Raw genomic sequence first — 56612 nt, 5'->3', positions numbered from 1 at the left:
CGGGGTCACGATGCCGAGCAGCAGATCCTCCAGCCGGCCGACGTCCAGGCCGGGGTTGCGCTCGCGCAACGCGTCGATCAGGCCGACCACCAGGGAGATCGGCTTGACCCCGTGCAGCGCGCCGGTGTCCCGGCCGCGTCCGCGCGGGGTGCGGACCGCGTCATAGACGTACGCCTCAGAGGGCACGAGCGATCAACTCCTTCATGATCTCGTTGGTGCCGCCGTAGATCTTCTGGACGCGGGCGTCGGCGTACATCTGCGCGATCGGGTACTCCGTCGTGTAGCCGTAACCACCGAAGAGCTGCAGGCACCTGTCGACGACCTCGCACTGCCCGTCGGTGAGCCACGACTTCGCCATCGCCGCTGTCGAGACGTCCAGGTCGCCCCGCGTGTGTCTGACGATGCAGTCGTCCAGGAAGACCCGGCTGACCCGGGTACGGGTGGCGCACTCCGCGAGAACCATCCGGGTGTTCTGGTGCCCCATCAGGGTCTTGCCGAAGGCGGTGCGCTCCTTGGCGTACGCGACGGTGAGCGCGACCGCCCGTTCCATCGCCGCGACCGCGCCGACACCGATGACCAGCCGTTCCTGCGGAAGTTGCTGCATGAGCTGGATGAAGCCCAGCCCTTCGGCACCGCCGAGCAGGTTGGCCGCCGGCACCCGGAAATCGTCGAAGAACAACTCCGCCGTGTCGTTGGCGTGGAGCCCGATCTTGGACAGCAGACGGCCCCGGCGGAAGCCCTCCGGGTCGCCACCCACCTCGCACACCAGCAACGAGACGCCGGCCGCCCGCTGCTCGGGGTCGGTCTTCACCGCCACGATGATCAGGTCGGCCAGGCCGCCGTTGGTGATGAACGTCTTCGCGCCGGTGACCACGTACTCGTCGCCGTCCCGGATCGCCCGGGTCCGCATCGCCTGAAGATCGGAGCCGCCGTCCGGCTCGGTCATCGCAATGGCACCGACCAGTTCGCCGCTGCACAGGCCGGGCAGCCAACGCCGCTTCTGCTCCTCGCTGCCGTAAAAGGACAGGTAGCCGGTGACGATGCCACTGTGGACGGCCAGGCCGAGACTGCTCTCCCCGGCGTACGCCTGCTCGTGCAGCAGGACGGCCTCATGGGTGAACCCGCCGCCACCACCGCCGTACTCCTCCGGAACCGACAGGCCGAGCAAGCCCAGCTCACCCGCGCGCCGGTAGTGCTCACGGTCCGGATGGCCCTGCGTCTGCAGGCGCTCGGCGTGCGGCAGCACATCCTTCGTGAAGAAGGTGCGGGCCAGGTCGGCAAGATCGTCGTGCTCGGGCTCGCGCCAGGGAGAGGAGGAGCCGTGGGGCGGGGGCGTCGGCATGTGCACCACCCTCGCGCCCTGTTGGCACCCTGTCAATAAGTCGTGATCGGCTTCGGCGCGGGGGTCGTCGGGGTGTTCCGCAACCGCAGCCCGAGACCGTCGGGCCTGGTACGCCAGCCCGAGACCGTGCGGCCCTGGCCAAGAAGTCGTCGATCATGGATTTGCGCTGCCGCCAACGACCGGACGCGCGGAGATCTCGGACAGTTTCCGTTACGAGCTAACGAAAAGTGTCCAAGATCGCGAGACCTCGCCCCCTCGCGCGGCGGGGAGTCTGAACTACTCGGCCTCATCGCCGTCGGTGGGACGCGGCGGGCGGTGCTCGGCGATCCACGCCTCCACATCGGCACGCAGCCAGACCGTGGTCCCGTGCAGCCGCTGGAACGGCGCGGGGAAGGTCGGATAGCGGATGAGCTGACGCATCCGGCTCCGGCTCACGCCGCCGAGCAACTCCTGCAACTCGTGCGGACCGACCAGTGGACCCGGGACTTCACCCATCAGTCGAAGGTAGGGCGATCAGGGATGCCGAATTGCGTCTACCTACTTGCGCAGTCCTTCCGAATGGGTGAAGGTGAACTCATCGGCCCGGCTGGGGCTCGGGCCGATTGGTCAGCGATCGCGAGTGCTGGGAGGAGGCCCGATGGATCAGGTGACGGAGTTGGCGTGGTTGCGGGAGCGGGTCGGGGGCCTGGAGACAGCGCTGCACTGTGCGCGGAGGGAGTTGTTCGATCTCCGTTGTCGGCTGACGTTGATCGGCCGGGTGGTTCAGGACGTCGACCGGGTGCAGCGAGCGCCCGGGGTGGCCCTGGGTGCGATCAACGCGGCGCTCTACGCCGAGGCGTCCAATCTGCGCCATCTGGGACGACACGTGGTCCGGCGTCGCCGGGGCGTGCGGTGACCAGGGCGAGGAGCGGCGGCTGACCGGGTGAGATGTCGATAGGGTCGGGCAGATGAGTGTCGAGACGGCTCCGCGCCGCCGCCGTTTGGAGCCGGACGCCCGGCGTGGGCAGATCCTGGCCTGCGCGGTCCGGCTGTTCGGCGAGCGCCCGTACGCGGACGTGTCGACCACCGACGTCGCCCGCGAGGCAGGCGTCGCCCGCGGCCTGGTCAACCACTACTTCGGTACGAAGAAGGACCTCTACCTGGAGGTCGTCCGGGTCATGGTGACCATCCCGGAGGTGGCAGTGGAACGGCTGCCCAAGGGTGACCTGCGGACCCGCGTCGACGCCAGCGTCACCTGGTTCCTCGACGTGGTGTCCCGGCACAGCACCTCCTGGTTGGCGGCGGTCACCGCCCGGGGGATGGGTGGCGACGCCGACGTCGAGCGGGTGCTCGCCGAGGCCGAGGAGGTCGCCGCCGACCGGATGCTCGTCGCCGTCGGGCTGGCCGGCGAGGCGGAGCACCGCGAGGAGTTGCGCGGCATGGTCCGGGCGTACGGAGGTCTGGCCACCTCGACCGCCCGCGAATGGCTTCAACGTGGCGCGCTGACCCGTGCCCAGGTGCACCTGTTGCTCACCACGACCCTGCTGACCATCGTCGAGCAGGTCATCCCGCAGGTCCTCGCCGACCGCGAACCGGCGCGACCAGTGCGCTGACCGCCGAGCGTTCCGGCGGGCCGCCGACGCTCAGGCGGCGCGTCGGTCGCCGGCCTGGCCGGTACGAGCCGCCGGGGCGGCCTGGCCGGCATGCGCCGCCGGGGCGGCGTACCGGTCGGCGGCCTGCGCCGGATGGGAGCCGGGGCGTACCACCCGCAAGGGTCGGTCCACCTCGTCGGCTCCGAACCGCCAGCGGGACGGCGTGGGCTGTCGCTGCGGGGCCGGCCCACCGGGGCGCAGCCCGGGTCGGGACAGCAGCACGGTGATCAGGTAGCCGACCACCAGGAAGCCGTGGCTGATCAGCCGCTCCCCGCCCACCGAACCGGTGGCCAGGTCGTTCACCGACAACAGCAGCAGCGTGCCGACGAACGCGCTGAGCATCGGCAGCAGCCCGGCCGGTGGGCTGCGTCGCAACGCCACGAACAGGAAGCCCGCGCCCACTGCCACGTTCCACGCCGCCGACTCGTGCCACAGGTGCTGGCCGGTGGGGTGCAGGTGGTCGGCGGTCGCGCCCCGACCCACCTGGGCCAGGCCGAGCACCAGCTGCACCGCGCCGAGCAGCCCGAGCGCCGACCGCAGGCCGGCGACGAGCGGGCCACGTCCGAACGCCGCACGCAGTCCGGCGGTCGACGCACCGCGCCCGACCGTCGGGCGCAGCCTGCTGACCAACCGGCCCGGCCCGGCCCGGCGCCGCCACCACGACCGACGGGCCGGCGCCGCAGCGGCGGCGGCCAGGATCGCCGCTGTCCGATCGGGCACCTCGACGACCAATCGGGTACGAACCCGACGGGTCACCGTGGCCGCCGCCGTGAACCAGGCCCGGCACTCGGCGCACCCGTCGAGGTGCCCCTGCACCGCCGTCAGTTCGGCGACGGTCTCCTCCCCGTCCAACTGCGCGGACAGGACCTCCCGCCACTGCTCACACCCCATGTATCGGTAGTCGCTCCGGCGGCCGCTCCGGTTCCCGGCGACAGTGACTGGTTGTGGAATACTCGCCGGATCATGACGCGTTACGGCCTGCTGATCCTGCCCGCCACCAACCGGGTGTACGCCCGCGCCGCAGTGGACCTCACCCGAGCCGAGCTGGAGATCTTCGGCAGTTCGGCGCTGAGCGGCCGGATCGGCGAGTTGGACACCGAGGTCGTCGGCGGTGCGTCCTACGTCACCTTCAGTGGCGACGGGCTGACCGAGCGGGACCTGGCCGTCCTGGGCAACCTCTCCGCCGGGTACGCGCTCTTCGAGATCGTCGGTGAGCTGCTGCGACCGGTCGAGTGGAGCCGGCTGGACCGCTACGACGACGACCTGCTCACCATTCAGAAGTACCCGGGCAAGACCAACGAGCAGTTCACCAAGCTGCTGCTCAACGTCACCCTGCTGGCCTCGGAGTGGGCCACCGAGATGACCAGCCGCCGGTTTCGGGTGCTCGACCCGCTCTGTGGTCGGGGTACCACCCTCAACCAGGCGCTCATGTACGGCTTCGACGCCGCCGGTATCGAGCGCGACCAGAAGGACGTCGAGGCGTACCGCGCGTTCATCACCACCTGGTTGAAGCAGAAGCGGGTCAAGCACCGGGTGCTGGAGTCGGGCCCGGTGCGGCGGGAGCGCAAGGTGGTCGGCCGACGGGTGCGGATCGAGTTGGCGCCGACCCGCGAGGAGCACAAGGCCGGCCAGACGCAGTTGCTGGACGTGGTGAACGCCGACACCGCCCGGTCGGCGGAGTTCTTCCGCCCGGAGACAGTGGATCTGGTCGTCGCCGACGCGCCGTACGGCGTGCAGCACGGCAGTCGTACCGCCGGGCAGGGGTTGGCCCGCGACCCGCTGGCGTTGCTCGCGGACGCCGTGCCGGTCTGGGCCCGGTTGTTGCGTCCGGGTGGTGCGCTCGGGATCTCCTGGAACACCCACGTCGCCAGCCGCGAGGACGCAGCGGCGGTGCTTGCCGACGCCGGTCTGACAGTGGTCGACGACGAGCCCTACCGCGCGCTGCGGCACCGGGTCGACCAGTCGATCATGCGGGACGTGCTGGTGGCCCGCAGCCCGGCCTGACCCGCCCACTCGCCCCGCCTCCCCGCCTCGCCTCGGCCCGGCTCGCATCGGCCCTGGCTCGCTTCGGCCCGGCGTCGGCTGTCCCGCTGCACCGTGCGGCATCTCATCCGGGTCGCGCATGGTTTCGTGCGCCCTTTGCTCTGCACCCGCGGAGGCGACGCTCACGGTCTGTAGCTGGCGCCTCCGCGGGTGCAGAGCAAAGGTGGACCACTCCGGGGCGGAGCTAAGGGCGGACGACGCCGGGGCGGCGCGTAGGGCGGACCACGCGGGGGCGCAGCGAGGACAGACACCTGGTCCTGAGCGCATGGACAGCAGTGGGTCTGTGCCCCATTTCACCTGTTCAGTGCACCTGTGTGAAAACCACGTCAAGAAAAGGTTCGCCTCCGTCATGGTCGCGTTATGACCCCTGCCGTGTGGCGGGTCGCGGGGCTTTGATTGCCCGGCGCGACCGGAAGGCGGTCGCGACGAACCTTTCCGGCTGAGGAGTCAGCGTGTCTGACGTGGTGTTCGTGGTCCTGACGGTGGCGCTGTTCGCAGTGCTCGCCCTGGTGGTCCGGGCGGTGGAGAAGCTGTGAACGCGGTAAACGCCGTCGGTCTGGTGCTCGCGGTCGTCCTGGGCGCGTTCCTGGTGTTCGCCCTGCTGTTTCCGGAGCGCTTCTGATGACCATGACAACAGCGGGCGTCATCTTCGTGTTGACGCTGGTGGCGGCCCTCGTAGCCGTCTACAAGCCGTTCGGTGACTACATGTTCCGGGCGGTCTCCGGCACCAAGCAGTCGCGGGTCGAGCGGGGCATCTACCGACTCGTCGGGGTCAACCCGGCCGCCGAGCAGACCTGGGGCGTGTACGCCCGCAGCGTGCTGGCGTTCTCCGCGGTCTCCATCCTGTTCCTGTACGTGTTCCAGCGGGTGCAGAACCACCTGTGGCTGTCGCTGGGATTCGACCCGGTGGTGCCGCACGGCGCGTGGAACACCGCCGTGTCGTTCGTGACCAACACCAACTGGCAGTCGTACTCGGGTGAGTCGACGATGGGCCACCTGGTGCAGATGGCCGGTCTGGCCGTGCAGAACTTCGTCTCGGCGGCGGTCGGCATCGCGGTGGCTGTCGCGTTGGTACGCGGCTTCGCCCGCAGCCGCACCGGGCAACTCGGCAACTTCTGGGTCGACCTGACCCGGATCACGCTGCGGATCCTGCTGCCGATCGCGGTGCTCGGCGCCATCGCGCTGATGATCGGCGGGGCGGTGCAGAACCTGTCCGACGGCACCGACGTGAGCACGCTCACCGGCGGCACCCAGACCATCACCGGTGGTCCGGTCGCCAGCCAGGAAGCGATCAAGGAACTGGGCACCAACGGTGGCGGCTTCTACAACGTCAACAGCGCGCACCCGTTCGAGAACCCCACCACCTGGACGAACTGGCTCCAGATTTTCCTGATCTTCCTGATCCCATTCAGCCTGCCCCGGGTGTTCGGCCGCATGGTCGGGCAGAACCGGCAGGGCTACGCCATCGCCGCGGTGATGGGCATCCTCGCGTTCCTCAGCGTGGCCCTCACCAACATCTTCGAACTGGCCGGTCACGGCACTGTGCCGCAGGCGATCGGCGCGGCGATGGAAGGCAAGGAGGTGCGGTTCGACGTGTCGAACTCGGCCACCTTCGCCGCCGCCACCACGCTCACCTCGACCGGTGCGGTCAACTCGTTCCACGACTCGTTCACCTCGCTCGGCGGCATGATGACCATGGTCAACATGATGCTCGGCGAGGTCGCGCCGGGCGGCGCGGGTTCGGGGCTGTACGGCCTGCTCATCCTCGCGGTGATCACGGTCTTCGTGGCCGGGCTGATGGTGGGCCGCACTCCCGAGTACCTGGGCAAGAAGATCGGGTCGCGCGAGATCAAGTTCGCCTCGCTCTACTTCCTGATCACGCCGATCCTGGTGCTGGTCGGCACGGCGGCCGCGTTCGCCACCGGCAACAACTCCACGGCGCTCAACGTCGGCCCGCACGGCCTCTCCGAGGTGCTGTACGCGTTCACGTCGGCCAGCAACAACAACGGCTCCGCGTTCGGCGGCATCACCGTCAACACCACCTGGTGGGACACCGCGCTCGGGTTGTGCATGCTGCTGGGCCGGTTCCTACCGCTCATCTTCGTGCTCGCGTTGGCCGGCTCCCTGGCCCGCCAGGCACCCACCCCCGCGTCCGAGGGCACCCTGCCGACCCACCGACCGCTGTTCATCGGGATGGTCGTCGGCGTCACTGTGGTCCTCGTCGCGCTGACCTTCCTGCCCGCGCTCGCGCTCGGCCCGCTGGCAGAGGGGCTCTGACCATCATGAGGAACGAGGACATGTCCGTCACGTCCGCCCCAACAGAGCAACTCCCCGGCACGCCCGCCACCCAGGGCAACCGGATCGGCGGGGGCCTGCTCGACCCCAAGCAGTTGATCAGGTCCCTCCCGGACGCGGTACGCAAGCTCAACCCCACCACGCTGTGGCGCAACCCGGTGATGCTGATCGTGGAGGTCGGTGCGGCCTTCACCACGGTCCTGGCGGTGGCCGACCCGTCGGTGTTCGCCTGGGCGATCACCATCTGGCTCTGGTTGACGGTGCTCTTCGCCAACCTCGCCGAGGCGGTCGCCGAAGGTCGGGGCAAGGCCCAGGCCGCCGCGTTGCGGCAGGCCAAGCAGGACACCATCGCCACCCGGCTGATCGACTGGAAGCCCGGCGCACGGGCGAACGCCTACCGGGACGAGGCGGTGCCCGCGGCGCAACTGCGTCAGGGCGACGTCGTGCTCGTCGAGGCGGGCGGCATCATCCCCGGCGACGGCGACATCGTCGAGGGCATCGCCAGCGTTGACGAGTCGGCCATCACCGGCGAGTCGGCCCCGGTCATCAGGGAGTCCGGCGGCGACCGCAGCGCTGTCACCGGCGGCACCAAGGTGCTCTCCGACCGGATCATCGTGAAGATCACCCAGAAACCGGGGGAGAGCTTCATCGACCGGATGATCGCTCTGGTCGAGGGGGCCAACCGGCAGAAGACGCCGAACGAGATCGCGCTGAACATTCTGCTCGCCGCGCTCACCGTCATCTTCCTGCTGGCCGTGGTCACCCTCCAGCCGCTTGCCATCTTCTCGAAGGCGTACCAGGCGGCGGCGCCGAACAGCGGCGCGATCACCGACTCCGGTGTCACCGGCGTGGTGCTGATCTCGCTGCTGGTCTGCCTGATCCCCACCACGATCGGGGCGCTGCTCTCCGCCATCGGCATCGCCGGCATGGACCGCCTCGTCCAGCGCAACGTCCTGGCCATGAGCGGCCGGGCCGTCGAGGCGGCCGGCGACGTCAACACCCTGCTGCTGGACAAGACCGGCACCATCACGCTCGGCAACCGGCAGGCCGCCGAGTTCGTACCGGTCGAGGGGGTCGACGCGGCGACGTTGGCCGACGCCGCGCAGATGTCCAGCCTGGCCGACGAGACCCCGGAGGGGCGCTCGGTGGTCGTCCTGGCGAAGAACGAGTTCGGGCTGCGCGAGCGTGAGCCCGGCGTGATGCCGCACGCCACCTTCGTGCCGTTCACCGCCCAGACCCGGATGAGCGGCGTCGATCTGACCCCGGACGCCAGCGTCGACGGTGGCGCGTCGGGCACGGCCCGTCGGGTCCGCAAGGGCGCCGCCGCCGCGGTCATGAAGTGGGTACGCGAGAACGGCGGTCACCCGACCGAGCAGGTCGGCGAGATCGTGGACGCGATCAGCGGCACCGGCGGCACCCCGCTCGTGGTCGCCGAGCACGTCGACGGTCAGCCCGCCCGCGCGCTTGGTGTGATCCACCTGAAGGACGTCGTCAAGTCCGGCATGCGCGAGCGGTTCGACGAGATGCGCCGGATGGGCATCCGGACCGTGATGATCACTGGTGACAACCCGCGTACCGCGAAGGCGATCGCCGACGAGGCCGGGGTGGACGACTTCCTGGCCGAGGCGACGCCGGAGGACAAGCTCGCGCTGATCAAGCGGGAGCAGGAGGGCGGTCGGCTGGTCGCGATGACCGGTGACGGCACCAACGACGCGCCGGCGCTCGCGCAGGCCGACGTCGGGGTGGCGATGAACACCGGTACGTCGGCCGCGAAGGAGGCCGGCAACATGGTCGACCTCGACTCCGACCCGACCAAGCTGATCGAGATCGTCGAGATCGGCAAGCAGTTGCTGATCACCCGTGGCGCGTTGACCACGTTCAGCATCTCCAACGACATCGCGAAGTACTTCGCGATCATCCCGGCCATGTTCGCCGGCCTCTACCCGAGCCTGGACGCGCTGAACATCATGCGGCTGGCCAGCCCGGAGTCGGCGATCCTCTCCGCTGTCATCTTCAACGCCCTGGTGATCATCGCGCTGATCCCGCTCGCCCTGCGTGGTGTGCGGTACCGGCCGGCGGCCGCGTCGAAGCTGCTCAGCCGCAACCTGCTGGTGTACGGACTGGGCGGCATCATCGTGCCGTTCATCGGAATCAAGATCATCGACCTGCTCATCCAGTTCATCCCGGGGATTTCGTGATGCGCCTACCTACCTGGATCGCCCAACACCTCGCCGCGCTGCGGGCCGTGCTCGTCTTCACGGTGCTGCTCGGCCTCGTCTACCCGCTGGCCCTGGTGGCCGTCGGTCAGTTGCCCGGCCTCCACCACAAGGCGGACGGCTCGCTGATCACCTCGGGCGGGACGACCGTCGGCAGCGCGCTGATCGGCCAGTCCTTCACCGACGCCGACGGCAACCCCGTCGCCAGGTACTTCCAGTCCCGCCCCTCCGCCGCCGGCGACGGCTACGACCCGACGTCCACGTCGGCCAGCAACCTGGGCCCGGAGAGCGTTGTCGACACCATCGCCACCGATCCGGAGGAGTCCAGCGAGAGCCTGCTGACCCAGGTCTGCGGGCGCAGCAAGGAGGTCGGTGAGCTGAATGGCGTCGACGGTCGACGCCCGTTCTGCACCGACGACGGGGTGGGCGCCGTGCTCGCGGTGTTCCGCGCGGATGGCCTGACCGGCCCGGTCACCCGGGTGGTGAGCGTCAACCAGGCCGCTCCGGCGACGCCGTTCGTCGCCTCGTACCAGGGGGTGTCTGTGGAGCCGGCCCAGCCCGGCGAGGACTACGTGGCAGCCGGCGGGGTGGTCACCCCGATCCGGGGCGACGCACCAGCCGACCCGGCGGTGCCCGCCGACGCGGTCACCGCGAGCGCCAGCGGGCTCGACCCGCAGATCAGCCCGGCGTACGCCGAGCTGCAGGTGAACCGGGTCGCGCGGGAGCGTGGCGTGGACCCGGCGGCGGTCCGCAAGCTGATCGAGGAGCACACCGACGGGCGGGCGCTCGGATTCATGGGAGCGCCCGGCGTCAACGTGCTGGACCTCAACCTCGCCCTCGACAAGCAGTTCGCCGCGCGCTGAGCACCCTCGGGAGGTGGGGCCGTGCCGACCGGGCGCGGCCCCGCCCGCCGATCTGACCAGGGAGGATGGACCCGTGCCACGCGGAGAACTGCGCATCTATCTCGGGGCCGCCCCCGGCGTCGGCAAGACGTACGCCATGTTGGAGGAGGCCCAGCGGCGGGCCTCCCGCGGCACCGACGTGGTGATCGGCTTCGTGGAGACCCACGGGCGGCAGCACACCGCCGGCATGCTCGGTGACCTGGAGCAGGTGCCCCGCCGGACGATGGACTACCGGGGTGCCGAGTTCACCGAGATGGACCTGGACGCGGTCCTGGCCCGTCAGCCGGAGATCGCTGTCGTCGACGAGTTGGCGCACACCAACGTGCCCGGTTCCCGGCACGACAAGCGCTGGCAGGACGTCCAGGAACTGCTCGACGCGGGGATCGACGTGCTGTCCACTGTCAACGTGCAGCACCTGGAGTCGGTGAACGACGTCGTCGCGCAGATCACCGGCACCACCCAGCGGGAGACGGTGCCGGACGAGATCGTCCGCGCTGCCGAGCAGGTCGAGCTTGTCGACATGACCCCGGAGGCGCTGCGCCGGCGAATGGCGCACGGCAACATCTACCGACCCGACAAGATCGACGCCGCGCTCGGCAACTACTTCCGGGTCGGCAACCTCACCGCTCTGCGCGAGCTGGCGCTGCTATGGCTCGCCGACAAGGTCGACGAGCAGTTGGACCGCTACCGCAGCCAGCAGGGGATCGCGGCGACCTGGGAGGCCCGGGAACGGGTGGTGGTTGCGCTCACCGGTGGCCCGGAGGGCGAGACGCTGATCCGTCGGGCGGCCCGGGTCGCCGCCCGCAGCAAGGGTGCCGATCTGCTTGCCGTGCACGTGGCCCGCAGCGACGGCCTGGCCGGCGCCGACCCGGCCCAACTGGCCCGGCAACGGGTGCTCGTGGAGAGCCTCGGGGGCACGTACCACCAGGTGCTCGGCACCGACGTGCCGGCCGCGCTGCTGGACTTCGCCCAGGGTGTGAACGCCACCCAGTTGGTGCTCGGCGCGAGTCGGCGGGGTCGCCTCGCGCAGATGTTCGCCCGGGGCGTCGGGGTGACCACCACAGCGCTCTCCGGCTCCATCGACGTCCACCTGGTCACCCACAAACAGGCCGGCAAGGGTCGGCGGGCGGCGGCGGTGCCGGCGGCGCTGTCCCGGCGTCGCCGGCTGCTCGGCTTCGGCCTGGCGGTGCTCGGCATGCCGCTGCTCACGGTGCTGCTGAAGACCCTGCCCGACCTGACGTTGACGAACGACATCCTGCTGTTCCTCGCCGGGGTGGTAGGGGTCGCGCTCGTCGGCGGGGTGTGGCCGGCCCTGGTCGCCGCGCTCGGCGGCTCGCTGCTGCTCAACTGGTTCTTCACCCCGCCCTTCCGCACCCTCACCATCGCCGAGGCCGACAACCTGCTCGCCCTCGCCGTCTTCGTCGGGGTGGCTCTCGCGGTGAGCTGGATCGTCGACGTGGCCGCCCGGCGTACCCGGGAGGCCGCGCGGGCGGCCGCCGACGCGCAGACCCTCGCCGCCGTCGCCGGTGGTGTGCTGCGCGGCGAACGTCCCCTGCCGGCCCTGCTGGACCAGCTCCGGGAGACCTTCGGGCTGCGTGCGGTGAGCGTGCTGGAGCTGGCCGAGGAGGCCAGCGGGCGCCCGGAGCGGGCCCGCGAGGAGCACGCCTGGTGCGTGGTGGCGAGCGTCGGCGAACAGCCGGCCTGCACCCCCGACGGCGGCGAGACGGCGGTACCCGTCGACGAGCGGATCACCGTCGTGCTCAGCGGCCGACGGCTGGAGGCCGCCGACCGGCGGATCGTCGAGGCGTTCGCCGCCCAGGCCGCCGTCGCGCTGCGCCAGGAACGGCTCGCCGAGGAAGCCGCCACCGCCCGGCCCCTCGCCGCCGCCGACCGGATGCGCACCGCGCTGCTCGCCGCGGTCAGCCACGACCTGCGTACGCCGCTGGCGTCGGCGAAGGCGGCAGTGACCAGCCTGCGCAGCCACGACATCGAGTTCGACGAGTCCGACCGTGAGGAGTTGCTGGAGACCGCCGAGGAATCACTGGACCGCCTCGCCCGGCTGGTCGGCAACCTGCTGGACATGAGCCGGCTCCAGGCGGGAGTCCTGGGCATCTCGGCGACCGCCATCGGCCTGGAGGACGCCGTACCCCTGGCGCTTGACGAACTTGGCCCGGCGGCCGCGACGGTCGGCACCGACATCCCGGCCGACCTGCCGGCCGCCACCGCCGACCCGGGCCTGCTGGAACGGGTGCTCGTCAACATCGTCGCCAACGCGCTGCGGTACAGCCCGCAGGGTCAGCCGCCCACGATCACCGCGAGCGCCCACGCCGGCCAGGTCGAGCTGCGGGTGATCGACAGGGGGCCGGGCATCCCGGAGGACAAGTGGGAGCACGTCTTCCTGCCGTTCCAACGCCTCGGCGACCGGGACAACCAGACCGGCGTCGGCCTCGGCCTTGCGCTGTCCCGTGGGTTGGCCGAGGCGATGGGTGGCAGCATCACCCCGGAGACCACCCCCGGCGGTGGGCTCACCATGGTGTTGCGGCTGCCGGCCGCGCCGACCGCCTCGGAGGGGCCGCAGGAATGACGCGCATCCTGGTCGTCGACGACGAACCGCAGATCCTGCGGGCTCTGCGCATCAACCTGCGTGCCCGCCGCTACGACGTGGACGTCGCCGGCACCGGGGCCGCCGCGTTGAAGGCCGCCGCCAGCCACCCGCCCGACCTGGTGGTGCTGGACCTCGGCCTGCCCGACATCGACGGTGTGGAGGTGATCCGGGGCCTGCGCGGCTGGACCACAGTGCCGATCATCGTGCTCTCCGGCCGGGCCGGCAGCGAGGACAAGGTCGCCGCTCTCGACGCGGGTGCTGACGACTACGTCACCAAGCCGTTCGGGGTGGAGGAACTCCTGGCCCGCATCCGGGCGGTGACCCGCCGGCTCGGCGCGCCGAGCGAATCGGTGCCGGCACTGCGGATCGGTCAGCACACTGTCGACCTGGCCGACCACAGCGTGCGGCGCGACGACGGCACCGAGGTCAAGCTGACCCCCACCCAGTGGAGCGTGCTGGAGAAGCTGCTGCGTCACCCCGGCAAGCTGGTCAGCCAACGTCAGCTCCTCCAGGACGTGTGGGGGCCGGAATACCAGAACGAGACCAACTACCTGCGGCAGTACCTGGCCCAGTTGCGGCGCAAGCTGGAGGACGACCCGGCCCGCCCCCGGCACCTGATCACCGAGCCGGGAATGGGCTACCGTTACCGGCCTTGACCCGTTGACACCCGCCGGCAGAGATTGAAGAATTTCTGTCAGCAGCGGCAGCGGCGTGCTTCTGTAACCGTCAGTCCACCGGTGACCCCCCGGGAGCCCCGCCGTGTCCCTGCACCTGTCCCGTCGTCGGCTGTTGACAGTCGGCGGCGCCGGCCTCGTCCTGGCCAGTCTCGACGGCCCGTTCCATGCCACCCCCGCCCGAGCCGCCGTCACCACCGCCGACCTGGTCGTCTACGGCGCCACCTCCGGCGGGCTGGCCGCCGCGATCACCATGCGACGACTCGGCCGCAGCGCTGTGGTGGTGGAGCCCACCAGCCACGTCGGCGGGTTGAGCACCGCGGGGCTGGGCGCCACCGACACCGGCGTCCAGGCCGCCATCGGCGGGCTCGCCGCCGAGTTCTACCGCCGGGTCCACGTGAAGTACCACGGCGGGACCCTCACGCCGACGTCGCCACTGCGGATGACCTTCGAACCGCACGTCGCCACCGCCGTCTTCGCCGAAATGCTTGCCGAGGCCGGCGTTGCGGTGGTCGTCGACGCCCGGCTCAGCGGCATCGGCCGCACCGGCAACCGGATCACCGAGCTGCGTACCGAGGACGGGTCGATCTACCGGGGCGGGGTGTTCGTCGACGCCACCTACGAGGGCGATCTGCTGGCCATGGCCGGGGTGGGGTTCACCGTCGGGAGGGAGTCCAACGACACCTACGGCGAGACGATCAACGGGGTGCAGTCGCGCAACACCCACCAGTTCGCCTACCCCGTCGACCCGTACGTGACCGCCGGTTCGCCGGCCAGCGGCCTGCTACCGGGCATCTCCGCCACCCCACTCGCCCCGGCGGGCAGCGGCGACGACAAGATCCAGGCGTACTGCTTCCGGATGTGCCTGACCCAGTCGGCCAACCGCATCCCGTTCGGCAAGCCGTCCGGTTACGACCCGATCCGGTACGAGCTGCTGCTGCGGCACATCCAGGCCGGCTACGCCGGACCGTTCTTCACCACCCACTCGATCGGCGGCGGCAAGACCGACTCCAACAACAACGGCGCCGTGTCGACAGACAACATCGGCTTCAACTACGCGTACCCGACGGCGAGCTGGGCGGCGCGGGAGAGCATCATCGCGGAACACCGCACCTACCAGCAGGGGCTGATGTGGTTCCTGGCGAACGATCCCCGACTGCCGGCGTCGGTGCGCGACTCGACCGCCCGGTGGGGGCTGCCGGTGGACGAGTTCACCAGCACCGGCGGCTGGCCACCGATGCTCTACATCCGCGAGGCACGCCGGATGGTCTCCGCGTACGTGATGACCGAGGCCGACTGCCGGGGCCGGGTACGCGCCACCGACTCGGTGGGCCTGGCCAGCTACACGATGGACTCGCACAACTGCCAGCGGGTGGTCGTCGACGGCCGGGTCCGCAACGAGGGGGACGTGCAGATCAGCGTGCCGGCCCCGTACCCGGTGAGTTACCGGTCGATCGTGCCGCACCAGGCGCAGTGCGCCAACCTGCTGGTGCCGGTCTGCCTGTCGGCGAGCCACATCGCGTACGGCTCGATCCGGATGGAACCCGTGTTCATGATCCTCGGCCAGGCGGCGGCCACCGCGGCGTCCCTGGCACTCGCCGGGAACCTTCCCGTGCAGGCGGTCTCGGTGCCCGCCCTCCAGACGAGGCTGCGCCAGGACGGCGGGGTGCTGGAGTGGGGCTCCACCGGTGAGGTGATCCTGGACAACGCGGCGACCACCGGGATCACCCGGGCCGGGACGTGGGTGCGCAGCAGCAGCACCGGCGGCTACTACGGTCCGGACTACGAGCACGACGGCAACGTCGGCAAGGGGGTCAACCGGCTGCGGTTCCGCCCGTCGCTGCCCACCACCGGTTCGTGGACCGTGCAGTTGCGCTGGACCGCGCACCCGAACCGGGCGACGAACGTGCCGGTGGACATCGAGCACGCGAACGGGCTGATCACCAGGACCGTCGACCAGCGGCAGGCCGGCGGTCAGTGGGTGGCGCTCGGCACCTACCAGTTCAGAGCAGGCACCGACGGCAGCGTGCTGATCCGTACCGAGGACACCGACGGTTACGTGGTAGCCGACGCGGTCCGCTTCGTCAGCGCCTGACCGACGGACGGTCGGGCGGTGGTCTTCGGTCGGGCGGTGGTCTGCGGTCGGGCGGTGGTCAGCGGTCGGGCTGCGGTCTTCGGGTCCAGCGGCGGGGCCACCAGCAACGGGTCGACCTGGATGACGTCGATGCCGAGCGGGCGCAACATGCCGCGTAGCGCCGACTCGCACAGCTCCTCCCACTGCTGCTCCGCGCCCATCGCGGTCACCAGCAACTCGGGCCTGGTGAAGGCGATGCCCACCCGCTGGCCCTGCGGCGAACGGCCGGTCCGTACCGTCCGCACCATCCGTCCCGGCAGGTCACGCACCGGAACGGCGTAGATTATCGGGCCCTCGTCCATCGTTGGTTTTGTCCTTTCCACACGTGGCCGCCGGACGGCGGTCATCGGCTGAATCGTTCGAGGTCACGGGCGAAGCGGCGGATCGTTGCGGCCCGCGCCCGATCCGGCGGGCACCGGTGGGGCGGCTCATGCGGCGGACCCCAGCCAGGCCGGGCTCTCCGTCGCGGTACGGGGGTCGGCCGGCGCGGTCAGGTCCAGCGCGCGGAGGATGTAGTTGGCCTCCGCCACCTCCACCCTGGCGCGCAGGCGCAGGTCGGCCACGGCGCGGTGCAGCACCGTGATGCTGTCTGCGGAGAGGCGGATCACGGCGTCGACGTCGGCGGCGATCCACCACGCGGCGACGGCACACGGTTCGTGCCGCAGGTACTCCACCAGATGGCTGCCGGGCGCGGACGGGCCGAGCCGGACGCTCACCAGCGCCTCGTGCCGCCGCTCCGGCTCATCCGCTCTCATGAACCCATCGTCACCACCGGGCGACGCCAAAGCAGCAGTTGATACGCCGTTTCGACGGGTCACCGCCATTTCTTGACGCCGCGTTCACACGGCTGCCGGCCGGGCGCACCGACACGGGGAGTAACGTTCCCGACGGACCAAGATCGGCGTACGAGGAGGCACAGTGCTGACGACGGCGGTGGACATCCCGACCAGCGACGGAGTGGCGGACGCGAGCCTGACCCGACAGGACGGCGACGGCCCGTTCCCGGCGGTGCTGCTCTTCATGGACGCCTTCGGGCCGCGCCCCCGCCTGGTGGAGATGGCCGAGCGGATCGCCGCCCAGGGTTACCTGGTGCTGACACCCCACCTGTTCTACCGGGCCGGTCGGGCACCCCTGTTCGACCTGTCCGGGCTCGGCGACGCGGACCAGCGCGGCGCGATCTTCGAGAAGATCATGCCGCTGATCGGCGCGTTGACCCCCGAGGTGATCAGCCGGGACAGCGCCGCGTACCTCGACTTCCTGGCCGCCCGCGACGACGTCCGGCCGGGTCCGGTCGCCATCACCGGTTACTGCATGGGCGGCACGAACGCGCTGCGGGCCATCGAGGCGCACCCGGACCGCATCGCCGCGGTGGCGAGTTTCCACGGCGGGCGGATCGTCACCGAGGCACCCGACAGTCCACACCTGGGAGTCGGCTCGATCACCGGTGAGCTGTACTTCGGGCACGCCGACGCCGACCAGTCGATGACTCCCGAGCAGATCGCCACCCTGGAGAAGGCGCTCGACGCCGCAGGGGTGCGCTACCGCTCCGAGGTGTACACCGGCGCGCACCACGGCTACACCATGGCCGACACCCCGGCGTACGACGAGCAGGCCACCGAACGCCACTGGGAAGCCCTGTTCGACCTACTGAACCGCACCCTGCCGGTCAACTGACCCGTTCCGTTCCGGCAATAACGCGGCTCAACCAGCGCTGCCTCGGCAGTCCTGGACTGTCCCCGCTCCGCGATCTTGCACTTTCTGTCCCGCCACAAGGGGCATGCCACCTCATATCGCCAACCACAACCGCAAGATCGGCGGCAGCCACACGCCCGATCAGCGGCGCAGCAGCACCGGGCCGGCGTCGATGCGGGTGCGGAACAGCGCGTACGGCTTGCGCCGCAGGTCGGTGCCCCGCTGGTACTGCGGCTGCCGGTGCAGTTGGTTGGCGGTGACGTACAGGTACCCGTCGGTGGCCACCGACATGGTGTCCGGCCACAGCAGACGCGGGTCGTGCACCACCGTCTCGTACTCGCCGTCGGGCAGTCGACGCAGCACCGCGTTGTGCTCGTACGAGGTGAGGTAGAGCCGCCCGGCGTCGTCGCTCTCCAACCCGTCCGAGGCGGTTCCCCGGTCGCCCTCGTCGACAACTGTGGCGGCGACCGCTTCCTGGGTGACGCCCGGGTCGGCAAGTGCCTCGGTGGAGACGCTGTGCAGGCGCCGGGACGCCAACGGGCAGTAGTAGAGCCGGTCGCCGTCGGCGGAGATGGCGATGCCGTCGGAGCCCATGCTCACCGGCTTCGGTGGGCCGTCGGCAGGTCGTTCGAGGAACGGCCGGCCCTCGACCACCGGCCGGAACGACGTCAGCGGCTCCGCCTTGGTGGACGGGTGGTCGTGCAGCCGCCGCCAGGAGGCCCCGCTCGCCAGGTCCACCACGATGATCCCGTTCGGCCCGGAGTCGGCCGAGTCGGTGATGTACGCGACCCCCGCCTCGCCCCGCCGCAGGTCGAAGCGGACGTCGTTGAGGTACGTCGTCGGCAGCGCCACGTCCGCCGGGAAGGTGATCACCTGGGCGACGGTGTCGGTGTCCAGGTCGATCCGGACCAGTTTCGGGCCGCCCGGCTTCGTGGCTTGGAACATCGGGCTGCCGGTGTCCAGCACCCAGAGCCGGTCGGCCGGGTCCACTACGATGCTCTGCACCGAGACGAACGCGCCCGCGTCGTCGTCGCCGGACGGATCGTTCCAGGCCTGGTCGGGGTAGGGCACCTCCCGGCCGTCGCGCAGCTCGACGACTGTGGCCGGCACCTCGTCGCCCCATTTCGGGAAGTTGACGAAGATCCGGCCCCGGTGCGAGACGCTCACCCCGGTCGGCATCGGGCCGGTGAAGGTGTGCACCAACTCCAGCTCACCAACCGGCTCGTCGCCGACCGGCCCGTTCACGCCGCCCACCCCGTGCTGCTCATCGTCCCGCCCCCTGCCGGTCGGCCGACCCACGCTGGCCGTGGGTGACCCTGCCGGGGTCTATTCCCGCCCGGCCGTCCGGTATGCGTCGCCACCGTCGGCCTCGACCGGCCGCCGGCCCGGAAGGGGTCAGCTCGCCGGCGCGCCGGCTTTCGCGGCGGGCAGGCCGGGGACCTCGACGTCCACCGCGAGCAGCGCACCGTCGGCCGGGCCTGGGGTGTCCAGCCCCACCCGGGCGGTGCCGATGAAGAGTCGGCGCAGGTCGGGGCCGCCCAGGCAGATGCCGGCGGGCTGCTGGGCCGGCAGTCGGATCTCCCGGTCGAGGGTGCCGTCGGGCCGGTAGCGGCGTACCGCCGAGCCGCCCCACAGCGCGATCCAGAGGTGTCCGGCCACGTCGAGCGTCATGCCGTCCGGGCCGCCGTCGGCGGGCGACAGTCGCACGAACGGTTCCCGCCCGTGCAGGTCGCCGGTGGCTGGGTCGACGGTGAACCTGTCGATCTCGCCACGGGGGGTGTCGGCCAGGTACATGGTGGTGCCGGCCGCGTCGAACGCCGGCCCGTTCGGAATGGTCAACCCGGTCACCGCGGGCACCGGCTCGGCACCCGGGGTGAGGCGGAACAGCGTGCCACCGCCGGGCACCATCGCGTACGTCATGCTGCCGGCCCAGAAACGGCCGTGCGGGTCGGCGACAGCGTCGTTCATCCGGGTCGGCTCGGGCGCGTCGGCGACCAGCTCGGCGACCGTTCGGGGCTCGCCGGTGGCGGGCAGCACCGTGACGCCGGTGCCGGCGGCGGCCAGCCATTCGCCCGGTCGGCCGACGACCGGGGCGACCGCACCGAGCGGCACGTCGAGGCGGCGCAGCTCCCGCAGCGGGTTCGGGGCGTCGCCGTCGGTCTCCAACAGCCGCCCGGCCAGCAGGTCGACAAGGACCAGCCGGTCGTCGACCCAGCGCAGGCCCTCACCCAGCTCCAGCCGGTCGGTGCTCCAGACGGTCGGCTCGGTCAGCTCCATGGTGCTCCTCCTGAGGATCGTCAGCGGACCGTACCGCCGAGGCCGTGGTCGAGCAGCGCCAACTCGGCCCGGTCGGGCAGGCCCTCCCAGTCGCCCCTGGTGGCCACGGCGAACGCGCCGGTGGTGACGGCCCGGTCCAGTCGCGCCGACGCGTCGACGCCGTCGAGCCAACCGGAGAGCAGCCCGGCGACGAAGGCGTCGCCCGCTCCGACGGTGTCCACCACCGGCACCGTCCGGGCTGGACGGTGAATCGTGCCGGTGGCGCTGTGACTCGTCGCCCCGTCGGCGCCGTGCTTGACCACTACCTCGGTGACGCCGCCCGAGAGGAGCGCGGTGGCCGGGTCGTCCGCGTCGGTGAGCACCGCCAACTCGTCGTCGGAGGCGATCACCAGGTCGATCGAGGGCAGCAGTGGGCGCACCGCGGCGGCGGCCTCGGCGACCGACCAGAGCCGGTTGCGGTGGTTGACGTCCAGGCAGACGGTGCTGCCGGCCGCGCGGGCGCGCCGCACTGCCTCCACCACCGCCTGGTACGGCTCGACGCCGAGCGCGCAGGTGATCCCGGTGACGTGCAGCAGCCGGGGTGGTGGTCCGGGCGCGTCGAAGGCACGGGTCACGTCGCCGGGGCCCAGCCGGGAGCCCGCCGAGCCGGTGCGGTGGTAGGTGACCCGGTTGATGTCGGCGACCCGGTTCTCGAAGAGGATCAGCCCGGTCGGGGCGGTCGCGTCGACCCGGGACCAGGTCAGGTCGACGCCTTCGGCGCGCAGCGTACGGCGGACCAGTTCGCCAGGCTCGTCGGCGCCTGTGACGCCGACCCAGGTGGCCCGGTGGCCGAGTCGGGCCAGGCCGATCGCCACGTTCGACTCGGAGCCGGCGACGGAGATACCGGCGGTGCCGCCCAGCCGCAGGGGGCCGGTGGTGCGGAGCGCCGCCATCGTCTCGCCGAGTGTGAGCAGGTCGGTCATTGCCGGACCGCCGCGAGGAAGGCGGCGGCCCGCTCCCGCAACGCCGTCGGGTCGCCGCCTGTGACGGCGTCGCCGAGCAGCGGGGAACCGACGCCTACCGCTGTCGCCCCGCGGTCGAGGTAGCGCCGCGCGCCGTCCGCGTCGACCCCACCGACCGGCACGAATGCCGTACCGGGGAACGGGTCGCGCAGGGCGCCGAGATAGTCGGGGCCGCCGAGCGAGGCCGGAAAGAGCTTGATCGCGGTGGCCCCGCCGTCGGTGGCCTGCACCACCTCGGTGGGGGTGAGGGCACCGGCGAGGACCGGCAGCCCGAGCCGGCCGCCTTCGGCGAGGCTCGGTGCGACAGCCGGGGTCACCAGGAAACCGGCGCCCGCGTCGGCCGCCGTGCGGGCGTCCTCGGCGCTGAGCACGGTGCCGGCGCCCAGGGCGAAGTCGGGTCCGAGGGCGGCCCGGGCGCGGCGGATGATGCCCAGCGCGTCGGCGCTCGTCATCGAGACCTCGACGAGGGCGACGCCGCTCTCGGCCAGGGTGAGCACGGCGGCCAGCACGGCGGCCGGGTCCGGGCCGCGCACGATGGCCATCAGTCGATGGGTACGCAGCTCGTCGAGCAGGTTCATCACGAGTGTCCTCAGGGGATGCGGTGACTGAGAATGGTAAGTCGCCAGGCGACCTCGCCGGTCGGCGGGACGACCGCCGCGTCACCGGGGCCGGCGTCGGCCAGGTCGAAGGCAGCGCCGAGCATCGGTTCGACGCCGACACTGCGGTAGGGGCCGGCCAGCCGCCCAGGTTGCGCCAGAGCGCGGTGCTGCGGGGCTGACCCGCGCACTCCAGCTCCAGGGTCAGCCGGTCGGCCCCGTCGACCACCTGGACCCGGGGGCAGTTGAGCAGCACCGCGCCGAGCGCCGTCCCGTCGTCCGGGCCGAACGTGTCGAGCGTCAGCCCGGCGGGGGCCGGCCACTCGCCGGCGAGCCACGGCGCGTCGGTCGGCAGGTGCTGCCCGGCGGCAGCACCGCGGCGGCCTCCGGGTGCAGCCGGGTCGGCGTGCCGGCGCGCGCGTCGAGATGGGCGGCGGCTGACGTGCGGGCAGTTCCGCTTCGGCGAATGGTGGTAGGTGGTGGCCTGTGCATGCGGCGGGCGCGCCGGCCCGGCCGTGTTCGGGCGCGCCGGCCCGGCCGTGTCTGGTGCGTCAGTCGCGCCGGACGAGGCCCGGGCCGGCGGTGATGTCGATGTCGCCGTCGGTGACCTCGTGGCCGGCCGCGCAGCGGAGCACCGCGCGGATGGGTTCGCCGCAGTCGTGGTGGGTGGCGACGATGGACGGGCCGGTGTCGGCGGCGGCCCAGGTGTCGCCCCAGTTGCGCAGTGCGGTGATGACGGGCAGGAGTTCCTGGCCCTTGTGGGTGAGTTGGTACTCGTGGCGGGTGCGCTGCCCGGGCTCCCGGTAGGGGATTCGTTCGAGAAGCCCGGCGGTGACCATGTCCTTGAGTCGGGCGGCCATGGCGGGCTCGCCGACGCCGACCCGGCGGACGAAGTCGTCGAAGCGGCGCGTGCCGAGCAGGGCCTCCCGCATGATCAGGACTGTCGACCTGCTGCCCACGATGTCCATCGCCCGGGCCACTGAGCAGTTTTCGCTCGTCCAGGATTCGCGATCGTCTCGGAGGTCCTCCATGTCGACAAGCTTACCTGACTTGCGTGAGCGCTAGCCAGGTGCTTAACTGGGGTGTGCTGACTTCGGCAGATGCAAGTCAGACCACGAGCCTGAAGGACCGTCAGTGACCACCAGCGCCATGACCCCACCCCGCAAGGCACCTGGGCCGACCGGCACCGCCCGTTCGCCGTTGCGCGGCTCCCGCCCGGTGACGCTGATCGCCATGTGCCTGGGCGCGATGATCACCTTTTTGCAGATCACCGCGACGGTGTCGGCGCTGACCACGATCCAGCGGGACCTGCGGGTCGACCCCACCACAGTGGTCTGGATCCCCAGCGCCTACACCCTGATGGTGGCGAGCGTCGTGCTGTCCGCGGCCACGCTCGGCAGCCGCTACGGGCGTAGGCGCATGTTCGCTGCGGGGGTCGTCGCGATGATCGTCGGCGCGGCCGTCGTGGCGGGTGCTCCGACCGTCGGGTGGGTGATCGTCGGTCAGTTGGTAGCCGGCCTCGGTGGGGCCCTGATTCTGCCGAACAGTCTGGCGATCCTCGGGGCGACATTCACCGACCCGCACCGCCGGACCGAGGTCATCACCGCCTGGTCGGCGGCGTCCGGCATCGGGCTCGCGATCGGCCCGCTCATCGCCGGCTTCCTGCTGCGGCACTACCAGTGGCACAGCGTCTACCTGTCGACGATCGCGTTGGGCCTGGTCACTCTCGCCGTCGCCATCGTCGGGGTCGCCGAGTCGCAGCCGAGTGCCGCCCGCCTCGACGTGCCCGGGCTGTTGCTGGGCACCGTCGCCATCGCGGCCGCCGTGTACGCGCTGATCCAGGGCGGCAAGGTCGGCTACACCAGTCCGGTGGTGTCGACGGCCTGGGTCGTCGCTGTCGTCGCGCTTGTCGCTTTCGTGCTCGTCGAGCTGCGGACCAGCGCGCCAATGCTCGACGTACGGCTGTTCCGCTCCGCGTCGTTCAGCGCCGTCATGGTCGTCGGCGCGGTGTCGCTGTTCGGTTTCACCGGCGTGGCGATCCTGCTCGTCCTCTTCCACGAGCGCGCCCAGGCGCTCAGCCCGCTGGACACCGGCTGGCGGATGCTTGTGCTCTTCGGCGCCTACGTACTCGTCGCCTTCGGTGCCGGGAGGGCGATTCGCCGTACCGGATTCAAGGCACCGTTGACCCTCGGCCTGGTGCTCGGCGCGGCGGCGAGTTTCGCGCTGGCGAACCAGGGTCCGACCACGTCGTTCGGTGACCGCTGGGCGCTGTTCGCGTTGTTCGGCGCGGCGAGCGGTCTGGTGGTGGCCCCGGCGACGGCGGCGGCCCTGGCCAGCGTCGCGCCCGACCAGGCCGGCATGGCGTCCGGGGCGGTCAACGCCGCCCGCCAGGTGGGCTCGGTGCTCGGCTCGTCAGTGCTCGGCACGCTCCTCACCACCACGATGGTGGCCGACCTGCCGGACCGGCTCGCCGCGCACCAGGTCGGCGAACCCGCCCGCACTGCCGTGCAGGCGGCGGTGGCCGCCGGTGCCAACGGCGACCAACCGCTGCCCGACCCGGTCCGGGCGGCGATCGCCGAGGCACTGACCTCAGGTGTCCAGGCCGGGTTGCGGATCACCGGCGTCGTCTTCCTCGTCACCGCCGTGCTGGCGCTCACCTTCATTCGCAACCGGCCACACCAGCACTAGGGCCTGTGTCGAAGCCCCTGGCCGGCCTGCGGACGACGACCGGCCGCGTTGGATATTGGCCCGGATACAACACCGGTATCCGAACGAATATCCGCCTTGCCGGACCGCCGCCCGGACTCCGCCTCGGCTCGACCGAGGACTTCGACACGGGCCCTAGCACCGTTCGGGGGCCCGGCGGGCTTGACGGGAGTTGTTTGTGAGTGCACACTTACAAACATGCGATCCACCGCCGAGGCCCGCCGGGTCACCGTCCTGAACACCGCAGTGTCGGTGTTCGCACGCGCCGGCTTCCACGCCACCCCGGTCACCGCAGTCGCCGCCGCCGCCGGCATCTCCGAGGCGTACGTCTTCCGGCTCTTCTCCGGAAAGCTCGGCTTGTTCGTGGCGGCGGCCGGAGCGTGTTTCGACCGGATCGCCGACGCGATCGAGGCGGGGGCGGAGCGCGCCGAGGGTGGCAGTGCGGCGGAGATCCTCGACGCCATGGGTGATGCCTACGCGGACCTGATCGCCGATCGCGACCTGCTTCTCTTCCAGGTGCAGGCGCAGGCTGTCACCGACATTCCGGAGGTGGCCGAGGCGGTGCGGGCCGGCTACCGGCGGGTCGCGACCTTCGTGCAGAGTCGGGCCGGGGCCAGCGACGCGCAGGTGCAGCAGTTCTTCGCGTACGGCCAGTTGTGCCACCTGATCGTGACCGCCGGCCTGGAGCAGGTGCCGGAGCCCTGGGCTCGCGCCCTGACCGCAGGCATTCGCCACCCCTGACCGACCTCGACGCTGGGCCGCTTCGGCGGCCCACTTCTTGAGCCCAGCAAGTGTGTGAGTGCACACTTACAAACAAAGGAGAATCCCATGACCGCCGAAACGACGATCACCGAAGTGGTCCTACCCGGCGTGGTGGAGCCCGACGGCCTCCTGCTGCACCGGCGCGCGATGCCCGCCCCCGCCCGGGGGCAGGCGCTCGTCCAGGTCGAGGCCACCGGAATCTCCTTCGCCGAGCAGCAGATGCGCCACGCGCTGTACCCCGGCCAGCCGAAGTTCCCGTTCGTGCCCGGCTACGACCTGGTGGGCACCGTCCGAGCGGTCGGCCCCGGCGGCGACCACGCGCTTGTCGGCACCCGGGTGGCGGCGGTCACCAAGACCGGTGCCTGGGCCACGCACGCGCTTGTCGACATCGACGCCCTGGCCCCCGTACCCGAGGGTCTGGACCCCGCCGCGGCCGAGACCGTCGTCGTCAACGGAGTGACCGCTTGGCAGATGCTGCGGGACGCCGACCTGACAGCCGGGCAGACCATCCTCGTGCACGGCGCCAACGGCGGCGTCGGGAGCGTGCTCGTCCAACTCGGCCGACACCTCGGCCTGCGGGTCATCGGCACCGCTGCCGCGCGACACCACGCCGGGCTGCGCGACCTCGGCGTCGAACCGCTCGACTACCGCGACCCGGACATGGCCGCGCGGGTCCGCGAGCTGTCGCCGGGTGGCGTCGACGCCGTCTTCGACCCGGTTGCCGGCCCGGGCGTACGGACCTCGTACGCCCTGCTCGCCGCCGGCGGCACACTTGTCGTCTACGGCAACGCCGCCGCCGTCGGCACCGGACAGTCGGTGGTGTGGGTCTTCGTGAAGCTGTTGGCCCGCCTCTACACGTGGAACGCGCTGCCGAACGGCCACCGGGCCGGTTTCTACAACTTCTGGGCCGGTCAGCTCACCCGCCGTGCCGCGTTCCGCCGTCGTCTGCGTACCGACCTCGGCACCGTGCTCGACCTGCTCCGGGAGGGAGTGATCGTGCCGCAGATCGCCGCCCGCTACCCCCTCAGCGAGGTCTCCGCGGCGCTGGTGTTCGCCGAGAATCGCAGCCGGGCCGGCAAGGTGGTGCTGGAGCCCTGACCTCCGGCCCGTGCCGGGCGCTGGTGCGGCGGGCTGCGGCGAAGGCGTACGGTGAACAGGTCGCCCGGGGGACCCGGTGGCCGCCAGACACCGTCGCCACCAGCCCGCCAGGGGCGTTACCACTCACTCTTTCTTTTGCCATGACGTACCGGTCGCGGTCGACTGATCGCGGACCGCGTCCCGAACGACTGGTCGCCGCATCGTCGGCGTCCGGTGGTCGGTTGCCTGACGCGCGCACTCGGGTTCACCCTGGATGCGGATTGTTCCGAACGCTTGATTAGGGGAGTACCAGATGAGGATCGCCAGGGACCGGATCGTCGCCGCACTACGCGAGCGGGGTCAGCTGGCCCGGGCCGCCTGGGTTGAGCGCGAACTACCCGAGTCGGTGGACCCGGCCAAGCACTCCGGGCTGCTCGCCACTCTGGACCTCAACCCGGCTGATCTCGCCGACGCGCCAACCTCGTGAGGGCGGCGCTGCTCGGGCCGGCTCGGTAGCCGCCTGCCGCGCGGCGGGCGAGGTAGCCTCACGCTCGCACTACGTGCTTCCGCGAGCGGAGACGACAGGGGGAGGTGGAGCGATGGTCGACGCCGGCGAGGTGGTGCGTTGGCTACAGCTCAACGCGCTCCGCGGCGGCCCGGACGAGGTGTCCCAGCTTGTCGCCCGGGCGGCGCCCGCTATCGACGCCAGCGAGATCGTGATCTATCTGGCCGACTACACGCAGACCCTCCTCGTGCCGCTGCTCGGCGCGGGTCTGGACCGGGACCAGTTGGCGATCGAGACGACGCTCGCCGGCCGGGCCTTCACCACCCTCGACATCCAGCGCGCGCCCGACAGCCCGGACCGGGTGTGGGTGCCACTCCTGCTCGGGTGTGAGCGGATGGGCGTACTGGAGGTCGTCTCGCCGGGCGCCGCCGACCAGGCGATCGACGGTCCGGCCTGGGAGGTGGCGGTGAACGTCGCCCAGATCCTGGTCAACCGCCGGCTGTACGGCGACGTGGTCGAGCGGATGCGGCGGCGGCTGCCGATGCAGGTCGCTGCCGAGATCGTCTGGGGTCTGCTCCCACCGCTGACCTTCGCCACCGACGACCTTGTGGTCACCGCCATCCTCGAACCGTGCTACGACGTCGGCGGGGACATCTTCGACTACGCGTTGAACGACGACGTGCTCAGCGTCGGGCTCTTCGACACCTGTGGGCACGGCATCAAGGCGAGCACCCTGGCCTCGCTCGTGGTCAGCGCGTACCGCAACGCCCGTCGGTGCGGCCTCGACCTGGTCGACACGGCGATCAGCATCGACCGCTGGGTCCGGGCCGAGCACCCGAACCTGTTCGCCACCGGGTTGCTCATCGAGGTGGACCGCCGCACCGGGCAGCTCAGCATGATCAACGCGGGGCATCCGGGTGCGATGTTGCTCCGCGACGGCAAGGCCGTCCGGGAGCTTCCGGGGCCGACAGTGCTGCCGCTCGGCCTGGGCCACATGTCCCCTCGCCGGCCGCGGGTGCACGTCGAGAATCTGCATCCGGGCGACCGCATCCTCGCCTACACCGACGGCATCACCGATGCCCGGAACGCCGAGGGGGAGCAGTTCGGGCCGGACCGGCTCGTCGACTTCGTCAACCGCGCCCTCAACGACGGGTTGCCCAGCCCGGAAACGATGCGTCGGCTGGTCCGCGCGGTGGTCGGCTACCAGGACGACCAGCTCGAGGACGACGCGACAGCCCTCTTCGTGGAGTGGCGACCACCGCACCTGCCGCTGGCGCACCTCCGCGACCTCGCCACGCTCCGACCCTGACCGGTCGTCGACCCGTTGACCCCGCAGTGGGATTTTGCACTCGCAGTGCACTTGTCTCCGGTTGCGGGGCTGTCTAGCGTCACCTCATGGCTGACTCATGGACCTTCGCCGTGGCGCGTGACGACCTCGGGAAGACCACGCTCGTCGATGGCTCCACCCCCACCCCGACCGAGGGTGAGGCGCTCTTGCGGGTGGACCGCGTCGGCCTCACCGCGAACAACGTGACCTACGCGGTGCTCGGCGACGCCATGCGCTACTGGCAGTTCTTCCCGCCGGCCGCCCGGGGGCTCGGGGCGCGGTGGGGCCTCCCGCCGCTCTGGGGCTTCGCCGAGGTGGTCGCCTCGAAGGTGGCGGGGGTCGAGGTGGGCCAGCGGATCTACGGTTACCTCCCGCCCGCCGGTCACCTCGTGGTCCGCCCGGACCGGGTGGACGCGTCCGGGTTCCGCGAGGCGAGCCCGCACCGGGCCGAGCTGCCGTCGCCGTACAACGCCTACCGGTCCACCAGCGGCGACCCGGCGTACCAGCGCGACCAGCAGGATCTGTTGATCCTGTTCCGGCCGCTGTTCTTCACCTCGTTCATGCTGGCCGACCAGGTGGTCGACAACGACTTCTACGGTGCCGAGGCACTGCTGGTGTCGTCGGCGTCGAGCAAGACCGCGTACGCCGCCGCATTCGAGCTGCACCGGCGCGGGCCGCGCGTGGTCGGTCTCACCTCACCGGGCAACCTGGCGTTCACCAGGTCGCTCGGCTGCTACGACGAGGTCGTGTCGTACGACGATCTCGACACCCTCGACGTGGTTCCGACCGCCTACCTCGACCTGTCCGGCTCACCATCGACCCGCGCCGCCCTGCGGCAGCGCCTCGGCGACCGGCTCGTCCGGGACATCGCGGTCGGGCTCACCAACCAGACGCCGAACGCCGACGCCGCGGAGGAGGTGTTCTTCGCGCCGACGCAGATGCGCAAGCGTGGCCACGACTGGGGCCGCGACGGCCTCGACCAGAGGTTCACCGAGGCCTGGCAACGCTTCACGGCGGTGGTGAGCGGCTGGCTCGACGTTCAGGTGGGTGCCGGGCCGGCGGCGCTGCAACACGCCTGGCTCGACGTTCTCGCCGGTCGTACGCCACCACGGGTGGGCCACGTCATCCAACTGTGAGTGGCCGGCGGTGCGGGGGTCAGGCGGCGATGTCGTCGGCGAGCCGGTGGCGCAGCGTGGCCAGCGAGCGGGTGATCAGTCGGGACACGTGCATCTGCGAGACACCGATCCGGTCGGCGATCTGGGCCTGGGTGAGGTTGCCGTGGAAGCGCAGGCTCAGGATCTCGCGTTCGCGTTCCGGCAGCGTGGCGAGGGCCGGGGCGAGGGCGACGCGGATCTCGACGAGGTCGATCTCGTGGTCGTCGTCGCCGAGGGTGTCCCCGAGCTCCCGGTTGCCGTCGCTCCCGATCGGGGTGGACAGCGACGTGGCCCGGTAGGCGCGGGCACCCTCCAGCCCTTCCAGGACCGTCTCCTCGGAGACGTCGAGGTAGGAGGCGATGTCGGCCACCGTGGGCAGGCGCCCGAGGGTCTGGGTGAGGACGCCGTTGGCGGCGCTGATCGACAGCCGCAGCTCCTGGAGACGCCGAGGCACGCGCACGGCCCAGGTGCGATCCCGGAAGTATCGCTTGATCTCGCCGATGACGGTGGGGATGGCGTACCCGCTGAAGTCGATCCCGCGGCTGGGGTCGAAGTTGTCGACTGCCTTGATCAGCCCGACCGAGGCGGTCTGGGTCAGGTCGTCGTCGGGTGCGCCGCGTCCGCTGTAACGGCGGGCCAGGTGTCGGGCGAGCGGTAGCCATGCCTCGATGGTGCGGTCCCGCAGTGCGGGGCGGCGAGGGTCGTTGACCGGTGTGGCCGCCAGGGCGACCAGGAGTTCTTCCGGGCTCTGGGTGTTGCTCCGCTGGCCGATGAGGGTGCTGGTTGCTGTTCCGACGACGCTGGACATGGAGTGGTCCTCCCGCACGAGCCCGTTGATCGAATCGACCGGAAAGGGTCTCCGAACCGGCTGTCGCCGGAGCGCACGAACGGGCGGGAACGCGCTGTCGCAAGGCCACGATCACGGGCCTCGCCACCGCGTCATGTCGTCCACTTGATGCGTCGAACACTACCCGAAAGGCCGACTATTTACTAGCCGAAAGGATGAGCCCCTGGGTGTGTGGCGTCCTGGGAGAGGTGAACAGCGTGGATCAGCGGTGCTGGTCCGGCGCGTCGGCAGCGACCGGGGCCGGCTGGGCAGGCGTCACCGCGAACGGGTGGCGCAGTCGCCGCATGGCCTCCTCACTGCTGTCGAAGGTCACCTCCGGTCCGTCCAGCCCGTCGCCGTTCGACGTGGCGAGGAAGAGGGCGGGTCGACCGTTGTCGTTCGATGTCATGCAGGGATCCTGTCTTCACGAGAGGGGTACGTCGGGGGTTCGGCAACGTCGGCCGTGCGACCCGGTGACGCTCCGGCGCACACCGTTGGCGCCCGAAGCTGGTGTCCTGTGCACTGGCGAACGCCCGGCGACACCGACACCCCGCACCATACCCGGCAGTGTCACCCCTTATGCGCCGCCGACGTGGACGCCTCGCTTGTGGCAGGCCGGCCACCGGGGAATTCTGTAATCCCACCCGCTGCCACGAGTCTCCGATCTTGAGGGCGGTCAGCGCACCCAGCGTGGGCGCCGCGCGGATGAGCACACGAGGAGTGAGACCCATGTCGTCAGCCGGTCGAGCACTGCCCGATGTCGGGTTGGTCGTCGCGGCCAGGCAGGGCGACCAGCGCGCTCTCGACGACGTCGTCGCCGCCTCACTCCCGCTCGTCTACAACATCGTCGGGCGTGCGCTGCGCGGGCACGCCGACGTCGACGACGTCGTCCAGGAGACGTTGGTACGGGTGATCAGGTATCTGCCCGCACTCAACGACCCGGCGGCATACCGGTCCTGGCTGGTGGCGATCACCATCCGCCAGGTGCGGGACTGGGAGACGCGCCGCCGCGTCGCGCTCAACCGCGACGCCGGGCTCGACGCGATCCACAACGTCCCCGACCCCGCCTCCGACTTCGCGGGGATGACGATCCTCCGGCTCGGCCTCACCGACCAGCGGCGCGAGGTCGCCGAGGCCACCCGCTGGCTCGACCCGGACGACCAGGAACTGCTCTCGCTGTGGTGGCTGGAGGAGACCGGCGAGATCACCCGGTTCGAGGTCGCCGACGCGCTCGGGTTGTCACCCGGGCACGTCGCGGTACGGATCCACCGGATGAAGGAGCAGATCCAGAGCGCCCGCGGTGTCGTACGGGCGCTCCGCGCCCGCCCCGGCTGCCCGGACCTGGGCGCGGTGACCGCCGAGTGGGACGGCACGCCCAGTTCGCTGTGGCGTAAGCGGCTGGCTCGACACGTCCGCGACTGCGCGTTCTGTGGACGGCTGGGGACCACACTGCTCCCGATCGACCGGCTGCTCGCCGGCCTGCCACTGCTGCCGCTGCCGGCGGGCCTCGGCGCCCACCTGCCCAGCGCGCCCGCCCCGGCAGCCGCCGCGCAGGCGGTCGCCCCGCCGAACCCGACGGTCGGGCCCGCCTCCGGGCCGACAGCACCCGGCACCACCGATGCGGGCGGCGGCCAGCGGGTCGTCGACCTCGCCATCAACCGGCCCCGGGGTCTCGTGCCGTCCCTCGCCGCAGGTGTGGCCGCCGCCGTCCTGGCCATCACCATGGCGGTGGTGATCCTGCCGGACGATCCGGCCGCGCCCTCATGGGCGGCCCCGCCGCCCGCTGCGCCCACCGCCGTCGCCGCCCCGAGCGTCGCGCCCTCGCCGAGCGCCCGGCCCTCGTCGAAGGCGCCGGTCGCACCGGTGGTCAGCTCCACCCGCAAGGGCGTCGGGGTGTGGGACTTCGCCGGGGCGAGTCAGGCGTTGGCGAACTCCAAGGCCAGCTGGTACTACACCTGGGGCACCCAGCACCCGGGAATCAGCACTCCGCGCGGTGCGTCGTTCGTGCCGATGATCCGCAGCGCGGAGAACGTCACGGCCGGTGAGCTGACCCAGGCCAAGGCCGCCGGGCCGTACCTGCTGACCTTCAACGAGCCGGACATGCCCGAGCAGGCGAACATGACAGTCGAGCAGGCACTGGACCTGTGGCCGCGGCTGATGTCGACGGGCAGCAAGCTGGGCAGCCCGGCGGTCGCCTGGGGTGGGCCGGACCCAGGGGGTTGGCTGGACAGGTTCATGACCGGCGCCCAGGCCCGCGGTCACCGGGTGGACTTCATCACCGTGCACTGGTTCGGCGCCGACTTCACCACCGCCGCCGCCGTGGCGCAACTCCGGCAGTACCTGCAGGCCGTCTACCAGCGCTATCGGAAGCCGATCTGGCTCACCGAGTTCGCGTTGATCCGCTTCGGCGCTGGTGGTCCGCAGTTTCCCAGCCAGGAGCAGCAGGCGGCGTTCCTCACGGCGGCCACCGCCATGCTCGGCCAACTGTCCTACCTGCAGCGCTACGCCTGGTTCGGGCTGCCCGCCACGGACAAGGACCAGTCCGGTTTGTTCCGCGACGGAAAAGAGACGACCCCGGTCGGCCGCGCGTTCCAGGCCGCCCGTTGAGGGGGAACGACATGATGAACGAGCAGCCCACGAAGAAGAGCCCAGGGCGTGGCGTACGGGCCGGGCGGCTGGTCGGCGTCGTCGCGACCCTCGTCGTCACCGGGTTGGCCGTCGGTCTCAGCCAGGGTTGGGGCCGCACCGACCAGGCGCCGGTGGCCTCGTCGGCCACCGCCTCGTCGGCCGCAGCGGTGCCGACCGCGCCGGTGCTGCTCAACGGCACCGACGACGCCTTCATCCAACTCCTGATCCCGATGAACGAGGGTGCGCTCGCGCTGATCGACCAGGTCGACGCCCGCCCGGCGGCGGACCCGTCGCTGCGGTCCCTCCTCGGCGACCTCCGCAAGGCTCACCAGGCGGAACTGCGGGATTTGCGGGGGTTGCTGGCCGCCGGCAACGTGCCGGAGCTGAACATCCACGAGGGGCATCAGATGCCCGGCATGGTCACCGATACCAGCCTTGCCGAGTTGCGTACCGCGCCGGACGGCGAGCTGTCCGCCCGGGCCGCTGCCCTGATCCGGGCCCACCTCGCCCAGACAGTGGTGCTGTGCCGGGGTGAGCAGACCGCCGGGGGGAGCCCGGAGCTGCGGGCACTCGCCGGCCGGATCCAGCAGGCGCGGACCACCGAGCTGAGCACGCTCGACAAACGGCCCGACGCGCCCACCGCAGCCCCGGGCGGCTGACCGTGCCGCCCAGAGGACCGGCCGATGCGGACGTCTGACCTGCCCGCCGACGTCCGCTCCCCGTCCCGGGTGACCCGCGCCGCCCACCGTGCCGTCACGTCCGACGCCGTCCGCCCGGCCCGTCGTGCGACACACCGGCCCCGGACCGCACCACCGCCGGAAGCACCCGCCCCGGTGCCGGTCGCAGGTTGGCGTGCCGGCCACCGTCGCGCCGCCGGCCGCGCCGCTGTCGTCGCCTCGATCCTGACTGTCGGTGTCGGGTGGCTGCTCGCGATCCTCGTCGCGGGGCACGTCACCCTCTCGCCGGGTGCGCGGATGGTCGCCCTGTTCTGCCATCTCACCTGCCTCGTGGTGGGTTTCGGGGCGGTGCTGACAGTGGACTGGTTCAGCCTGCGCTGGCTGCTGCGCCGGGAACCGCTCGGCACGGTGCTGACCGCCGCCCGTGGCGCGCACCTGCTCATCTGGCTGGGCCTGGTCGGGCTGCTCGTCAGCGGGGCGGCCCTCGGGCCGGACACGTCGTCGGGGCTGGTCTGGGTCAAGTTGCTCGCCGTGCTGGTGGTCGGCGTCAACGGGCTGTTCCTCGGCCGGGTCCGGGATCGACTCGTGGCAGTGCAGGGCCGCCCGCCCTGGTCCGCACTGCTGCCCGGCGTCGCCGCCGCCACGATCTCGCAGCTCGCCTGGTGGACAGCGACAATCGTCGGCTTCTGGAACGCCAACAGCTGACCGGCGCCAGTGGCCGCGATCAGCCGAGGGGCGCCGGTGTGGGTCAGGCCGGTGTCGAATGCCTCGCCGCGAACCCGGCGCGGGTCAGGAAGGCGAGTTGGGCCCGCTTGTCCGGCATGTCGATCTGCGAGTCGAAGGTGAAGCCCTCGATCTCCAGGCGGCGCAGGGCGAGATGGTTGCGGACGTCCGGCTCGACCACGATCCGCTGTGCCGCCGGGTCGCGGAACAGGAAGCGGGCGATGGCCGGGCCGACCGCGTTGGTGAGGCTGCGGGCGAGGCGTCGGTCGGGGCTGAGCAGCAGGTGCATCCCCACGTCGCCGGGCTGGACGGGGTAGCGCTCGCCGACCGGGTCCGCCTCGGGCTGATAGCTCTGGAAGAGGCCGACAGGTTCCCCGTCGACCGTGATCAGGTACGCGTGGTGCGTGGGCAGACTGTCCACAAAGGCGTAAATCTCACGCACCTCGTCGAGGGTGTGCGAGCCCATGCCCCAGAAGGAGTTGCGGGGGAGGGTCACCCAACCGTGCAGGACTGCGGCGTCCCGGTCGGGGTCAACGGTCACCAACGACAGCTCGCCGAGACCGGCGATCTTCTCCTGGTACGTCATCGGGCGCCGTCCTCTGTTCCATCCGGGGCGTAACTTAGGTTAACCTCCCCTAACCAAGGATGACCTTACCTGGAGGGGTGCGTGAAACGGAACTGGGAGGCCCTGGTCCTCAAGGCCATGGGAGGGCGGGACTTTCAGCTGACCGTCCTGAGCACCGAGTCGATCGACGGGCACTACCAGCGGCTCCTCCTCGACGGGGGCGGCCTGCTGGAGACGTGCGGGGTGCACCCCACGATGTGGATCCGGCTGTGGTTCGACAACGACGGCAAGGCACACCAGCGCGCGTACACGCTTGTCGACCCCGACCCGGCCACCGGCCGGTTCACCCTCGAATTCGCCATCCACGACGGCTGTGCCGCCCGGTGGGCCACCACGGCCACGGTCGGCGACACCATCGGCGCGACAGTGCAGGGCACCGCCTTCGAACTGCCCGACCCCGCGCCCGAGCACCTCTACCTGGTCGGCGACGCGGCCTCCCTGCCCGCGGTGAACAGCCTGCTCGACGCCGGTGCCGACATCCCGGCGACGGTCTGGCTGGAGTACGCCCACGAGGGCGAGAAGGCGCTCGCACCGCGGGCCCGGACGCACCACGACGTCACCTGGGTGCCACGGCGCGACGAGGGTCAACACCTCGTCGACACGGTCTGCGCGGCAGTGCCGGCAAGCGGTGCCGGCCACTACTGGGTGGCCTGCGAGGCGGCCACCACCCGGGGCATCACCCGGCACCTCCGCAAGACGCTCGGCGTCGACAAGGACCGGTTGACAGCCCTCGGCTACTGGAAAGCGGCATGAAGGGCCGGCTCGGCACCCTGACCGCGCTGTACGTCACCCAGTACCTCGGCGTCGGCTTCATCACCGTCGGGCTCACCGCCATCCTGCGCGACGGTGGAACCTCGCTCGACACGTTGGCGCTGTTGCAGATCGTCGGCCTGATCTGGCCCATCAAGTTCCTCTGGGCGCCGATCCTCGACAGGTACGGCTCACGGCACCGCGGCCACTACCGGTCCTGGTTGCTCGTGCTCCAGACCGCCCTGGTGCTCGCCCTTCTGGCGTTGCTGCCGTTCGCCAGCCCGGCCGACGCGCTCGGCCCGATCGTCGCGATCTGCGCCGCGTACGTGTTCTTCTCGGCCACCCAGGACATCGCCGTGGACGCCGTCGCGGTCCGGATGCTCGCCGACTCGGCGCGCGGCACCGGCAACGGCATCCAGGTCGCCGCGAGCTACCTCGGCAACCTGCTCGGTGGCGGTGCCTGTGTCCTGGTCTACGACCGGTTCGGTTGGGCGCCGGCGATCGGCCTGCTGGTCGCGATGACGGCGGTCGGCCTGCTGGTGGTGTGGCGGTTCCAGGAGCCGGCCCGTACCGATCGGGTGGAACGGGTCGGTACCGCCTACCGGGCGCTGCTGTCGGTGTTCGGCCAGCCGGGCTGCCGGTGGTGGACGTTCGGTGTGGTGCCGCTCGTCTACGTCGGCGCGGGCATGGCGTACGCCCTGGTCACCCCGGCGCTTGTCGACGCCGGGTGGTCGTTGGGTCGGATCGGCGTCGTCACCGGGGTGGTGACGAGCGTCCCGGCCATCGTGGCGGGCCTGGTCGCGGGGCTCGGGGTCGGGCGGTTCGGGCGCGCTGGCGTGCTGGTGGTCGGCGGCGTCGCGCTCACCGTGTCGACGTTGCTGCTGCTGCCGCTGATGAACGGCCGGGCGCCGCTCGGCGGGACGATCGCCGCTCTCTGCTGCTTCATGGCGGCCTACACGATCGCCAACGTCGTGCTCTACACCGTGAACATGGACTACTCGCGGCCCGACACCGGCGGTACCGACTTCACCGTCCTGTCGTCGTTCGGCCTGGTCTGCTCGTTCGTGGCGGCGTCCATCGGTCTCGCGGCGGCCGACCGGGTCGGTTACCCGGCGGTCGCGGTGGCGGCAATCGTGCTGGTGGCCGCCGGGGTCGTCCTCGGCCTCGCCCACCAGCGGCGGTTCCCGCACCGGCCCGGCCCCACCGCCGGCCCGGTGGCCGAGCAACCGGTCGTGGACGGCGTCAAGGCGGTGGCGTGACAGCGGTTCAGCCGGCCGACACCACCACACCGGCACGACTGCCACAGCGCTGGCTCATCCTGGCCGTCCTGTGTGTCGCGCAACTGGTGGTGGTGCTCGACAACACGGTGCTGACCGTGGCGGTGCCGGTGCTCACCACCGAGCTGGGCGCCAGCACCGCCGAGGTGCAGTGGATGATCAACGCGTACGCGTTGGTGCTGTCCGGGTTGTTGCTCACCGCCGGTAGCGCCGCCGACAGGTACGGCCGCCGCCGGATGCTGCTCGCCGGGCTCGTCCTGTTCGGGGTGGGCTCGCTGGCCGCCGGGTTCGCCGGCACCAGCGGCCAGTTGATCGCCGCGCGGGCCGGGATGGGCGTCGGCGGGGCGCTGCTCGTCACCGCGACGCTCGCGGTGGCGATGCAGGTCTTCGACGCCGACGAGCGGTCCCGGGCGATCGGCGTCTGGGCGGCCACCAGCGCGTTGGGCTTCGCCGTCGGGCCACCGATCGGCGGCACGATCCTCGCGCATCTGCCGTGGGGCGCGATCTTCCTGATGAACGTGCCGATCGTGCTTGTCTGCCTGCTCGTCGCCCGTGCGCTGGTCCCGGAGTCCCGTGGGCCGGCCGGCGGCCGACTCGACATGCTCGGTGCCGCGCTCTCCACTGCCGGCCTGACCGCTGTCGTCTGGGCGATCATCTCCGGGCCGGAGCGGGGGTGGGCGTCGGCAGCTGTGGTCGGCGCGGCGGCTGCCGGCGTACTCCTGCTCGGGATCTTCGTGGGGTGGGAGCGACGGATCGCGTACCCGATGTTGGACATGCGCTTCTTCCGGGACCGGCGCTTCGTGGGTGCGATCTCCGGCGTCGTGCTGATCACGTTCGGGGCCACCGGCGCGCTCTTCCTGCTCACCCAGCACCTCCAGTTCGTCAGTGGGTATCCCGCCTGGGAGGCCGGCCTGCGGATGGCGCCGTTCGCGCTCTCCATCGTGCTGCTCAACGTCAGTGGCGTCGTCGCAGTCGTGATCCGTCGCCTCGGCCTGGCGGTCGCCATCGCGGTCGGCATGACGCTGCTCGCTGCTGGTCTCGCGCTCGTCACACTCGTGCCGTCCGACGGGTACGGGGTGCTGCTGGCCGGGCTGCTGGTCATGGGTGTCGGTTGTGCGCTCGCCAATCCGGCGATCGTCGAGGCGGTGATGAGCGCGATCCCGACGGCGAAGGCCGGCGCGGGCGCGGGTGTCGACGGCACCATGACCGAGGTGGGCAGCAGCCTCGGCATCGCGGTGCTGGGGGCCGTCTTGAATGCCCGGTTCGCGGCGCTGCTGCCGGCGGCCCTGGCCGGCGCCGGATCGTTTCCGGCGGCTCTCGCCGCCGCCGGTGGGGTGGCCGAACGGGAGGCGGTGACCGTCGCGTTCGCCTCCGCGCTGAAGACGGGGCAGCTGGTGGGAGCGGCTGCGGTGCTGATCGGTGGCCTGGTGGCCGCCGGATTGCTGCACCGGGCAGACCGCATCAAATCCGCCTAATAAGGGTAGGCTACCCTAATAGTGACATCGTGGTAGTCGACGGAGGCGGTATGCGGCTCTACCTGACCGCGCTCAACCCCACCGACGCCGTCCTGGACGGGTTCCTCCCGGCGGCGGCGGCGCTCGGGCTGCCCACCACAGTGCTCACCGACCGGCCGGGCGAATGGCCGGCCGAGGTTCGGGTGGCGCGCTGCGCGGTACGCGACCCGGCCGCTGTGGTCGCGGCGGCGGCACCGACCCGACCGGTGGCGCTACTGTCCAACAGCGACCACCTCCAGGAGGCCACCGCGATCGCCGCCCGAAAGCTCGGCCTGCCCGGCAAGGACCCGGACGCCGCCCGTCTCTGCAAGGACAAGGCCGCGGCCCGCCGGGCGATCGCCGCTGCGGGCCTCGATCTGGTACGCGCCGTCACCGTCGACCCCGGCGCCACGCCGGACGTGCCGGCCGGCATGTTCCCGGCGGTGGTCAAACCCCGCGAGGGGGTGGCCAGTGAGGACGCCTACCTGGTGGCCGACCACGCCGAGCTGGTCGCCCGGGTGGCCGAGATCCGTGGCCGGCGGCCCGACGTGGCTCTGGTGGTCGAGGAGTACCTCGACGGCGAGCTGCACACCTTCGAGACCCTCGGCGACGGCACCGCACTGGCCTCCCTCGGCGGGTGGCGCACCGGCCTCGGCCCACCGCCGACCTTCACCGAGGAGAGCCTCGCCTGGGCACCCCCGGCGGAGCCGGCACGCACCCAGTTGCGGGCGCGGCTCGACGCGCTCGGGGTCGGCTTCGGTGCCTGTCACACCGAGTACGTCGTCTCCGACGGCCGGGTACGCCTCATCGAGGTGAACTACCGGCTCATCGGCGACCGGATGGACCTGATCCTCGCCGAACTGTTCGGTGTGCCGTTGTTCGAGTACGTCATCCGCCTCCACCTCGGCGAGCCACTGGCCGCCCTCGACCTGCCCGACACCGTCGACCGGTACGCCCGGGTCGAGTACGTCTGCGCGGACCGGTCCGGCCGTCTCGTCGCCGCACCGGGTCCGCTGGACACCGTGCACGGCGACGTCCGGCTGGGCTGCCATCCGCTGCGCGAGATGGGCCGCACCGCCGCGCTGACCGGCACGAACCGCGACTACCTCGCCGTGCTGCACGGGATCGGTCCCGACGAGGGCGCCGTCCAGCAGGCGCTGGCAGCCTTCCGCAGCAACCTGTCCTGGACGATCGTCGAGTGACCGACGACTGCGAGCGGGAGGTCTTCGCCCGGGTGCTCGACGCCCTGCTGCGCGAGGATCACCTCGGCCTGCGCAGCACCGGCCGACCGGACGGGCCCGACTGGTGGGAGGTGCCGCACCCCGCCGGCCTGTTGCGCATCCCGGTCCGAGTGGACGGGTTCCAGCAGGCGCTGCGTTGCGCCGCGCCGATGGTGCTGCTGGTGGTCGGCGTCGGCCACGCACAGCGTACGGAGACTGTCGAAGGGCTGTTGACGCTGCTCGCGCCGCGCGACAACGCCGAGGCCGAGGCCGGCTGGCGGGACTTCGCCGTCGAGTGCCGCGCCGACCTGCGGGCCCGCCGGCTCGCCGCCCGCAACCGGGCACTGGTGCTCAGCGAGGTGACAGCCGAACGCGCGCGCACCCCGACCGGCCTGCCGGCGGCGCTCCTGGACGACGTGCTCGCCGCCCACCAGGGCCATCCCGTCTACCCCACCGACAGGTGCCGGCACGGCCTGCGCGACGACGAACTGCTCGGGTACGCCCCGGAGCACGCCCCCCGTTTCGCGCTGCGCTGGTACGCCGTCCCGACCGAGGACGTCCAGCTCGCCGGCGAGCTGCCCTCGTGGTGGCCGCCCGCACGGCGACCCGATCAGCTACTGCTGCCGGCCCACCCGATCACCGTGGCCCGCGACGCGCTCCCGGTGCAGGATCTGCCGGTGACCCCGGTGCGACCCACCCTCTCCATGCGGACCGTGGCGCTCGACCACGACCCGTACCTGCATCTCAAACTGCCGCTGCCGACCGCGAGTCTCGGCGCACGCAACAGACGCACTCTGCAACCGGGCTCGCTCGCCGACGGTGCGGAAGTCGCCGCACTGCTCGACCGGATCGCCACCGCCGAACCCCGCTTCGCCGGTCGGATCCGACACGCCGACGAGAGCACCTGGGCACACGTCGACGGTGACGAGCGACGCGGTTTCCTGCTGCGCAGATTTCCGCGCGACCTGGCCGGCGTCCAGGTGGTGCCGGTCGCGGCCCTCGCCGCCACCGACCCGGTGGCGGGCACGGTCCTCGAACGGATCAGCCCGCAGCGGCCCGTCGCACTGCTGGAGTCCTACCTGGACCTGCTGCTCGACTGGCATGTCTTCCTCTGGCTCCGCCACGGAATCGCACTGGAAGCGCACCCGCAGAACATCCACCTGCTGGTTCACCCGGACGACACCGTCGGGCTGCTCTACAAGGACAACGACGGCGCCCGACTCGACCCGCGGGACGACGGCCGTAGCGCGCTCACCCTGCACGACGACCGGATGTGGGCGGATGACCCACAGGAGCTGGCGGACGTGTTCATCACCATCACACTGCACCTGGCCGCCGCCGCGCCCCTTGTCGCACTGGCCGCCCGAGGACTCTCCGCACCGACACCCGCCGAGGCGCTGGTGCCCCGGCTCACCGCCGCCCGCGACAGGTGGGGTGACGGACCGGCGGTGCGGACCTTCACCGAGCGGGTCCTGCACGCCAGTCAGCTACCCGTCAAGGCGATGCTCACCGCCGGAACCCTGCTACCCAAACAGCGGCTGGGCTGCGCCGACATCAACAAGTACTACCTGCGTACCGGCCCGAACTACCTCCGGGAGACACGATGACGAGCGCCGCCCAGTTGCGCTCCCGGCCGGACACCGACACCGGTCGGCGCGCCGACCTGGCCGCCGCCCACGCCGTCTTCGGTTGCCTGCTGCGCGAGCTGGCCCCGCCGGACGGCGCCCCGGCCGTTGTCGACGGGGCCGTCCGGCTGCTGCTGCGGCACGTCGACGTCACGGTGCGCTGCCAGGTCGCGCGAGTCTCGCCGCTCGGCGCGCACCGCTACACCGGCCCCGTCCAACGCAGTGCCGGCGGCGGACGGTGGGAGGACCTGGACGCCGACGGGTTGGCCGCCCTGGTCGCCGGGGAACTCGGCACCCGTACCGGCCTGGCCAACGACGAGTTCGTCGAGCAGGTCCGGGCCAGCCGGGACACAGTGGCCCGGCTGTTGGCCGAACGACCGGCCGAGGACCCGACCCCGACCGGTGAGCCGGCCATCGACGCGTACGTCGACTCCGAACAGTCGCTCGTCTTCGGCCACCCGCACCACCCCACCCCGAAGTGGCGCAGCGGCGACCCGGACAGCTGGCGGGCGTACGCGCCGGAGCTGCGCACCGCGTTCCGGCTGCACTGGCTCGCCGTACCGGACGACCTGATCGCCGACGCCGGGCCGTTCGACCCGCTGGTGGCCGCCCTCGACCCACCACGTCCCCCGCGCGGGCACCGCGTCCTGCCGGTGCACCCCTGGCAACTGTCGCTGATCCCGCCCACCCACCCACTGCTGCGCCACCTGGGGGCGGCCGGTGTGCCGGTACGACCCACGGCGAGCGTCCGGACCCTCTACGCCCCCGAGGCCGACCTGTTCGTGAAGACCAGTCTGCACGTGCGGATCACCAACTGCCTGCGCAAGAACGCCCGCTACGAACTCACCGGCGCGGTGGCGCTGACCGATCTGCTGACCAGGGTGCCGCTGCCGGACGGGGTACGGCTGCTCACCGAGCCCGCCTACCGCACTGTCGACGTCCCCGGCCCGGACGAGGCGTACGGGACGATCCTGCGCGGCGGTCTGCGCCCGCACCTGCGTCCCGGCGACGTCCCGGTGCTGGCGGCGGCGCTGGCCGCGGCGCCGCTCGCGACAGCGGACCCGGTGGCCTGGTGGCGGGCGTACGTCAGCCTGCTCGTGCCAGCGGTGTTACGCAGCTGGCTCAGTCACGGCGTCGTGCACGAGGCACACCTGCAGAACGTTGTCGTCGTGCTCGACAGCGACCACCGCCCGGTCCGCATGCTGCTGCGCGACCTGGAGGGCGTGAAGTTGGCCGCCGACCAGTGGGGCACCTGGCCGGACGCAGTGCCGGCGCAGGTCCGCTACGGCCCCCGGGCCGCCCACCGCCGGATCGTCTACTGCCTGTTCGTCAACCACCTCGGTGGGATCAGCGGCGCCCTCGCCGACGCCCGGCCGGGAATCGAACGGCGACTGTGGCAGGAGCTGCGCGCTGTCGTCGAGGCGGTGTCCGCCGACCTCGGCGACCCGGCCGAGCTGCGCGCACTGCTGACCGGGGAGCCGCTGCTGGCCAAGGCGAACCTGCTGGTCCGGTGGCGGCGCGACGCCGACCGGGCGGCACCGTTCGTGCCGGTGCCGAACCCGATGGGTGGGCCACGATGACCCGACCGGTCTACGTCCACGACCTCGACGCGCTGGCCCGGCAGGCCCGAGCGATCCGGGCGGCGCTGCCCCGGCAGGTCGAGCTGCTCTACGCGGTCAAGGCCAACCCGGATTCCGGTGTGCTGGGGACCCTCGCCCCGATCGTCGACGGGTTCGAGGCCGCCAGCCGGGGAGAGCTGCGCAGGTTGGCAGAGGTGCTGCCGGGACGGGCCCCGGCCGCGTACGCCGGGCCGGGTAAGACCGACACGGACCTCGCGGCCGCTCTCGCCGCCGGGGTGCACCGCATCCACGTCGAGTCACCCACCGAGCTGGCGCGGCTCGGCGCGCTGGCCACCGCCGCGGGCCGGTCGGCCCAGGTGCTGCTGCGGGTGAACCTGCCGGTCGACGCGCCGGGCGCGAGCCTGGTCATGGGCGGCGGACCCAGCCCGTTCGGCATGGACCCGGCCGACGCTGTCGCGTGCGCCCGTCGCCCGCCGGCCGGCATCGACGTACGCGGAATCCACGCCCACCTGGCCAGCGGGCTGGACGCGCCGCTCGCCGCGACTGTCGCCGCCGCCGTTGTCGACTGGGCGGCGGCCGAGGTCGACGCCGCCGAGGTGGACGTGGGTGGGGGCATGACCGTCGACTACACCGACCCGGACGCGCGGTTCGACTGGGAGGGCTACGGCCGGGCCCTGGGCGCTGTCCTGGACAGGCATCCGGGGGTGCGGCTGCGCATCGAGCCGGGCCGGTCCGTCACCGCCCACTGTGGGGCGTACCTCACCGAGGTCGTCGACGTGAAGCGCTCCTACGGCGAGTGGTTCGTGGTGGTGGCCGGCGGGACGCACCACCTGCGAACCCCGGCGGCGAAGGGGCACGCGCAGCCGTTCACTGTGCACCCGCGAAGCGGTGCCGGCGGCCCTCGTACCGACGGCGGGCCGGTCACCGTGGTCGGGCAACTCTGCACCCCGAAGGACGTGCTGTCCTTCTCGGCCACCGCCGGGCCGATCGGCGTGGGTGACGTGCTGGCCTTCGCGATGGCCGGCGCGTACGCCTGGAACATCAGCCACCGTGACTTCCTGCTGCACGAGCCTCCGCTGTTCCGCACCGGTGACCTGCGTAAAGTGGCCGCCGAGTGGGCGGAACGGCCGCTCGGAGGGTAAGCCGGAGAGGCGCGATCGGCGCAGCGTGTTATCGATAACATGCTATCTTTCGCCCGGGAGTGAAGGGCACGCTCCCGGTCACCCGAGCCAGCCGGCGACGACGCGCCGAGGGCCGAGCCCTCCCGCCGCCTCACCGGTCCGTGACCAGTCCGGGCCCCCGTCGATGCCAGGCGACCACTGTTGGTCGTCGAACGGCAAGGAGCCCCAGCAATGCTGAGACACAGGTTCTTCCTCCCATCCATCGCGGCCGCAGCGCTACTCCTCGCGGCCACCACCGGCGGCGCGTTGAGCAGCGGCTTCGGTGCCACTGCGGCGGCCGCCACGAACGGCACCCTCGCGGCGACCGCCGGCTGCGGCAAGGCGCCCACCCTCGCCAGCGGAACACGCACGATTCAGAGCAGCGGCCAGAGCCGCACGTACAACCTGCGGATCCCGGACGGGTACGACCGGAACCACCCCTACCGCCTGATCTTCGGCTTCCACTGGTTGAACGGCTCCGCCAACAACGTCACCTCGGCCGGTTACTACGGGCTCCAGCCGCTGTCGAACAACAGCACGATCTTCGTCGCTCCACAGGGACTCAACGCTGGTTGGGCAAACACCAACGGGCGGGACCTGACCCTGTTCGACGACATCTCCCGTCAGATCGAGAACGACCTCTGCGTGGACACCACCCAGCGCTTCGCCCTGGGCTGGAGCTACGGCGGGGCGATGAGTTACGCGGTGGCCTGCGCCCGGCCCACGATCGTCCGCGCGGTCACCGTCCTGTCCGGCGCGAACCTCAGCGGATGCAACGGGGGCACCCAGCCCGTCGCCTACTTCGGCATCCACGGCATCTACGACAGCGTGCTGAACATCTCCCAGGGTCGGCAGCTGCGTGACACGTTCGTGCGGAACAACGGCTGCACCGCGCAGAGCCCGCGCGAACCGAGCCGGGGCAGCCTCACCCACATCACCACCGCGTACGCGGGCTGCCGAGCCGGCTACCCGGTGCAGTGGGCGGCATTCGACGGGGACCACACCCCCAGCCCGGTCGACGGATCCGGCAGCCCCAACGACTCGCGGACCTGGACCTCGGGTGAGATCTGGAGGTTCTTCAGCCAGTTCGCGTCGACCACGCCGCCGACGACTCCGCCGCCCACCGACCCGCCGCCCACCGACCCGCCGCCGACCACCCCACCGCCCACCGGCGAACCGGGCACCTGCGCCGCCACCTACCGGACGCTGAACACCTGGCCCGGCGGCTTCCAGGCCGAGGTGACAGTGGCAAACAACTCCAGCACGCCGCTGAACGGCTGGACCGTGGGTCTGACCCTGGCCAGTGGTCAGGCCATCAGCAGCCTCTGGAGCGGCGTCAACACGGGCACCAGTGGCAGCGTGACCGTCAGGAACGCCCCGTACAACGGCGCGGTCGGGCCGAACGCCTCGACCACCTTCGGTTTCACCGCCACCGGCAACGGTGCCACCGCACCCGGCAGCGTCACCTGCACCAGCCCCTGAGGTCGACAGAGGGAGGGCCCGGAGCCAACCGGCTCCGGGCCCGCAGGTGCAACCCTCAGGCTTCGCCCTCGAGCAGGGCGCGGAGGGCGTCGAGGGCGGCGATCTCCTCCTCGAACGTCTTGCCGACGACCGGGCCGAGGAAGCGCGACAGCCCACTCGGCTGCCATGCCAGCTTCAGCGTGAGCTGGGTCCCGCCGCCGTCGGTCGGCCGGAGCGTGTACTCGCCCTGGGTGCGGACGACGCTGCCGGTGGCCTGGAACGCCAGGCGTCGGCCCGGCTCGAACCCGGTCACCTCGTAGTCGGCCGGGATGCGGCTCCCGCCGGGGCCCTTGAGCCCCTGCCGGTAGCGAGCGCCGACCCCCTCGCCGGAGACGCGCGCGATGTCGAGCACGTTGGGACGCCAGCGCGCGTCGTTCTCGCCGCGGGCGAGAAAGGCGAAGACGTCGTCGGGAGTCCGTCCGATGTGCACTGTCTTCTCTGCCGAGGGCACAAGAAACCCTTTCTCAGGGGTCAGGGAACGATCTTCATCTGTGCCATCATCCCACTGGCCGAGTGGTCGATCATGTGGCAATGGTAGACATACCGGCCAAGGTACGGCCCGAATGTCGCCTGGATGCGGACCGTCTCGCCCGGCCCCACCGAGATGGTGTCCTTCACCCCGGCCTCTCCCGGCGCCGGTGGTTGGCCGTTTCGGGCCAGCACCCGGAACTGGACCAGGTGGGGGTGGAAGTTGTGTGGGATGCCGAACAGCGTGTCGCCGTTCGTCACCGTCCACACCTCGGTGGTGTTGCGTTTGATCTCGGTGTCGACCCTCTCGGCGTCGAACTGCTGCCCGTTGAGGAGGAACTGACCTGTCGACGGGTTGAAGTTGAGGGTGAAGGCCCGCTCCTTGGTGGCCGCCGGCAGCGCGGGAATGGTGCTCAGTCGGTCGGGCACCCGGCTGGTGTCGGCGGCGGTCCGGTTGACGTCGAAGCGCAGCACCGGCCCGGCCACGGCGTCGTCGAGGATGATCTGGCTGCCGACTGGGAAAGCGCCGAAGTCGACGACGATCTCGATCCGCTCGCCGGGGGTCAGGCTCCACGCGCGGATCGGCGTCGGCCCGGCGAGCAGCCCGCCGTCGCTCGCGATCTGGGTGACCTCGGCGTCGTTGCCCAGCCGCAGGGTGAACGTGCGGAGGTTGGACCCGTTGACGAAGCGCAGTCGGTACTTGCGCGCGGCCACCTGGAAGTAGGGCTGCGGCTTGCCGTTGACGAGGATCGTGTTGCGGAACTGGAAGTCGTCGGGTTCGAAGATCAGGCTCGCGTCGTCGGCGAACCGGGCGTCGCGCAGCATGATCGGCACGTCGTAGTCACCGGAGGGCAACCGGAGTTCCGCCTGGGCTGGGTCGTCGATCAGGAAGAAGCCGGCCAGCCCACGGAACACGTGCTCGGCCTCCATGTGGTGGGCATGGTCGTGGTACCAGAGCGTGGCGGCCCGCTGCTTGTTGGGATAGCTGTAGAGCCGGCTCTTGCCCGGGTCGAGCACGTCGGTCGGAAACCCGTCGCTGCTCGACGGTGTGTGGCCGCCGTGTACGTGCACCGCGGTCGGCATGTCGAGGTGGTTGCTGTGGGCGATGACCGCCAGCCGACCCGTCTTGACCCGGAACGTCGGGCCGGGAAACAGCCCGTCGTAGGTCAACACTTCGGTTCGCGTGCCGGGCAGGATCTCCACTTGAGCCTTACGGGTGGAAACGACGTAGAAGTCGGTGTTGGCTACCGAGGCGATCGGTTTCTGGACGGGCGGTATCGGCATCCGGACAGCGAACGGGGCGGTTACGGCCGCGACGTGTGCCGTCTTCCCATGACCGGTGTGGGCGCCGTGAGCCGGCGTCGCGGACGCGGTGGATCCGCGGGCCGCTGCCGCCGCAGTGGCCGTGACCAGCGCGGCTGCTCCTGCGGTGGCGCCGGCTTTCATGACGTTGCGTCTGCTCACCATTGGTCGCTCCACTCCTGGTGTCGAGGTCTCGGGTGGACTGTCGCGGACGTCGCTCGACGCTCCGTCGAAGGCTGATCGCGGCCAAAAGTGGATTTCACCTTAAGTTTTGATGTGACTACCAAAAGCTAAGCTTCGATGCTTCCAGCGATGCGCGGTGAGACCGTAGACTCGTGCGAGTAGTCGGCCGTGACAACTCATAAGTGGCCGATCCGATCTGAGTGCTTTGTCGCCCACGCATGGGGGGGTCGGCGACACGGCGGGCAGCCGGCGCTGGGGAGAGCCGTTCAAGCCCGCACCTGGGGAGCTATAGGGCACACACCGGGGGATCCGCAATGGTTGTTGGAAAAAGCGTTGCGCTGCAGAGGGCCGCTGCCGAGGTTCTCGAACGTCGGCGTCAACCGATCCTTGTCGCCTATCGTCGACGTCTTGCGGCTGCGGGCGACGACTTCGCCGGGGCCGCTGACCTGATCGTCAGCTACGCGACCCAGGCCGACGTCCTGCTGCAGGAGACGATCGCCGAGATCCGTCGCGAGACGATCGACCCGCTGTCGACATCGCCGCCGACGGTGTTCACCGAGGGCGTCGAGCTCCACCCACGCGAGTGCTTCCGCGCGGTCATCGCGCTCGCCGACATCGTGTTGGCCGACGCGCTCGAGCAGTTGGGTGGCCAGCCCGACCAGAGCGCGATCCTGGCATGTGTCGCCGACGCGCTCACCCGTGCAACGCTGACCCGGCTGCTCGACGCGAGTTCGCGCTACGCCGCCGGCCTGATGAACGAGGTCCACCAGGCGCAGATCGCCGAGCGTTCGCTGATCGCTCGCGAGCTGCACGACCGGCTGGGCCACAGCCTCAGCGCCGCGTACCGCAACCTGGAGGCCCACGAGCTCGCCCAGGAACGTCGCCAGAACGACGTCGACCGCCGGGTGGTCATCGCCCGGGAGTCGCTCCACGACGCGGTCGGCTACCTGCGGGTGCTCATCGCCGACCTTCGGCTCTCGCAGCCGCTCGGGTCTCTCGACGAGGCGCTGGCCAACTTCCTGTCGACCGTCGAGACGGGCGAGACGCGGCTGCACACCGAGATCAACGGCGACGAGTCGTGGGTGCCGCCCGAGGTGCTCGACGAGGTTTTCCTGGTCGTCCGTGAAGCACTGCGCAACGCGGTCGCCCACGCCGGTGCCCGAGTGATCCACGCGGTCGTCGACATCACCCCGCACGAGCTGCGCGCGACGGTCGCCGACGATGGGGTGGGCTTCGACGTCGGGGCGATGCGCGACGGCTCCGGCCTGCGCGCGATGGCTGAGCGCGCGGCCGCCGTCGGCGGTCGCCTCGCGGTGCGTGCGACGAGCCACCAGGGCGCTTCGGTCGAGCTGGTGGTGCCGTTGCTCGCCGTCGAGGCGGGGGTCGGCCGGTGACCGTCACGATGATCGAGCCGACCCGCATCGTGCTTGTCGACGACCACGTCGTGGTGCGCGACGGCCTCCGGGAGATCCTCGACGCCCAGCGTGACCTCGTGGTCGTCGGCGAGGCCGGTGACAGCGGCGCGGCGATCAACGAGATCCGCGTCCGCCAGCCCGACATCGTGCTGCTCGACGTGCAGATTCCCGGCGACGGGGTGACCACGACGGTCCGCCGGATCCGTGACGTCGCGCCGGCGAGCCGAGTGATCATCCTCAGCATGTTCGACGGCCCGACGCTGTTGCGCGAGTTGTTGACCCTCGGCATCTGCGGTTACCTGCTGAAGAACTCGACGCGCCAGGAGTTGGTGGCGGCGATCCGCGGCGCGCGGGCCGATGACGCGCCGGTGATGCTTGCGGTGTCGCGCGAGAGCCTGACCCAGGTGCAGGGCCCGGTGCACAGCACGCTGTCGGACCGTGAGCGCGAGGTTCTGCAGCTGGTTGGTCAGGCGATGAGCAACGCCCAGATCGCCGGTCGGCTCTGCCTGTCGGAGGCGACGGTCAAGCGCCACCTCCGCAACATCTTCGCCAAACTGGGCGCGGTGTCACGGATCGACGCGGTCAACAGGGCCATTGCCGCTTCGCTCATCGTCCTGCCGAGGCTCTGCGTCGACCCGACATTTCACGGCGGATAGCAGGCGGCTCAAGGATTGCCCTGGGTGGCTTGCCCGCAAACGGGCACTCGTGTTGGACTAATGCCGTGAATAGCACTCGCCTGTTCGTGCTCGGAGCGCTCGCGCGTGGGGGCCCCATGCACGGGCACCAGATCCGCCGGGCGGCCCAGGTCGACCGTACCGAGCTGTGGAGCGACGTCAAACCGGGCTCGCTCTACGGTGCCCTGCACCGGATGCAGGTCGAGGGCGTCATCGAGGCCATCCGGACCGAGCAGGAGGGCAACCGGCCCGCCCGCACGATCTACGCGCTCACCTCGGCCGGCGCGGCGGAGCTGATCGACCACCGCGACGAGGCCTTGCGGGACACCAAGCTCCGGCACGACCCGGTCGATCTGGCCCTGCAGAACGTGATCGACCTCGAAGAGGACGCGCTGCGATCGATCATCGTCGCGCGTCGCAAGGCCCTTGCCGCGCAGCTCGACGCGTGGCTCGCGCTCCGGGAGCTGGCCGCGCCACACATCCGCGGTCTGGAGTGGACGACGTTCCGTCACACCGAGCTCCGACTCCGTACCGAGCTCGCCTGGCACGACGAACTGCTCGACCAGTTGCCCAAGCTGATGGCCAACCAGCCGACCTCGATGACCACGTCGTGACGACGCCAGCCCCGGCCCCGGCAGGTGCGGGGTCGGGGCTGGCGGCCGGTCACTGGGCGGGCTCGGGCTCGCTCGTCACATTCCAGTCGGGCCTGCTCGCCTCGGCCCAGGGCTCTTCGGGTCGGCGCGGCAGCAGGTAGACGAGAAGGAACGTGAGGATCACGCCGATCAGCACGGCGCCGACCGTCCACTGGACCGCGCGGTTGAAGTTGGTCTCCAGCGCCGACGTGGCAGCGCTGTCGAAGGCCTCGCCCACCGCACCCGGCGCCGAGTCCTCGCAGCCGGACGGCGTCGCCGTCGGGTCCGACGCGCGGGACTGGCGGATGAAACAGTCGGCGAAGGTGGTCGTCGCCCTGCTCGCGTCCGCCGGCGGCAGGCCCGCGGCGACAAGTGACGCCTGGAGTTCGGGGCTCGCCTTCTCCGCGGCGGTCGCCGAGTAGGAGCCGAGCGTCCCGAAGAGGACCACGCCGGCCACCGCGACGCCGATCGCCTGGCCGAGACGCTGGGCGGTGCCCAGCACACCGCTGGCCGCGCCCGCGTCCTGCCAGGGCACGCCGGCCAGCACGATCTCGACGCTCGGTGCGATCACCAGGCCCGAGCCGAAGCCGGCGAAGAGCAGGGCCGGCAGCAGTTCCAGGCCGGAGCCCCACCAGTGGATCGTCGCGATGATGCCCACCATGCCGACGATCACGATGCCGGCGCCGAGCATCAGGACGCCGCGACCGAGCGCGCGTGCGACGTTGTCGGAGATGGCCGCGCCGACGAGCGTGCCGAACGAGAACGGCAGCAGGATCAGGCCCGTCGTCAGGGCGGACTTCTCCAGGCCGATCTGGAGGTGCAGAGAGAGCGCGAAGAGCAGGCCGATGAAGCCCGCGAAGTAGCAGAGGCTGATGCCGACACCGGCCGAGAACGAGCGGTGGGCGAAGAGGCGCATGCTCACCAGTGGGACCTGGGCGCGTCGGGCGCGGCGCAACTCCCACATCGCGAAGACGGCGAGCGCGGGTAGCGCCGCTGCCATCGAGATGAACGTCCAGGCCGGCCAACCCAGGCGCTGGCCCTCGACCAGGGGGACGGCGAGCAGCAGGACGGCGGCCGAGACGAGCAGCATGCCGATCACGTCGAGACCACCGCGGCGGCCTCGCGATTCGGGCACCAGGATCAGCGCGGCGATGAACGTGGCCAGGCCGATGGGCACGTTGAGCAGGAAGACTGGTCGCCAGTCCCAGCCGTTGAGGTCCCACGCGATCAGCAGGCCACCGAGGAGCGGGCCGCTGGCGGTCGCGATGCCGCCGATCGCACCGTAGATCCCGTAGGCCTTGCCGGTCTCCTTCGCCGGGAACGTGGTCTGGATGAGCGCCAGGACCGGCGGGTTGAGGATGCCGGCCATCATGCCCTGCACCACCTGGAACGCGATCAGCTGGCCGGGTGTGTCAGCGAGCGCCGATGCCGCCGAGGCGAGCGTGAACCCCGCGACGCCGATGAGGAACAGCTTGCGGTGGCCGAAGCGGTCGCCGATCCGGCCGGCGGGGATGAGCAGCAGGCCGTAGCCGAGCGCGTAGCCGGCGATCACCCATTCCATTGCGGTGTAGGTCGACTGGAGGTCGCGCTGGATCGGCGCGATCGCTACATTGACGATCGTCGTTGCCAGCAGAATCATGAACGCCCCGGCCAGAATGACGGCCAGGATCAGCCATCGGCGCGGATTGGGTGGGGCGGCGCTGCGTTCGTCGGTCCAGCTCTCCGTCATCGTGTTCCTCCTGAAGTCGGACGGGGGTCGACAGCGGACCCACCCTTCCGACTACACGCCGCCGCGTGCGATTAGTCAAGTACGGCTATTTGCGTATGACGGGTACGGCACATGGGGAGGGCCCGGGTCAGGAGCTGACCCGGGCCCGGTAACGCGCAGGCGGCTACGACCAGGTTGAGGAACCCGAGCCCCACTCGGAGGAGGCCGCACCCCAGGCGGAGGTCTCCGGCCACGCCAGCTCGAAGGGGAAGTCGTTGGCGCGGAGTTCCAACGTGCTCTCCAGGACGGCATCGGTCAGCCGGTCGACGTCGGCGTCGCTGTGGGCACCGCCAGCGAAGAACATCGGCATGCCGAGCGTGTAGATGCCGCGCTTGCGCAGCAGCAGCGTGAGGATGAACGTCGCGGGGTTGAGCGCCCGCGAGTAGGCCCGGTAGTCGGTGTAGGAGTCTTCCGGGAGGAATTGGAAGCACCCGATGTAGTCGCCGAACCCCACCATCCGCAGCGGAATGCCCTCGGCCGCCCGGAACGCCGCCAACCGCGCCTGAACCCGGTCGACCTTGGCCCGCAGATCGGTGTAGTAGGCCGGTCCCTTGTCGCGGAGCAGTTGAAGGGTGGCCAACGACGCGGCCACCGACAGGTAGTTGCCGGTGTGGCTGCCCTGGAGGCCGGTCTTCTGGCCGAAGTCGGTCCACGACTGCCCGCTGGTCTGCGAGATGTCGAGAATGTCGGCCCGACCGCCGATCGCCGACAGCGGCAGGCCGAGCCCGCTGATCACCTTGCCGTAGGTGACGAGGTCGGTCGGGATGTCGAACTTCTGCGCGGCGCCGCCGAGCCCCGAACGGAAGCCCGTCAGCACCTCGTCGAGGATGACCGGCACCCCGAGCCGCCGGGCGGCCACCGCGACCTCGCGGATCATCGGGATCGTCGTCTCCTCGAACGGGAACGACGAGGCGGCCGGCTCGGCCAGGATGCAGGCCAGATCGCCCGCGTAACGCTCGATCAACTCGACGGCGAGCGCTGTGTCGTTGGGAAGGATCAGCAGGTCACGCGGCTCGGCCGGAGTGACGCCGGCGAACGCCGAGACCAGCGGGATGCCGTCCTTGCCGATCTCCGGGAACGGCACTGCGGGATGCCCGTGGTACCAGGGCGCGGTGTTGTGGACGGCCAGGTCGTGCGACCCGTGCAGGGTGCCCTCGAACTTGGCGACCATCCGCCGTCCGGTGAACGCCCGGCAGAGCCGGATCGCCGACTGGGTGGCCCCCGTGCCCGAGTGTTGGAAGGCGAACTTCTCGTTGTGCGGGACGATCTCCCGCAGCAGCGTCGCGAGTTCCAGCTCCAACGCGTTGGTGTAGCCGTTGCCGGTGCCCTTGCCGAGTCGCTCGCGGACGAAGTCGACGACCGGGGCCGGGTTGTGCCCGTGCAGCGCCTGGGCGCCGTACCCCATGTGGCAGTCGAGGTAGTCGTTGCCGTCGATGTCGGTAAGCGTGGACCCGCTCGCTGTCGCCGCGATGACCGGGAACGGCGGAGCCTGGAACGGCCAGAACACGTGTGCGGCCGCGTCGACCGCCCTCAGTTGCTCGACGTGCGCGGCCGAGGCACCCTGGCGCGCGCCGATCTCGCCGAACAGCTCGTAGACCCATTTCTGCTGCATGAGGTCCTGAATGACCTCGATCGCTCCGCGCTCCTGGTGGCTGGCGCCCATCGTGTCCCCTTCGCATGGCGGCCGTGACAGGCGCAGCCTGCGCCGGACCACTCGAACCCCACTGGAGAACCGGTCGATCGACGGGGTTTCGAGCCGGTCTCGAGCGCCGTCGTCGAAGCTCGCCGCCATGACGGAAAATCGGGTCAATCTCTACTCGCTGACCGACACGATCACGCCGTGGGCAGTGCGGGCCGCGGCGACGCTCGGCCTCGCCGACCTGATCGCCGCGGGCACCACCACGCTCGACGAGCTCGCCGCGGCGACGAAGGCCAACCCCGACGCGCTGCACCGGCTGCTGCGCTACCTCTCGGTCCGCGGCGTCTTCAAGGAGACCGAGCCGCGGGTGTACGCCCTGACGGAGGCCGCCGAGTTCCTCAAGACCGACCACCCCGCCGCCCAACGTCCCTGGCTCGACGTCGACTCGATGGCCGGCCGGATCGAGGGCACGTTCAGCTCGCTCACCCACTCGATCCGGACCGGCGACGCGGCGTACCCGGTGCGGTACGGCATCGAGTTCTGGGACGACCTGGCCACCAACCCCGACCGGGCCACGTCGTTCGGCGCGCTGATGGCCACCCACGCCAGTTACTTCGACCAGGTCGTTCAGGGCTACGACTGGAGCACTGTCAACCACGTCATCGACGTCGGCGGCGGCACCGGCGCCCTGCTGACCGAGATCCTCAAGGCCCAGCCGCACCTGCGCGGCACCGTGGTCGACCTGCCCGGCGTCGTCGACCAGGGGCGGGCCCGGTTCGAGGCGGCGGGCATCGCCGACCGCGCCGAGGTCGTCAGCGGGAGCATCTTCGACCCGCTCCCGGCGGGCGCCGACGTGTACATCCTCTCGAACGTTCTGCACGACTGGAACGACGGCGCCGCCGAGAAGATCCTCCAGCGGGCGGCGGACGCCATCGGCACGACCGGCAAGGTGCTGATCGTGCAGATCCTGGTGAGGGACGAGAACGACAACTTCCCCGACGACCCGGCCCGGCTGATGTTCATCACCCAGATGGACCTGCGCCTCCTCTCGCTCATGGCCGGCAAGGCGAGGACCTGGCGCGAGTACGCCGAACTGGGTGAGAAGGCCGGGCTCCAGGTGGACAGCAGCACGGTGATCCCCACCGGGCAGACCCTGCTTGCTCTTCGTCGCGGCTGACGGGACGGGCCCCTTGCTGACGGTTTCCGGTTAGGAAGGGGCCCTCGCTAACGGACCGTGCGCGCGTCGTACCGTTGCGGACATGAACCCGGCCATCCGACGAGTCGCGACCGATGCCCTCATCGCGACAGTCGTCGCGGCAGTGGTGGCGGTGGCGATCCGGGTCGCCGACGAACCCGGCGCCCGGCCGCCGGACGCGCGCGCCTACGCGATCGGCGCGGTGATCGGGCTCCTGTTGGTGGTCCGGCGCCACTGGCCGCTGTTGGTGCTGGTCGGCTCGGTCACCGCATTGATGATCTACTACGCGCTCGAGTACCCGGGAATCCCGCCCGCTCTCCCGCTGGCCGCCGCCCTGTTCTCCGTCGCGGCCGCCGGCCGGTTCACCTGGGCGCTCGTCGTCGCCGGGTTCTTCGTCGTCCTTGAGCTGATCATGCGCTCGACGCTGCTCGGTGAGGGTTTCTTCCCCGCCCTGTCGGCCACCGTCGAAGAGGGTTCGCTGCTCGCGGCAGTGGTGCTGCTCGCCGAGACGATCCGTACCCGCCGGATCCGGCTGGCCGAGGCGCAGCAGCGTCTCGCCGTGATGCGCCAGGAGAGGCAGCACGAGGTCGCCCAGGAGCGACTTCGCATCGCCCGTGAGGTCCACGACGTTCTCGGTCACACGATCGCCGCGATAAGTGTGCAGGCGAGCCTCGCCGACGACATCTTCGACAGCAAGCCGGCCGAGGCACGGGCCGCGCTGCGGAGCATCCGGGGTGCCGCCCGCGACGCGATGCACGAGGTCCGCTCGGCGATCGGAATGCTCCGTGACGCCGGGGAGGTGCCCGATCTGGCGCGGGTCTTCGCGGTCGCCGAACAGGCCGGCGTGAAGGTGCGGTCGGGGATCGGCGGCACGCCGCGCCCGATCCCGCCGGAGGTGGCGCTCTCGGTCTACCGGATCGTGCAGGAGTCCATCACCAACACTGTCAAACACGCCGAGGCGACGACGGTCGAGGTCACCATCACCTACGCGCGTGACGCTGTCACAGTGGAGATCGTCGACGACGGGGTCGGTGCCGCGGCGAACCGGCGGGGGCACGGGGTGGCCGGGATGCGGGAGCGTGCCGCGGCCGCCGGCGGATCGCTCGAGGCCGGGCCCCGGCCGGCAGGCGAGGGGTTCCGGGTGGCCGCGCGGCTGCCGGTCGAGGTGAAGGAGACGACGTGACGATCCGGATGGTGCTGGCGGACGACCAGACACTCGTGCGGGCCGGCTTCCGGGGCCTGCTTGACCACAGCGACGACCTGGAGGTTGTCGGCGAGGCATCCAACGGTGCCCAGGCGGTCGAGTTGGTCGCGGCGACCCGGCCGGACATCGTCCTGATGGACGTGCGAATGCCGGTGCTCGACGGCGTCAAGGCCACTGCCGCGATCGTCGAGCGGTTCCCGGCCGTGCGGGTCATCGTCCTGACCACCTTCGAGCTCGACGAGTACGTCTTCGAGGCGCTGCGCGCCGGCGCGAGTGGGTTCCTGCTCAAGGACATCGAGCCCGACGAGCTGCGCCAGGCGGTGCGGGTGGTGGCCGGCGGCGACATGTTGATCTCGCCGCGGGTGACGAGCCGGCTGGTGAGTGCGTTCGTCAGCAAGGTCGCGCCGGCGCCGGTCGACGGCGGCCGGCTGGCGGTGTTGACCGACCGCGAGCGCGAGGTGATGAGTCTGGTGGCCAGCGGGCTGACGAACGAGGAGATCGGGCGACGGCTGTCGATGAGCCCCGCCACGGCCCGTACCCACGTCCACCGCGCGATGGTGAAGCTCCGCGTCCGTGACCGGGCGCAGCTCGTCGTGCTCGCCTACCAGACCGGGCTCGTCGCGCCCGGCAGCTAGTCGGCTACGGTCCGCGTTTCGCGGGGGTTCCCGGCTACGGCGAACGCCGTACATCCCTGCCGGTCGTCACCGGATGCCAGGTGTCGCACACCTTCCGTATGTTGGCCTCATGTTTGAGGTCGGAGAGAACGCCGACGGGATCCTGGCCGGGGTCCTGTTCCTGATCTGGCTGTCCGCGGCGATCCTCGCCACGCGGCTGGCCTGGCGGCCGACGCCCGAGGCGCTGCGCAAGAGCGCCCGTCGGCTGCTGCGTCTGCTCGTCGCCGCGCTCGTGGTGCTCGTCGTCAAGTGCGTGGCGATCGGGCTGATGCTCGCCGTCGACTGGATCTTCGCCGACAACCGCGTGATCGTGCAGATGCCGCTCCTACTGTTGCCGATGCTCGCGGTGGCCGTCTGGACCGTGCCGGGCCTGCGCGCTCTGGCCAACCGCGACGACGCACCCGTCGACGGCGA

54 protein-coding genes (2 of these 54 running past the window's edge) are annotated in these 56612 nt (G+C 71.1%); 35 read left to right on the top strand and 19 right to left on the bottom strand.

Annotation, left to right across the window (positions count from 1 at the left end; genetic code table 11):
• The 3 genes from ABZ406_RS11015 to ABZ406_RS11005 all read right to left on the bottom strand — a co-directional run.
• Nucleotides 1-186, bottom strand: the 5' end (the start) of a protein-coding gene (locus tag ABZ406_RS11015; protein ID WP_357758760.1) for an acetyl-CoA C-acetyltransferase. 1029 nt of this gene lie to the left of the window's left edge; 186 of the gene's 1215 nt are visible here — the first part of the coding sequence; its start codon is at nt 184-186; its stop codon lies off the left edge, out of view.
• Entirely contained in the window at nt 176-1342 is a 1167-nt protein-coding gene (locus ABZ406_RS11010; RefSeq protein WP_357758757.1) for an acyl-CoA dehydrogenase family protein, read from the bottom strand. The genes ABZ406_RS11015 and ABZ406_RS11010 overlap by 11 nt, the downstream gene beginning before the upstream one ends.
• 276 nt (nt 1343-1618) lie before the next feature.
• Entirely contained in the window at nt 1619-1837 is a 219-nt protein-coding gene (locus ABZ406_RS11005; protein WP_357758754.1) for a hypothetical protein, read from the bottom strand.
• A 142-nt stretch (nt 1838-1979) separates the two neighbouring features.
• Between ABZ406_RS11005 and ABZ406_RS11000 the strand changes: the two genes are divergently transcribed.
• Both ABZ406_RS11000 and ABZ406_RS10995 read left to right on the top strand, forming a co-directional pair.
• The gene (locus ABZ406_RS11000) at nt 1980-2237 is read left to right on the top strand and encodes a hypothetical protein (RefSeq protein WP_357758751.1); all 258 of its coding nucleotides are present in this window, start codon (nt 1980-1982) and stop codon (nt 2235-2237) included.
• Between the two features lie 52 nt (nt 2238-2289).
• Nucleotides 2290-2934, top strand: a complete 645-nt coding sequence (locus ABZ406_RS10995; RefSeq protein WP_357758748.1) for a helix-turn-helix domain-containing protein — start codon at nt 2290-2292, stop codon at nt 2932-2934.
• A 30-nt stretch (nt 2935-2964) separates the two neighbouring features.
• Here the strand turns inward: ABZ406_RS10995 and ABZ406_RS10990 are convergent, their stop codons facing one another.
• Complete coding sequence (locus tag ABZ406_RS10990; protein ID WP_357758746.1) at nt 2965-3864, bottom strand: zf-HC2 domain-containing protein; 900 nt, start codon at nt 3862-3864, stop codon at nt 2965-2967.
• A gap of 72 nt (nt 3865-3936) precedes the next feature.
• On the opposite strand from ABZ406_RS10990, the gene ABZ406_RS10985 reads away from it, so the two are divergent.
• The 8 genes from ABZ406_RS10985 to ABZ406_RS10950 all read left to right on the top strand — a co-directional run bounded on the left by ABZ406_RS10985 (nt 3937) and on the right by ABZ406_RS10950 (nt 15803).
• Nucleotides 3937-4977, top strand: coding sequence for an SAM-dependent methyltransferase (locus tag ABZ406_RS10985; protein ID WP_357758743.1), 1041 nt, complete (start codon nt 3937-3939; stop codon nt 4975-4977).
• A gap of 571 nt (nt 4978-5548) precedes the next feature.
• Nucleotides 5549-5638, top strand: coding sequence for a K(+)-transporting ATPase subunit F (gene kdpF / locus ABZ406_RS10980; protein WP_036410889.1), 90 nt, complete (start codon nt 5549-5551; stop codon nt 5636-5638).
• Nucleotides 5638-7293 (top strand): potassium-transporting ATPase subunit KdpA, encoded by a 1656-nt coding sequence (kdpA, locus tag ABZ406_RS10975; protein WP_357758740.1) that lies wholly within the window; start codon nt 5638-5640, stop codon nt 7291-7293. Before kdpF ends, kdpA begins: the two co-directional genes overlap by 1 nt.
• Before the next feature lie 20 nt (nt 7294-7313).
• Nucleotides 7314-9509 (top strand): potassium-transporting ATPase subunit KdpB, encoded by a 2196-nt coding sequence (gene kdpB / locus ABZ406_RS10970; protein ID WP_357758737.1) that lies wholly within the window; start codon nt 7314-7316, stop codon nt 9507-9509.
• Entirely contained in the window at nt 9509-10390 is an 882-nt protein-coding gene (locus ABZ406_RS10965; protein WP_357758734.1) for a potassium-transporting ATPase subunit C, read from the top strand. Before kdpB ends, ABZ406_RS10965 begins: the two co-directional genes overlap by 1 nt.
• Nucleotides 10391-10463: 73 nt before the next feature.
• Nucleotides 10464-13013 (top strand): DUF4118 domain-containing protein, encoded by a 2550-nt coding sequence (locus ABZ406_RS10960; RefSeq protein WP_357758732.1) that lies wholly within the window; start codon nt 10464-10466, stop codon nt 13011-13013.
• Nucleotides 13010-13690: a response regulator gene (locus ABZ406_RS10955; RefSeq protein ID WP_357758729.1), complete on the top strand. Its 681-nt coding sequence runs from the start codon at nt 13010-13012 to the stop codon at nt 13688-13690. Before ABZ406_RS10960 ends, ABZ406_RS10955 begins: the two co-directional genes overlap by 4 nt.
• 103 nt (nt 13691-13793) lie before the next feature.
• Nucleotides 13794-15803: an FAD-dependent oxidoreductase gene (locus ABZ406_RS10950; protein WP_357758726.1), complete on the top strand. Its 2010-nt coding sequence runs from the start codon at nt 13794-13796 to the stop codon at nt 15801-15803.
• On the opposite strand, the gene ABZ406_RS10945 is transcribed toward ABZ406_RS10950, so the two are convergent.
• Complete coding sequence (locus tag ABZ406_RS10945) at nt 15764-16144, bottom strand: SAV_915 family protein (RefSeq protein ID WP_357758723.1); 381 nt, start codon at nt 16142-16144, stop codon at nt 15764-15766. The genes ABZ406_RS10950 and ABZ406_RS10945 overlap by 40 nt on opposite strands.
• 126 nt (nt 16145-16270) lie before the next feature.
• Nucleotides 16271-16597, bottom strand: coding sequence for a hypothetical protein (locus ABZ406_RS10940; protein ID WP_357758720.1), 327 nt, complete (start codon nt 16595-16597; stop codon nt 16271-16273).
• A 163-nt stretch (nt 16598-16760) separates the two neighbouring features.
• Here ABZ406_RS10940 and ABZ406_RS10935 point away from each other — a divergent pair, with 163 nt between their 5' ends.
• Nucleotides 16761-17516 (top strand): dienelactone hydrolase family protein, encoded by a 756-nt coding sequence (locus tag ABZ406_RS10935; protein ID WP_357758718.1) that lies wholly within the window; start codon nt 16761-16763, stop codon nt 17514-17516.
• A gap of 159 nt (nt 17517-17675) precedes the next feature.
• On the opposite strand, the gene ABZ406_RS10930 is transcribed toward ABZ406_RS10935, so the two are convergent.
• From ABZ406_RS10930 to ABZ406_RS10905, 6 genes are all read right to left on the bottom strand, one after another.
• A complete protein-coding gene (locus ABZ406_RS10930; RefSeq protein WP_357758715.1) occupies nt 17676-18779 on the bottom strand; it encodes an L-dopachrome tautomerase-related protein in 1104 nt (367 codons plus the stop codon).
• 150 nt (nt 18780-18929) lie between these two features.
• A complete protein-coding gene (locus tag ABZ406_RS10925) occupies nt 18930-19811 on the bottom strand; it encodes an SMP-30/gluconolactonase/LRE family protein (protein ID WP_357758712.1) in 882 nt (293 codons plus the stop codon).
• 20 nt (nt 19812-19831) lie between these two features.
• Nucleotides 19832-20773 (bottom strand): sugar kinase, encoded by a 942-nt coding sequence (locus tag ABZ406_RS10920; protein WP_357758709.1) that lies wholly within the window; start codon nt 20771-20773, stop codon nt 19832-19834.
• Nucleotides 20770-21390 carry a bifunctional 4-hydroxy-2-oxoglutarate aldolase/2-dehydro-3-deoxy-phosphogluconate aldolase gene (locus tag ABZ406_RS10915; protein WP_357758707.1) on the bottom strand — a complete coding sequence of 207 codons (621 nt, stop codon included), beginning with the start codon at nt 21388-21390 and terminating at the stop codon, nt 20770-20772. Before ABZ406_RS10915 ends, ABZ406_RS10920 begins: the two co-directional genes overlap by 4 nt.
• An 11-nt stretch (nt 21391-21401) precedes the next feature.
• Nucleotides 21402-21599: a hypothetical protein gene (locus ABZ406_RS10910; RefSeq protein ID WP_357758704.1), complete on the bottom strand. Its 198-nt coding sequence runs from the start codon at nt 21597-21599 to the stop codon at nt 21402-21404.
• A gap of 360 nt (nt 21600-21959) precedes the next feature.
• Entirely contained in the window at nt 21960-22439 is a 480-nt protein-coding gene (locus tag ABZ406_RS10905; RefSeq protein ID WP_357758702.1) for a helix-turn-helix domain-containing protein, read from the bottom strand.
• 103 nt (nt 22440-22542) lie between these two features.
• On the opposite strand from ABZ406_RS10905, the gene ABZ406_RS10900 reads away from it, so the two are divergent.
• The 6 genes from ABZ406_RS10900 (at nt 22543) to ABZ406_RS10875 (ending at nt 28921) form a co-directional block, all read left to right on the top strand.
• On the top strand, nt 22543-24096 hold the full coding sequence (locus ABZ406_RS10900) for an MFS transporter (protein WP_357758699.1): 1554 nt from the start codon (nt 22543-22545) through the stop codon (nt 24094-24096).
• A gap of 216 nt (nt 24097-24312) precedes the next feature.
• Nucleotides 24313-24855 (top strand): TetR family transcriptional regulator, encoded by a 543-nt coding sequence (locus tag ABZ406_RS10895; RefSeq protein ID WP_357758696.1) that lies wholly within the window; start codon nt 24313-24315, stop codon nt 24853-24855.
• Nucleotides 24856-24942: 87 nt separating this feature from the next.
• Nucleotides 24943-25974 carry a medium chain dehydrogenase/reductase family protein gene (locus ABZ406_RS10890; RefSeq protein ID WP_357758693.1) on the top strand — a complete coding sequence of 344 codons (1032 nt, stop codon included), beginning with the start codon at nt 24943-24945 and terminating at the stop codon, nt 25972-25974.
• 292 nt (nt 25975-26266) lie between these two features.
• Nucleotides 26267-26440, top strand: coding sequence for a hypothetical protein (locus ABZ406_RS10885; protein ID WP_357758690.1), 174 nt, complete (start codon nt 26267-26269; stop codon nt 26438-26440).
• A 112-nt stretch (nt 26441-26552) separates the two neighbouring features.
• The gene (locus ABZ406_RS10880) at nt 26553-27767 is read left to right on the top strand and encodes a PP2C family protein-serine/threonine phosphatase (protein WP_357758687.1); all 1215 of its coding nucleotides are present in this window, start codon (nt 26553-26555) and stop codon (nt 27765-27767) included.
• Nucleotides 27768-27853: 86 nt separating this feature from the next.
• Complete coding sequence (locus tag ABZ406_RS10875) at nt 27854-28921, top strand: DUF2855 family protein (protein WP_357758684.1); 1068 nt, start codon at nt 27854-27856, stop codon at nt 28919-28921.
• A gap of 19 nt (nt 28922-28940) precedes the next feature.
• On the opposite strand, the gene ABZ406_RS10870 is transcribed toward ABZ406_RS10875, so the two are convergent.
• On the bottom strand, nt 28941-29747 hold the full coding sequence (locus ABZ406_RS10870; RefSeq protein ID WP_357758681.1) for an RNA polymerase sigma factor SigF: 807 nt from the start codon (nt 29745-29747) through the stop codon (nt 28941-28943).
• Nucleotides 29748-29988: 241 nt separating this feature from the next.
• Nucleotides 29989-30174, bottom strand: coding sequence for a hypothetical protein (locus ABZ406_RS10865; protein ID WP_357758678.1), 186 nt, complete (start codon nt 30172-30174; stop codon nt 29989-29991).
• A 320-nt stretch (nt 30175-30494) separates the two neighbouring features.
• Between ABZ406_RS10865 and ABZ406_RS10860 the strand changes: the two genes are divergently transcribed.
• Genes ABZ406_RS10860 through ABZ406_RS10850 form a run of 3 tightly spaced genes read left to right on the top strand, consistent with a single transcriptional unit; the run spans nt 30495 to nt 33775 of the window.
• Nucleotides 30495-32372 (top strand): sigma-70 family RNA polymerase sigma factor, encoded by a 1878-nt coding sequence (locus ABZ406_RS10860; protein WP_357758675.1) that lies wholly within the window; start codon nt 30495-30497, stop codon nt 32370-32372.
• 11 nt (nt 32373-32383) lie between these two features.
• Complete coding sequence (locus tag ABZ406_RS10855) at nt 32384-33052, top strand: DUF305 domain-containing protein (RefSeq protein ID WP_357758672.1); 669 nt, start codon at nt 32384-32386, stop codon at nt 33050-33052.
• Between the two features lie 24 nt (nt 33053-33076).
• Nucleotides 33077-33775 carry a hypothetical protein gene (locus ABZ406_RS10850; RefSeq protein ID WP_357758669.1) on the top strand — a complete coding sequence of 233 codons (699 nt, stop codon included), beginning with the start codon at nt 33077-33079 and terminating at the stop codon, nt 33773-33775.
• 43 nt (nt 33776-33818) lie between these two features.
• On the opposite strand, the gene ABZ406_RS10845 is transcribed toward ABZ406_RS10850, so the two are convergent.
• Nucleotides 33819-34379 (bottom strand): GNAT family N-acetyltransferase, encoded by a 561-nt coding sequence (locus ABZ406_RS10845; RefSeq protein ID WP_357758666.1) that lies wholly within the window; start codon nt 34377-34379, stop codon nt 33819-33821.
• An 81-nt stretch (nt 34380-34460) separates the two neighbouring features.
• Here ABZ406_RS10845 and ABZ406_RS10840 point away from each other — a divergent pair, with 81 nt between their 5' ends.
• The 8 genes from ABZ406_RS10840 (at nt 34461) to ABZ406_RS10805 (ending at nt 45005) form a co-directional block, all read left to right on the top strand.
• The gene (locus tag ABZ406_RS10840; protein ID WP_357758664.1) at nt 34461-35171 is read left to right on the top strand and encodes a siderophore-interacting protein; all 711 of its coding nucleotides are present in this window, start codon (nt 34461-34463) and stop codon (nt 35169-35171) included.
• Entirely contained in the window at nt 35168-36427 is a 1260-nt protein-coding gene (locus tag ABZ406_RS10835; protein ID WP_357758661.1) for an MFS transporter, read from the top strand. Before ABZ406_RS10840 ends, ABZ406_RS10835 begins: the two co-directional genes overlap by 4 nt.
• Nucleotides 36424-37920 carry an MFS transporter gene (locus ABZ406_RS10830; RefSeq protein ID WP_357758658.1) on the top strand — a complete coding sequence of 499 codons (1497 nt, stop codon included), beginning with the start codon at nt 36424-36426 and terminating at the stop codon, nt 37918-37920. Before ABZ406_RS10835 ends, ABZ406_RS10830 begins: the two co-directional genes overlap by 4 nt.
• A 50-nt stretch (nt 37921-37970) precedes the next feature.
• Nucleotides 37971-39140, top strand: coding sequence for a siderophore biosynthesis protein (locus ABZ406_RS10825; RefSeq protein ID WP_357759002.1), 1170 nt, complete (start codon nt 37971-37973; stop codon nt 39138-39140).
• A complete protein-coding gene (locus tag ABZ406_RS10820) occupies nt 39137-40765 on the top strand; it encodes an IucA/IucC family protein (RefSeq protein WP_357758655.1) in 1629 nt (542 codons plus the stop codon). The genes ABZ406_RS10825 and ABZ406_RS10820 overlap by 4 nt, the downstream gene beginning before the upstream one ends.
• Nucleotides 40762-42363 carry an IucA/IucC family protein gene (locus ABZ406_RS10815; RefSeq protein WP_357758652.1) on the top strand — a complete coding sequence of 534 codons (1602 nt, stop codon included), beginning with the start codon at nt 40762-40764 and terminating at the stop codon, nt 42361-42363. The genes ABZ406_RS10820 and ABZ406_RS10815 overlap by 4 nt, the downstream gene beginning before the upstream one ends.
• Complete coding sequence (locus ABZ406_RS10810) at nt 42360-43505, top strand: alanine racemase (RefSeq protein WP_357758649.1); 1146 nt, start codon at nt 42360-42362, stop codon at nt 43503-43505. Before ABZ406_RS10815 ends, ABZ406_RS10810 begins: the two co-directional genes overlap by 4 nt.
• A gap of 210 nt (nt 43506-43715) precedes the next feature.
• Entirely contained in the window at nt 43716-45005 is a 1290-nt protein-coding gene (locus ABZ406_RS10805; protein WP_357758646.1) for a cellulose binding domain-containing protein, read from the top strand.
• A gap of 55 nt (nt 45006-45060) precedes the next feature.
• On the opposite strand, the gene ABZ406_RS10800 is transcribed toward ABZ406_RS10805, so the two are convergent.
• Nucleotides 45061-45495: an SRPBCC family protein gene (locus tag ABZ406_RS10800; RefSeq protein WP_357758643.1), complete on the bottom strand. Its 435-nt coding sequence runs from the start codon at nt 45493-45495 to the stop codon at nt 45061-45063.
• A gap of 20 nt (nt 45496-45515) precedes the next feature.
• Complete coding sequence (locus tag ABZ406_RS10795; protein ID WP_357758640.1) at nt 45516-46796, bottom strand: multicopper oxidase domain-containing protein; 1281 nt, start codon at nt 46794-46796, stop codon at nt 45516-45518.
• Nucleotides 46797-47311: 515 nt separating this feature from the next.
• Between ABZ406_RS10795 and ABZ406_RS10790 the strand changes: the two genes are divergently transcribed.
• From ABZ406_RS10790 to ABZ406_RS10780, 3 genes are all read left to right on the top strand, one after another.
• Nucleotides 47312-48391: a histidine kinase gene (locus ABZ406_RS10790; protein WP_357758637.1), complete on the top strand. Its 1080-nt coding sequence runs from the start codon at nt 47312-47314 to the stop codon at nt 48389-48391.
• Nucleotides 48388-49068, top strand: a complete 681-nt coding sequence (locus tag ABZ406_RS10785; protein ID WP_357758634.1) for a response regulator transcription factor — start codon at nt 48388-48390, stop codon at nt 49066-49068. The genes ABZ406_RS10790 and ABZ406_RS10785 overlap by 4 nt, the downstream gene beginning before the upstream one ends.
• 65 nt (nt 49069-49133) lie before the next feature.
• The gene (locus ABZ406_RS10780) at nt 49134-49700 is read left to right on the top strand and encodes a PadR family transcriptional regulator (RefSeq protein ID WP_357758630.1); all 567 of its coding nucleotides are present in this window, start codon (nt 49134-49136) and stop codon (nt 49698-49700) included.
• A 49-nt stretch (nt 49701-49749) separates the two neighbouring features.
• Here the strand turns inward: ABZ406_RS10780 and ABZ406_RS10775 are convergent, their stop codons facing one another.
• Together ABZ406_RS10775 and ABZ406_RS10770 are read right to left on the bottom strand one after the other, a co-directional pair.
• On the bottom strand, nt 49750-51447 hold the full coding sequence (locus tag ABZ406_RS10775) for an MFS transporter (RefSeq protein WP_357758627.1): 1698 nt from the start codon (nt 51445-51447) through the stop codon (nt 49750-49752).
• Nucleotides 51448-51610: 163 nt separating this feature from the next.
• Nucleotides 51611-53149 carry an aminotransferase class III-fold pyridoxal phosphate-dependent enzyme gene (locus tag ABZ406_RS10770; protein WP_357758624.1) on the bottom strand — a complete coding sequence of 513 codons (1539 nt, stop codon included), beginning with the start codon at nt 53147-53149 and terminating at the stop codon, nt 51611-51613.
• A 127-nt stretch (nt 53150-53276) separates the two neighbouring features.
• On the opposite strand from ABZ406_RS10770, the gene ABZ406_RS10765 reads away from it, so the two are divergent.
• The 4 genes from ABZ406_RS10765 to ABZ406_RS10750 all read left to right on the top strand — a co-directional run.
• Nucleotides 53277-54302 (top strand): methyltransferase, encoded by a 1026-nt coding sequence (locus ABZ406_RS10765; RefSeq protein ID WP_357758621.1) that lies wholly within the window; start codon nt 53277-53279, stop codon nt 54300-54302.
• A gap of 82 nt (nt 54303-54384) precedes the next feature.
• The gene (locus tag ABZ406_RS10760) at nt 54385-55503 is read left to right on the top strand and encodes a sensor histidine kinase (protein ID WP_357758618.1); all 1119 of its coding nucleotides are present in this window, start codon (nt 54385-54387) and stop codon (nt 55501-55503) included.
• The gene (locus tag ABZ406_RS10755) at nt 55500-56159 is read left to right on the top strand and encodes a response regulator transcription factor (RefSeq protein WP_357758615.1); all 660 of its coding nucleotides are present in this window, start codon (nt 55500-55502) and stop codon (nt 56157-56159) included. Before ABZ406_RS10760 ends, ABZ406_RS10755 begins: the two co-directional genes overlap by 4 nt.
• A 109-nt stretch (nt 56160-56268) precedes the next feature.
• Nucleotides 56269-56612: the beginning of a multicopper oxidase family protein gene (locus ABZ406_RS10750; protein ID WP_357758613.1), read on the top strand. The gene runs 1732 nt beyond the window's last position; only the first 344 of its 2076 coding nucleotides appear in the window; the start codon lies at nt 56269-56271; its stop codon lies off the right edge, out of view.

The sequence above is a fragment of the Micromonospora sp. NPDC005710 genome (genome assembly GCF_040630995.1).
Lineage (GTDB): Bacteria > Actinomycetota > Actinomycetes > Mycobacteriales > Micromonosporaceae > Micromonospora.
This window is presented reverse-complemented; position numbering and strand designations above follow the sequence as displayed.

Bases quoted from the DNA above. Each gene is read 5' to 3' on its own strand.
- ABZ406_RS10795 (WP_357758640.1), bottom strand. From the start codon at position 46,796: ATGCCGATACCGCCCGTCCAGAAACCGATCGCCTCGGTAGCCAACACC.
- ABZ406_RS10805 (WP_357758646.1), top strand. From the start codon at position 43,716: ATGCTGAGACACAGGTTCTTCCTCCCATCCATCGCGGCCGCAGCGCTA.
- ABZ406_RS10775 (WP_357758627.1), bottom strand. From the start codon at position 51,447: ATGACGGAGAGCTGGACCGACGAACGCAGCGCCGCCCCACCCAATCCG.
- ABZ406_RS10995 (WP_357758748.1), top strand. From the start codon at position 2,290: ATGAGTGTCGAGACGGCTCCGCGCCGCCGCCGTTTGGAGCCGGACGCC.
- ABZ406_RS10860 (WP_357758675.1), top strand. From the start codon at position 30,495: ATGTCGTCAGCCGGTCGAGCACTGCCCGATGTCGGGTTGGTCGTCGCG.
- ABZ406_RS10985 (WP_357758743.1), top strand. From the start codon at position 3,937: ATGACGCGTTACGGCCTGCTGATCCTGCCCGCCACCAACCGGGTGTAC.
- ABZ406_RS10865 (WP_357758678.1), bottom strand. From the start codon at position 30,174: ATGACATCGAACGACAACGGTCGACCCGCCCTCTTCCTCGCCACGTCG.
- ABZ406_RS11000 (WP_357758751.1), top strand. From the start codon at position 1,980: ATGGATCAGGTGACGGAGTTGGCGTGGTTGCGGGAGCGGGTCGGGGGC.
- ABZ406_RS10845 (WP_357758666.1), bottom strand. From the start codon at position 34,379: ATGACGTACCAGGAGAAGATCGCCGGTCTCGGCGAGCTGTCGTTGGTG.
- ABZ406_RS10915 (WP_357758707.1), bottom strand. From the start codon at position 21,390: ATGAACCTGCTCGACGAGCTGCGTACCCATCGACTGATGGCCATCGTG.
- ABZ406_RS10990 (WP_357758746.1), bottom strand. From the start codon at position 3,864: ATGGGGTGTGAGCAGTGGCGGGAGGTCCTGTCCGCGCAGTTGGACGGG.
- ABZ406_RS10945 (WP_357758723.1), bottom strand. From the start codon at position 16,144: ATGGACGAGGGCCCGATAATCTACGCCGTTCCGGTGCGTGACCTGCCG.
- ABZ406_RS10965 (WP_357758734.1), top strand. From the start codon at position 9,509: ATGCGCCTACCTACCTGGATCGCCCAACACCTCGCCGCGCTGCGGGCC.
- ABZ406_RS10790 (WP_357758637.1), top strand. From the start codon at position 47,312: ATGGTTGTTGGAAAAAGCGTTGCGCTGCAGAGGGCCGCTGCCGAGGTT.
- ABZ406_RS10905 (WP_357758702.1), bottom strand. From the start codon at position 22,439: ATGGAGGACCTCCGAGACGATCGCGAATCCTGGACGAGCGAAAACTGC.
- ABZ406_RS10885 (WP_357758690.1), top strand. From the start codon at position 26,267: ATGAGGATCGCCAGGGACCGGATCGTCGCCGCACTACGCGAGCGGGGT.
- ABZ406_RS11010 (WP_357758757.1), bottom strand. From the start codon at position 1,342: ATGCCGACGCCCCCGCCCCACGGCTCCTCCTCTCCCTGGCGCGAGCCC.
- ABZ406_RS11005 (WP_357758754.1), bottom strand. From the start codon at position 1,837: ATGGGTGAAGTCCCGGGTCCACTGGTCGGTCCGCACGAGTTGCAGGAG.
- ABZ406_RS10855 (WP_357758672.1), top strand. From the start codon at position 32,384: ATGATGAACGAGCAGCCCACGAAGAAGAGCCCAGGGCGTGGCGTACGG.
- ABZ406_RS10850 (WP_357758669.1), top strand. From the start codon at position 33,077: ATGCGGACGTCTGACCTGCCCGCCGACGTCCGCTCCCCGTCCCGGGTG.
- ABZ406_RS10875 (WP_357758684.1), top strand. From the start codon at position 27,854: ATGGCTGACTCATGGACCTTCGCCGTGGCGCGTGACGACCTCGGGAAG.
- ABZ406_RS10895 (WP_357758696.1), top strand. From the start codon at position 24,313: ATGCGATCCACCGCCGAGGCCCGCCGGGTCACCGTCCTGAACACCGCA.
- ABZ406_RS10825 (WP_357759002.1), top strand. From the start codon at position 37,971: ATGCGGCTCTACCTGACCGCGCTCAACCCCACCGACGCCGTCCTGGAC.
- ABZ406_RS10810 (WP_357758649.1), top strand. From the start codon at position 42,360: ATGACCCGACCGGTCTACGTCCACGACCTCGACGCGCTGGCCCGGCAG.
- kdpA (WP_357758740.1), top strand. From the start codon at position 5,638: ATGACCATGACAACAGCGGGCGTCATCTTCGTGTTGACGCTGGTGGCG.
- ABZ406_RS10870 (WP_357758681.1), bottom strand. From the start codon at position 29,747: ATGTCCAGCGTCGTCGGAACAGCAACCAGCACCCTCATCGGCCAGCGG.
- ABZ406_RS10770 (WP_357758624.1), bottom strand. From the start codon at position 53,149: ATGGGCGCCAGCCACCAGGAGCGCGGAGCGATCGAGGTCATTCAGGAC.
- ABZ406_RS10765 (WP_357758621.1), top strand. From the start codon at position 53,277: ATGACGGAAAATCGGGTCAATCTCTACTCGCTGACCGACACGATCACG.
- ABZ406_RS10940 (WP_357758720.1), bottom strand. From the start codon at position 16,597: ATGAGAGCGGATGAGCCGGAGCGGCGGCACGAGGCGCTGGTGAGCGTC.
- ABZ406_RS10955 (WP_357758729.1), top strand. From the start codon at position 13,010: ATGACGCGCATCCTGGTCGTCGACGACGAACCGCAGATCCTGCGGGCT.
- ABZ406_RS10890 (WP_357758693.1), top strand. From the start codon at position 24,943: ATGACCGCCGAAACGACGATCACCGAAGTGGTCCTACCCGGCGTGGTG.
- ABZ406_RS10760 (WP_357758618.1), top strand. From the start codon at position 54,385: ATGAACCCGGCCATCCGACGAGTCGCGACCGATGCCCTCATCGCGACA.
- kdpB (WP_357758737.1), top strand. From the start codon at position 7,314: ATGTCCGTCACGTCCGCCCCAACAGAGCAACTCCCCGGCACGCCCGCC.
- ABZ406_RS10835 (WP_357758661.1), top strand. From the start codon at position 35,168: ATGAAGGGCCGGCTCGGCACCCTGACCGCGCTGTACGTCACCCAGTAC.
- ABZ406_RS10880 (WP_357758687.1), top strand. From the start codon at position 26,553: ATGGTCGACGCCGGCGAGGTGGTGCGTTGGCTACAGCTCAACGCGCTC.
- ABZ406_RS10925 (WP_357758712.1), bottom strand. From the start codon at position 19,811: ATGGAGCTGACCGAGCCGACCGTCTGGAGCACCGACCGGCTGGAGCTG.
- ABZ406_RS10920 (WP_357758709.1), bottom strand. From the start codon at position 20,773: ATGACCGACCTGCTCACACTCGGCGAGACGATGGCGGCGCTCCGCACC.
- ABZ406_RS10815 (WP_357758652.1), top strand. From the start codon at position 40,762: ATGACGAGCGCCGCCCAGTTGCGCTCCCGGCCGGACACCGACACCGGT.